Below are 56,142 nucleotides of genomic sequence, written 5' to 3' on the forward strand. Positions count from 1 at the left end.
TGAACACCTTCGGCGCTATTGCGACCGCTACCGGATGCAGCCGGTGATTCCCTTGCGCACCATGAAGCGCAAGCCAAAGCCCGGCCTGCCCAGGCTGTTCGATAGGCCCAAGTACCGGCAGCGCAACATCATTGAGCGCATGTTCGGTTGGCTGAAAGAGAATCGACGGATCGGTACGCGCTACGACAAGCTGGCGAAAAGTTTTGCGGCGATGGTCTCACTGGCTTGCACCATGCGGTGTTTGCGACATTACTTTTCGTACACTGCCTAGTCTTCTCAAGGCGTTTTGGTAAGTGTTGATCCGCCCGCTACTGGATGACCGCGAGGTCGGAAGCGGTCTTTCATGAGCGTCCGCTTCTGGCCGAGGCTGTGTAAAAACGTTTTTGAGCGCGACAGATACTCAAAACCGGACTGGAAATCGCGCTTCTACGCGAAATCCACATCTGCTGACGTGCCGATAAATTTCAGATTTCATGTAGACTCGCACACTTCAATTTTGATGAAGCGTTTTTACACACTCTGGGCCGATTGCTGCCTGTCACGAAAGGCAGTAAACGCAAAGCTGCTGGTCAGCATCGGCTGAAATCGGCCGGCTGCTGCCCTTCGAGATAGGCAGAATGTGACCATTACTTGTCATAAGAGGCTAAAAGCCGAAGCAATTAATTACAGTAATACCTCATGAGTTCCAGTTCGTGGATGCGATATTTGCCGGTAGCAAGAAAGGAGAACCCCCGACAGATGCCGGGGGAACTGCGGGAGGTTTATTTCGATACCACGATACCCGCTGGCTTCCAGGTTCCTTCGCCCGCTGGTAGGACTGAAGGGGGCGTCTCTTTGGGCCAATAGAGGCGCATCACCAAATAAATCGGGCCGTCGGGCGCGGGCAACCAGTTACTTTCCAGTGCCTTGCCGGGTGAGGTCCGTTGGATATAGAGAGTCAGCGACCCGTCGGCATTTTTCTTCATATTGGGCAGCATGGGCGAGTTCAGTAGATAGCGGTCGATTGGGTTCTTGATTAAAAGCTGGGTTTTGCCGTCGTACATCGTCACCGACCAGAAGGCGTTCACGGGAGGTAGTTGCCCCGGCGGGAAAGTGAGGGTGTAGTTATGTTTGCTGCCATCCATTGGCTCGCCGGTCGCGGTGGTACGGGTGATGGGATAAGTGGCTTCCACTGCATCGTTGCCGTAAATACCGCCTTTGGCCCCGCCCGCGCGTTTCAACCAGTCCCCATTGTAGAAATGACGGTCGCCAAAGTACGAACCAATGCTCCAGCCATTGACATTCTTGAGTCCGCCGGACAACCACTTGTCCACCTTCTCGTCACCTTCCTTCATGCCCAGCAGGACTGCAGCCTTATGCTCGAGCGAGAGGTCTTTGAACTCAAAACTCTTGCCCGGTCCAATGCCGATTTTCGCGATTCGAGCCCGAACCTCCTTGTCTTCCGGTGTTGGCGGCACGTATTGGAGCGCGGCATCCAGATATTCGAAGAAATTCTCCTTGATCCCCGCAGTGCTGATTGAGGAGAAATTGATGACCGGCGATGCAGGCGGCGCTGGTTTGCCCAAAAACGCCGATAGCGGCTGCACTTTGTACCCTGACTGCACCTTCATCACATTCGGCATGTCCTTGGGATTGAAGAGCTGGGTTCGATAGCCGGCGACTGTGAACGGCGTGGTCGAATAGAAGACCTTGTCGATGCCTGCTGGCACCGCCCCCTTCCAGTCAGGTCCGACGACCATGTAATTGCCAGAGCCGTTACCCGTGGTACGGCTGCCGATGTAGCCGTAGTTGTAGGTATTGCCGTCGATCAGTTGCACTGAGTAGTAACGTTTTTTGTCCACTGCCGGTACCGAGAGCACCATGGGCTCGGCGCGAAGGTCCATCCAGAGGAACGAATAGGGGGTGTCGCTGTTGGGCGTGACGATGGCCGTGTCCTGGTAAGTAAAGACACGGGGCTCATTCTTTATCTGGTTAAAAGGTGCCTTGAACTGCGGACCGTTTTTATCCACGGCGTACTCATACATCACCGCATAATTCATTACGATCGGCAGCCCGTAGATGAAGGCATCCTCGGCGATGGACTTCGTCTCGGCGGGACTGGGCGCAGCTATGCCTTGGGCTTCATCTGCTTTCTCGGCCTGGGCCACGGGATCGTGCTTGCTGGCACAGCCTGATACAAGCGCCACCGCAGCGGAAGCGATGGCGATCCATTTCATGTAGGTTGAATATTTCGGTTTCATTGTTCATCTCTCCTGACCAAAATCATCTCTGCCCTGGATGTCTTGATTTGCGATTGAACACGTCGAGACTCCAGCTTGTTTAATGCCGATCTGATCGTAGGTCATTTAGCGAACTCCCGCTATTGGCCGGGTGCAGCCAATATCGAAGGTAAACTTTTCCTTTGGACAAACACTACTGAAGCGAAGCGGCACTTCTTTGTGCCTCCATTTGATTCTGAAAATCAAATGGAGGGCGAGCTCCCGCGCGTGATCCTCGATAGTTCATCAAACCGGTGATGGCTCCGCGAGTGGCGCCAACAAGATGCCGTGTTTTGGCGCAGTCGGGATCGATTCTAACGTCCGTGCAATGGCCTGGATTTTCTTTAAATACGAGGGGACGCGAAACGGCCTGAAGCGTCCGCTTTTGGCTGTGGATTCAACCGGTCGGCGCAGCCAACTACCGATAGAGCAGGTAGCGAAAGCCGGCTAGGTCCTCCACCGCACCCTAGCTTCGGCGCTTCAATTGCTGATCGATGAGACTCAGCTCTGCCTTGATCGCGTTTGCGGTGAGGCTCTGTATCGCTGTGCTTTTTCCCCAGCGAGAGCCTATGAGCTTGAGGAGGGCACTCAGATGGGGTTTCCTTGCCTTTCAGCGTTTCGGTACGACTATGCACGCCCTCCAAGGGGTTGTTGACGGCTCTGCCAGTTACACGAGCTAGGTCATAGATATCTTTGCAGTAAGCCCTCACGCGACTCATCTGTTCCAGAATTCCCTGGCGCTCAAGCCCTCTCAATAGCTCCATCCACTCCATAGACATGATCGAGGTATAGGGACGTTTACCTAGCGAGGAGAACACGTGGCGTTCGAGTGCGCCGAGTATCCTTTTGGCAGTGCCAGCATCCCAGCCGCTGAGGCGAGACGTATGCCATTCCCTGGCTAGCGCTTCAAAGGTGTCATTGGCTGCGTCAATGTCAGCCGTCTGACGAGCCTTCTTGGAGATGATTGGGTTCTTGCCCTCTGAGGCGTCTGCTCGCAGGTCTGCCGCTTTCTGTCGAGCGAAGGCGCCGCTTACTTCTGGATAGCCGCCGAGACCAAGCCAAGACCATTTGCCGTCCGGTTTCTTGTAGCGTAATTCCCAAGATTTTTGGCCGTTTGGTTTGACCCTGAAATACAGCCCAGGGCTGTCTAGTTCGCGGTATGCCCCGGCCTCAGGCTCCAGGCTGGAAAGTGTCGTATCAGCGAGAGGGCGTCGCTTGATATCGGCGCATTTCATCCGTGTATGCCTCCAGTTCAATTAGTCCTGAAGCATACACGTGGGCATACACGGTGGGGAAGGATAGGGGGGGATAGAGGTCAGCCAGAAACAAGAAAGCCCGCACTATCTGCTGATCCGGCAACAGGTAGGCGTTCCCATGCCACCCCAGGCGAGTGACCAGGCGGGCGCGTTCAACGCCGTCAAAGCCATTCAGGTAGCTTTGCAGGTCGTTGCGGGCATTGCGGCCTGATCGGGTGCCAGCCAAGCGCAAACCCATGTCCACAAGCGGCCCTAGAACCTCCTTGCCGAAGTCGCCCGCCATGCTCCGTCCGGAGATATTCCAGCGCTTCTTGTCCCCGTCCGGATCGTCCAGCTCGACCAGCAAGCCCCAGTTATGGCCCTTGTCGTCGCGGGTGCGAGCGAGGATTTCCAGACGCGAACACACCGGACGCGCCTCGCCATCATCACCGGCGTAGAACACTCCTTCGGAAGTGATGCGAAAGCCACCGAGCAACGTTTCTGTCTTGGGCTTAGTGGGCGGGGCTCCGGCAATCCCTGCCAGCGCCAGGACAGCGAGCCATTGGCCGAGTGCTGGCACCAGGTGGCTGTCCCGGCATCCCATGTCTTGAGCCGGGATGCGTGCCATTCACGGGCCAAAGCCTTGAAGGTGCTATTGCACGTTTCAAGTTCGGCAGCCTGGCGGGCCTGTTTCGTTGCCATGGGGTTCTTGCCCTCGGCAGCGTCGTTGCGTAGCTCGGCGGCTTTCTGTCGTGCCAGGGCTCCACCTACTTCGGGATAGCCACCAAGCCCCAGCCAGCTCCACTTGCCTGCTGGGGTTTTGTAGCGCAACTGCCAAGACTTCTGGCCATCAGGCTTGACGCGGAAGTACAGGCCGTTTCCATCCTGTTCCCGGTATTCCTTGGTGTCAGGCTCCAGGCCCGCCAGGGTGGTATCTGACAAGGGGCGGCGCTTGATCTCTGAGCGCTTCATAATCTTGTATCCCTTTGGTTCGATTTTTCATCAAGGATACACAGTGGGATACACGGCGGGAAGGTATAGGGGTAGACAGAGAGAGATAGCCAGACACAAGAAAGCCCGCACATGGCGGGCTTCTTGATGGTGTTTGTAGACTGCTGTATACAGTGGTAAACAAGTGTTTGGTGGCTACACAGGGACTTGAACCCCGGACCCCAGCATTATGAATGCTATGCTCTAACCAACTGAGCTATGTAGCCAAGTGGCGCGCATTATTCGCGTAGAACGGTAAGGCGTCAAGCGCTTTTTATAAAAAAATTATCTACGCTATCAACCGTTTATCCAATTCCCTCCTGTAGCAATGGCGATGGGCTGCGCTGGAACCAGCGGCTGGCCTGTTCGTAGGCGTGGGCCAGTTGCAGCACGGCGAAGTCGGCCCGGTGTTTGCCGATGATCTGCAGGCCCATGGGCAGGCCGTCTTTATTGAAGCCGGCTTGGACGTTGGCCACCGGGCATCCGGAGAGGGTGCCGGGGATTACCACTTCCATCCAGCGGTGGTAAGTGTCCATGGCCACGCCGTTGATGCTCTGGGGCCAGGCCAGGGTCTTGTCGAAGGGGAAGACCTGGGCGCTGGGCAGCAGCAGGTAGTCGAAATCCTCGAACAGCCGGGAGATCGCCCGGTACCAGTTGCTGCGTTGTACCGAGGCGGCGAACACTTCGCTGGCCGAGAGTCGCAGGCCGTTTTCCACTTCCCAGCAGGCTTCCGGTTTCAATTGCGCACGCTTGTCCGGGTTGGCATAGGCCGCGCCCAGGGAGCCGGCGACCATCCAGTGGCGCAAGGTGCGCCAGCTGCCCCACAGCTGCGGCATGGCGAAATCGGGCTGCGCCGGCTTGATGCGACAGCCGAGGCTTTCGAAGTCGGCAAAGGTCGCCTCGCACAACGCGAGCAGGCCCGGTTCCATCGGCAGGTAGCCGTTGAAGTCCCCCAGCCAGCCCAGCCGGGTACCCTTGAAGTCGCGCTCCAGCGGGGCCGTGAAGGCAGCGCCGGATTCGGCGATGGACAGCGGCGCCCGGGCATCGGCGCCGGCCTGTACCGACAGCAGCAACGCGGTATCGCGCACGCTGCGGCCCATGGGGCCTTCGTAGCCCAGCTGGTCGAAGAACAGGTCGCTGCTGTCGTCGAAGGGCACGCGGCCCTGGGACGGACGAAAGCCAATGACGTTGTTGAACGCCGCCGGGTTGCGCAGCGAGCCCATCATGTCGCTGCCGTCGGCCACCGGCACCAGATGCGTGGCCAGGGCCGCGGCGGCGCCACCGCTGCTGCCGCCGGCGGTCTTGCCGGCATCGAAGGCGCAGGCGGTGGCGCCGAACAGTGGGTTGTAGCTTTGCGAGCCGAGGCCGAATTCCGGGGTGTTGCTTTTGCCGATGATAATCGCCCCGGCGGCCTTGATCCGCTCGACCATGATGCCGTCGCGCGCGGGCACGAAATCCTTGTACAGCGGCGAGCCGAGGGTGGTGCAGATGCCCTGGGTCAGGGACAGGTCCTTGATCGCGTGGGGCAGGCCGTGCATCCAGCCGCGGTATTGTCCGCGGGCCAGTTCGGCATCGCGGGCGTCGGCCTGGGCCAGCAGTTGCTCGGCCGGTTGCAGGCTGACCAGGGCATTGACCCTGGGGTTGAACCGCTCGATATGGGCAAGATAAGTCTGCATCACTTCCCGGCACGAGACGTGGCGCAGGCGGATGCGTTCGGCGAGTTCGTGGGCCTGCAGCAGGAGCAGTTCGCTGATGTTATTGGAAATCATGGCAGGGCTGCCTTTCAAACGGCTGGAGAAGCGCCCCGCCGGGCTGGCGGGGCGGTACGGGTCAACGCATCAGGTTGGTCCACAGGCGGTCGGCCAGGCGGATCGCGCCTTCGCCGCAGGTCTGGCTGAACACCACCTTGGTGCCCTCGGGAATGTGCAGTTCAGGTGCGTCCTTGAGGCCGGCGTCGAGGAAACTGTCCACGCCCTTGACAGGGCTCTGGTGCTTGAGGAAGTTCTGGGTCATCGCGGCGTTTTCAGGCGCGCTGAGGAAAGCGATGAAGGCCTTGGCGTTCGCCGGGTTCTGGCTGCCTTTGGGTATGACCATGTTGTCGACCCAGGCCAGCACGCCTTCCTTGGGATACAGGTATTTCAGGCTGGGTTTCATCTCCCGGGCGCGCATCGACGAGCCGCCCCAGAACATCGACATGTCGATCTCGCCCGAGGCCAGGTTCTCGCGGATCGAGCCGGCCTTGGAGCTGTAGGTCTTGACGAAGGGTTTCTGCGCCTTGAGCAGGGTCAGCACCTGCTGCATCTGCTTGGGGTCCTCGCTACACAGCGGGATGTCCAGGTACAGGCTGGCCATGTCGATCACTTCGCTGACCGAGTCGAATATATTGATCCGACCCTGCAGCTCGGCCGGTGGCTGGTAGAGCACCTTGTAGCTGTCGGCCGGGCCTTTGTAGCGCTCGCCGTCGAGTACCACGCTGGTGGTGCCCCAGATAAAGGGCACGGAGTAGGCGCCCTCGGGGTCCCAGGTGGGCTTTTTCAGATTGTCGACGAGGCCGGCGTAGTAGGGGTCCCTGGCCGGGTCGAAGCGCTCCAGCAGCTGTTCCTTGACCAGGATCGGAACGAACTGGTGCGAAGGGATCGCCAGGTCATAGCCGGTGCCGCCCTGTTTCAGCTTGGCCAGCAGGGTTTCGTTGGAATCGTAGGAGTCCACCGTGACCTCGATGCCGGTCTGCTTCTGGAACTTGGCGAGGATCTGCGGCGAGAAGTAGCCGCTCCAGCTCACCACGTTGAGTTTCTCGGCGGCGTGTACACCCAGTGGCAGGCTCAGCAGCAGCGAGGTGCCGAGGCTTGCGATCAACTTGCTCATGTCTTTTCCCCAAGGTCAGTGGAAGGTTCAAGCGTGTTTTTTGCCCAGCAGATAAGAGAGACTGACGAACAGCACCGAGACGCCCAGAATCAGGGTCGAGACGGCATTGACGTCGGGTGTCACGCCCATGCGCAGCAGGCCGAAGATGAAGATCGGCAAGGTGGTGGTGCCGGCCTGGGAGACCATCATCGAGATCACGAAGTTATCCAGCGAGACGATGAAGGCCAGCATCAGACCGGAGACGATCCCTGGCATCAGCAGTGGCAGGGTGACCTTGCGCAAGGTGCGCCACGGGTCTGAGTAAAGGTCGGCCGCAGCCTGTTCCAGGGACAGGTCCATGTCGTTGAGCCGCGCGCGGATTGGCAGGTAGGCGAACGGAATGCAGAACACCGTGTGGGCGATGATCAGGTTGCCGTAGCCCAGGGACAGGCCGATGGTGGAGAACAGCGCCAGGGTGGCCACGCCGACTACGATTTCCGGCAGCACCAGCGGCAGCATGATGGCACCCATGGACAGTTGCAGGCCCTTGAACTTCGCGCCGCGGGAAGTGCCCAGCGCCGCCAGGGTGGCGATGGCGGTGGCGATCATGCTGGCACATACGGCGATCAGCAGGCTGTTGCCGGCCGCCGAACGCAGCGCCTGGTTGGCGAAGGCGGCGCGGTACCAGTCGAGGCTGAAACCGGTCCAGACCGTGGCCGACTGGTTGGCGTTGAAGGAGAACACCACCAGCACCAGGATCGGTGCGTAGAGGTACAGGTAGAACAAAAAACTGAAGCCGCCGAAGCCAGGAAAATCCTGTACGCCGAGGCCGTTTCGCTTGAACAGGCGCAGCATCACACACCTCCCTGAGCAATGCGCTGGCGCTGGGCGCGCAGGGCATACAGTGTCAGGACCAGTATCACCGCCGCCATCAGCACCAGCGACAGCGCGGCGCCGAACGGCCAGTTACGCGCATCGCTGAACTGCCGGAAGATCAGGTTGCCGAGCATCATCCGGGTGCCGCCACCCAGCAGTTCCGGAGCGATCATCGCCCCCAGGCAGGGCACGAAAGTGAGGATGGCGCCGGCCAGGATGCCCGGCCTGGCCAGTGGCAGCACCACCTTGCGCAGGGTGCGGATGCGCCCGGCATACAGGTCCTGGGCGGCTTCGAGCAGGCGGGTGTCGATTTTTTCCAGGGTTGCGTAGATCGGCAGCACCACGAAGGGCGCGTAGGTGTAGACCAGCCCCAGCAGCACCGCGCCGTCGGTGTAGAGCATTTGCAGCGGCTCGTGGATGACTCCCAGGCCCATCAGGCTGTTGTTGATCACACCGCTGCTGCGCAGCAACAGAATCCAGGCGTAGGTGCGGATCAGCAGGTTGGCCCAGAACGGCACGGTGATCAGGAAGATCAGCAGGCCGCGGCGCTGTGGCGGTTGCATGGCCAGCCACACCGCCACCGGGAAACCGATCAGCAGGGTAATCACCGTGGTCAGCCCGGCGATGCCGATCGAGCGCAGCGCGATGATCAGGTAGGAGTCGGCGAAGGCCAGGCTGTCGTCCAGTTGCCGCTCGAACAGCAGGGCGGTGTAGGCGTCGCTGCTGAAGACCGGGTCGACCCCGCCATAGGGGTTGGCCTGCATCAGCGAGTAGCCGATGACGATCAGGATCGGCACGATCAGAAACAGGGCGATGGCCAGCAGCGCCGGGCTGACCCCGAGAAAACTGTGCAAGGCCTTGCGCCGTTCCAGGGTGTTGGATAGCGATGATGTGTGCATGACGAACCCTCGTGCTCAATCCAGCAGGACACTGGCGCTGCCGCGGTCGAACAACAGGCCGGCCTGGCTGCCCACCGCGAAGCGCTGGCTCTGGTCGACGCTGTTGGGTGTGCGCACCGTGAGGCGCGAGCCATCGCTGAGGCTGACCTGGTATTGCAGGTCGGTGCCCAGGTAGACCTGTGCCTCGATCCGGCACGGCAGGGCGCCTTCGCTGCCTTGTGGCAGCAGGTGCAGGCGTTCGGGGCGTACCGACAGGGCCACGGTCGCGCCGACCCTGATGTCGCTGCATGGCTGGGCGGGCAGTGGATGGCCGGCCGGCCCGGCGAACCAGGCGAGGCCGGCTTCGACGCGGGTCACGTTGGCGTCGATGAAGTTGGTTTCACCGATGAAGTCGGCGACGAAGCGGTTGCGTGGACGTTCATAGATATCCTCGGGTCGGCCGACCTGCTGCACCTCGCCTTCCGACAGCACGGCGATGCGGTCGGACATGGTCAGGGCTTCTTCCTGGTCATGGGTGACGAAGATAAAGGTGATGCCGGTCCTGGCCTGGATGCTTTTCAGCTCTTCGCGCATGGCCTGGCGCAGCTTGAGGTCGAGGGCCGAAAGCGGTTCGTCGAGCAGCAGCACCTTGGGGTGGGGCGCCAGGGCGCGGGCCAGGGCTACACGCTGTTGCTGACCGCCGGACAACTGGCTCGGCTTGCGCGTGGCAAAGCGTTCCATCTGCACCAGGGCGAGCATTTCCCGTACCCGTTCGGCGATCTGCGCCTTGCCCAGCACCTTGCCCATGGGCTGGGATTCCAGGCCGAAGGCCAGGTTCTCGGCGATGCTCATGTGCGGAAACAGCGCGTAGTGCTGGAACACCGTGTTGACCGGGCGCTGGAAGGGTGGGCGGTCGGCGATGTTCTCGCCGTAGAGCAGGATCTCGCCCTGGGTCGGAAACTCGAACCCGGCGATCATCCGCAGCAAGGTGGTCTTGCCACAGCCGGACGGGCCGAGCAGGGTGAAGAATTCGTTGTCGCGGATGTCCAGGTCGATGCTTTTCAGCGCCACCGGCCCGGTGTGTGGATCGCCATAGACTTTGCGTACGGCGCGGATAGACACAGCCAGCGTTTGCAGCGAATGCAGGGCATTCATGCGTAACCTCCGATTCCCCCATCGCCCTTGGCAAGCGTCTGCACAACGCTGCGTGGTAAGGCCATGGATATTATTGTTCTGGGCAGGATCGAGATGTGTTCGGGTGTGTGGCGAGCCGGTCTTGCAGGCTCTTTATTGTTCTGCTGCAGGCGATTATCAGTGAGGGGTTGCGGGGGCGAAACTTCAATTTTAACATAGCAGCTGTTAAATAATTTAATAGCTAAAGGCGTCCCCAGCCATGCCTGAGCACCGTTTGCCACCGCTCAACGCGGTGCGTGCCTTTGATGCCGCCGCCCGCCTGGGCAGCTATGTCGAAGCCTCGAAAGCCCTGCACGTGACCCAGCCGGCCATTGGCCGCCATGTGAAGCTGCTGGAGGAATGGCTGGGCACGCCTTTGTTCGAGCGCACCTCGCGCGGCGTCACCCTGACGCCGGCGGGGGAGAAGTACCACCGCAAGATCGCCGTGGCCCTGCGACTGATCATCGAGGCCGGCAAGGACGTGCAGCCCAAGGCCGCCGAACGCTGGCTGCGGATCATGGTGGTGCCGGGCTTCGCCAAGCGCTGGCTGACCCCGCGGCTGGAAGCCATGCGGCATTTGCGCCCGGGACTGAAATTCGCCATCGAGCCCAACTCGACCTTCACCGAAGTGGACGCCAAGACCACCGACCTGGGCATCGCCTATGGCCTGGACGGGCAATACGCCGGCTCGCGGGCGACGCTGATCTGCCCACGGGTGTTTCCGATCTGCAGCCCGGCGTACCTGGCGAGCATCGACGCTGTCCACAGCCCGGCCGACCTGGTGAAGCACGAGCTGATCCACTTCGACGATGGCGAGTGGTGGAACATGTGGTTCGCCGCCAATGGCCTGGATATCCACCTCACCAGCGACCTGATCTACGTGAACAACGACCATGCACTGTCGGTGGCCGAAAGCGGCCAGGGCATCGCCCTGGCCAACGAAGTGCTGGTGCGCGAGGAGCTCAAGGCGGGCAGGCTGGTGCGGGTACTGGACGATCAGGTGAAGCTGGAAAGCTATCGGGTGTTGACCCCGTCGCAAGAGCTTTCGGCGGATGTGCAGTGGTTTATCCAATGGTTGAAAACCGAACTGGAGGCGGACTTCCCGGAGGCGTTGATCGGCCAGTGAGCGTGGGCAATCCAGGAAAATATTCAAGTCGTTAGCAAGCTAAGGGGATAGCCGCAGCGCATCGAAAAATGGCACATTGGCCACCCCTGCAACTGCGCATCCATCTGCTGTACGGAAACTCTCATGGCTATCAGCAATGTTCAGTCCGCCTCTGTGGCGACTCCCACGTCTTCCCACAGCAGCCCCCTGGTGCTGCGCATCATTGGCGCGGTGGCGCTGGCGCATTTGATCAACGACCTGATCCAGGCGGTGCTGCCGGCGATCTACCCGATGCTCAAGGCCAGCTACGGCCTGACCTTCACCCAGGTCGGCCTGATCACCCTGACCTTCCAGCTCACGGCCTCGCTGCTGCAGCCGTGGGTCGGTTATTACACCGACCGCCATCCCAAGCCGTACCTGTTGCCGGTGGGCATGGTCTGCACCCTGATCGGCATTCTGATGATGTCCCAGGTCGGCAGCTTTGCCTTGATCCTGCTGGCGGCGGGGCTGATCGGTGTCGGCTCCTCGACCTTCCACCCGGAAGCCTCGCGGGTGGCGCGGCTGGCTTCCGGCGGGCGTTATGGCCTGGCGCAATCGACCTTCCAGGTCGGCGGCAATGCCGGCACGGCCTTCGGCCCGCTGCTGGCGGCGGCCATCATCATTCCCTTCGGCCAGGGCAATGTGGCCTGGTTCGGCCTGTTGGCGGTCTTCGCCGTGGCGCTGCTCTACGCCATCAGCCGCTGGTACGCCAACCACCTCAAGCTGTTCAAGCTCAAGCAGGGGCAGGCGGCGACCCACGGCCTGTCCAGGGGGCGGGTGCTCAGCGCCCTGGTGGTGCTGGGGCTGCTGGTGTTCTCCAAGTATTTCTACATGGCCAGCCTGACCAGCTACTTCACCTTCTACCTGATCGAGAAGTTTGACCTGTCGGTGGCCAGCTCGCAGCTGCACCTGTTCCTGTTCCTCGGCGCGGTGGCGGCCGGGACCTTCTTCGGCGGGCCGATCGGCGACAAGATCGGGCGCAAGGCGGTGATCTGGTTCTCGATCCTCGGCGTGGCGCCGTTCACCTTGCTGCTGCCCCATGTCGACCTGTTCTGGACCAGCGTGCTCAGCGTGGTGATCGGCTTCATCCTGGCGTCGGCGTTCTCGGCCATCGTGGTCTACGCCCAGGAGCTGGTGCCGGGCAACGTCGGCATGATCGCCGGGGTGTTCTTCGGCCTGATGTTCGGGTTCGGCGGGATCGGCGCGGCGCTGCTGGGCCACTTGGCGGACATCCACGGCATCGAGTACGTGTACTTCCTGTGCTCGTTCCTGCCGCTGTTCGGCCTGCTGGCGATCTTCCTGCCGCGGACCCGAAAAGCCTGAGTGCAGGCCGTGAAAGAAAGGGCCCGAGACGTGCCGAGCTTGGGCCTGGCCGAAGAACCGCTGGCAGCTGCCGACAGTGAGTTGATCTGCCGGGAACATCCGTTCGCCGCTGAAACCATGGAGTAAGGTCATGACCCCTGAGCGTATAACCCTCGATGCCCTGTTGACTGGCCGCGCCGTGGCCTACAGCCGGCCGGGGTCCATGAGCGCGATTGCCAAGACCCCGCGCACCGGCAGCCTGCAGGTCGGTCCGCAGGGCCTGCTGGACGACGAGCAGGGCGACCTGCGGGTGCATGGCGGCACCGAGAAAGCCATTCATCACTATCCCCGCGAGCATTACGCCGCCTGGGCCGCCGAGTTGGGACCGCATGCGTTGCTGGAGCAGCCGGGCGCCTTTGGCGAGAACTTCAGCAGCCACGGCTGGACCGAGCAGAACGTCTGCCTGGGCGACCGGGTCCGGGTCGGCAGCGTGTTGCTGGAGGTGTCCCAGGGACGCATGCCGTGCTGGAAACTCAATGACCGCTTTGCCGTGAAAGACATGTCGCTGCGGGTCCAGCAGAGCGGGCGCACCGGCTGGTATTACCGGGTGCTGGAGGCGGGCAGCCTGAGCGCCGGGGACATGTTGCAGCAGGTCGAGCGCCCGTTCGAGCAGTGGCCGCTGTCGCGCTTGAGCGCGGTGCTGTTTTCCCGCGAGGTGGCACTGGAGGAGATTCGCCTGTGCCTGGAGTTGCCGCTGGTGCCCTCCTGGCGCCGCACCCTGGAGCGCCGGGTCGAGCAGGCGGCGGTCGAGGATTGGGGCCCGCGCCTGCAGGGCACTGAGCGGGTCGATGAGGAGTCGGCCCGCTGAGCGGCGGGCGCGATCAGTTCGCCTCCAGGGTCAGGCGCGCCTGGACCAGGGCCTGAGGGTCGACCTCCAACTGCAGCGACACCAGGTTGACGCCCTGGTTTTCCATCTCGTCCAGCCAGGTCAGCAGGTCTTGCAGCGCGCCGCCCAGGTTGAGATTGAGGCTTCCGGATTCTTCGCTGTCCATGCGTTCGATGCTCAGGTTGGCCGCGGCTGTGCTGGCGGTGATCAGGCCGGCCAGGGTCCGGCCGTTGGCCTGCGGGCCGCGGGCCTGGGTGGACGAAGAGAGCTTGAGCAGATCGGTTTGCAACTGTAGGGCCTCCTGGAACTGCTGTTCAGCCTGGCGCAAGGCCTGGCGCTGAGGACTCCAGAGCAGGGTCCAGAACAGCGTCACGGCCAGAAACAGGCTGAGCAACTTCAGGGCCAGGCGATCGCGGGCCGGTAGCTGTTGCCAGCGGTTCGAGTAACGATTGAAAAGGGTGGTCATGGGTTAGTCCGTGATTTTCAGGCGGGCGCTGACCCCGTCGGGAGCGAGTACGGCCGAGTCGGCCTGCACATTCGCGCCCTGCTGCGCGAGTGCTTCGCGCAGGCGTTCGAGGGTGGAGAAATCCGGCGCGTTGACTTGCAGGGTCCAGCCTTGCGCCTGTTGGTAGTCCAGCCGGCGGATCCGCGTATCGCCGCCATCGCTGCCGGTCCATTGGCTGGCCAGGCTGTCGAGCCGGCGCGCCAGGCTTAGCCGGGGCTGGCCGGCCTGCTGGGCACGGGCACGGGCACGGGCCTGGACCTGGCGGGCGAGGTCGATCACCCGGGGCTCGTCGGGGAAGCGCTGGCGCCAGAGTTCCAGGCTGGCCTCGGTCACCTCGGCGGCCTTGTGTTGCAGCAACCAGCGATGGCCCACGTCCTGGGCCACTTGAGCGCCGCAGGCGATGACCAGGATTGCCAGCAGCGCCCGCCATGGTGTGCGTGACGGGCTGCGCAGGGCGAATGCCCCCTGGCGCAGATCGATGGCCTGCGCGCTGCCCCGGGCCAACAGCGGCCAGGGCGTTTCCTCGCTGCGTTGCAGGTTGTCGGGCAGCAGCGGGGCCAGCTCTTCGAGGGCCTGGTCGTCGAGCGCCAGGCGTTGCTGGCAGGCCCCGCCGATCAGCCAGCGGTCGTGGCAGCGCAGGGCCAGGGCCTGGCTGTCCGGCAGGCAGTCGGCATCGACATGAATGTACTCGGCCGTCAGGCCATGGCGAGCCAGGCGCTCCAGCAGTTGCTCCAGCCACTGGCGTTGCAGGGCGAACAGCCGGCAGTGCCGGCGCGCCTGCAACGGCCCGCGGGCCAGGTGCAACTGCTCAGGGTCGTCCAGCAGCCGTTCTTCCAGTACCGAATGGATGGCTTGCTGCAACCAGCGGCCGCTGCGCGGTGGTACGTCGAAGCGGTGATGGCTGACGATTTCGGCCGGCAGCAACAGGGTCAGGCGCTGGCCGGCCAGCACCGCCGCCTGTTGCAGCGTGCCGTGCAGCGGCTCGCCGTCGGTTTGCCACCAGGTGACGGGCGAGTCGTCGTCCACGGTCACGGTGGTGAGGTAAAGCCAGGCTTGCATGGGGTTACTCCGGAAAACGGGAAGGGGCGGCGAGGGTGCGCTGCAGTACGCTGACCTGACCGTCCTGCTCGATGCGCAGGCGGCTGATCAGGCGCAATTGGCGGTCGCCCAGTTCGACATCCAGCACCGCCTGGAAATAGCGGCTGCTGACACCGAGCCCCTGGCTGTTGATCTCGTGCTGTTTCAGCGCGGGGGCGTCGAGAAACTCCTGCACCGTCTTGTAGCCATCGGCGGGACGTGCCTGCACCAGGGCGACGGCCTGGGCCAGGTCGAGCTGGCCCAGGCTGGCCAGTTGTTCGGCCGGGGCGGTGTTGAGGTTCAGGGCCCCCGGCGTGGTCCTGACCCAGGGGCGCAGGCGTTCCATGATTGCTGTGTCGACGCCTTCCAGGCGCATCAGCTCGCTGCTGTCGTTCCAGGCCAGCGGCTTGCCGTCGAAACCACGCACCGGCGGCAGGCGCCTGGGGTCATGGGACGGCAGGCCGAGCACTTGCAACAGGCGTTGATAACGCAGGCGACTGATGCGGTCGTTGGGCGTGCGCAGGGTGCCGAGGTTGAAACGCGCGCCGAGGTCTTGCAGCTGGATGCGGATACGCCCGCCGTCGATGTCGAAGGTCGGCGTGCTTTGGGCCCAGCGTTGGCCCAGGTGTACGCGCTTGGGCTCCGGTTCGCCCTGCCAGTCATCGCGCAGTTGGTCGCGGGCCCAGGCTTCGCCACTGAGCGCCAGTTGCCACAGTTGTTGCTGCAGCATCTGGTTGGAACTGCCGCTCAGGCTCAGGCGCTGGCGGGCCAGCATGTCACTGACGATCAGGGTCGCCAGGGAGGTGATCAACAGCACGCTGATCAGCGCGATGCCTCGTTGTCTACAGGCCTTAACCATGGTCCAGCCCCTTGACGCCCGGCAGCAGGATCACCCGCCGCAGGCCGGGATAACCCGGAGCGTCGAGTTCCAGCTCGATGGCCTGGGGCAGGCTCAGCGGTGCCTGGCCCACGGGCCAGCTGGGGTGGGCCCGACCCTGGTCGTCGATGTAGCGCAGGCGTTCGAGGCGGATGCCATCGAGCAGCAGTTGTTGCGCGGCAGTGCCGGACAGGTCGGGACCGTCCACCGGGCTGCGGTATTCGCGCAGCCATTGGCTGTCGCTCCAGCGATAGGTGACCAGCAGCAGGTCGTTGCGCGCCTGTTGCAACGGATTGCTCCAGCCGCCGCGTACCAGCTGGATGCGCCTGGGTTCGCCGATCAGGGCCTGGCGCGCCGAACTGCCATTGACCGGGTAGGCGATGGCCTGGGTCAGGTCGCGCTCGAAGATACCCACCGCGCGTTGCAGGCGCCGCAGTTGCAGTTCGTGCTGATGAATCCGCTGGTCGGTGTGCATCATGCGTTCGAGCAGTTGATAGCAGGCCAGGCCGAGCAGGCTGAACAGGGCCATGGCGATCAGCACTTCGAGCAGGGTGAAACCCTGTTGCCGGCGTTTCATGGGCGGGCCTCCAGGTAACCGGCCAGGCGCGCGCGCTGCCGGGGCATGGGGGCGTCGGTGGAGACTTCGAGCACGATCTTCAGCAGGCGCGGGTCGGGCGCCGCGGCGGTTTCGCTGGTCAGCAGCCAGTCGCGCCCGGCGAAGCGGATTGGTTCCTGGCGCTGGCTCTGGGGCTGGCGCATGCCGGCGCGCAGTTCGTTCAGGCGGTTGTCCGCCAGCCATTGCGCCAGGGTCCGTTCGCTGAGGCCGCCGTTGTTGCCGATCAGGTGTTCGGTGGCGCTGTAGAGCGACAGCGACAGCACGGCGAAAATGGCCAGGGCGACCATTACTTCCAGCAGGGTGAAGCCCGCCTGTTTATTGCACCGGGGCAAGACGCACCTCCTCGACACCGTCGCTGGACAGCGACAGCAGCGGTTGCTGGCGGTATTCCAGTAGCAGATTGAAGGGCGAGATCTGGTCGTTGGCCAGCACCCAGAGTTGCGGCTCCTTGCCCTGGCCCAGGCCTTTATTTGGGCCTCGTGGCTCCTGCAAGTTCAGGCGCAGTTCGCCGGGCAGCCGGTGTTCCTTGAAGCGTTTGTCGGCCTGCCACTGGCCGCCACGGTCGAGGCTCAACACTGTGTAGTGGTCGGGCTCCAGGCGCAGGCCGTGATTGACGTTGTTCAACACCGCGTCTTCGCGCAGCAAGCCAATGAGGTTCTGCAGGCGCTCGGCCTCGCGCCGGGCCTTCTGTCCGCCCGAGTCGCTCTGGACCAGCCCGACCATGCCGGCCAGCAAGCCGATGATCACCATGACCACCAGCAGCTCCAGCAGGGTGAAACCCGCCATTGGCTTGCGCACTTCAAGGCTCCCAGTTGCCGATGTCGGCATTGGTGCCGTCGCCGCCGTTGCGGCCGTCGGCACCGAAGGAGTACAGGTCGTAGGCCGAGCCTTCGCGACCCGGGGCGAGGAACTGGTAAGGGTTGCCCCAGGGGTCCTTGGGCAGGCGCTTGAGGTAGCCGTCGGGGTTCCAGTTGAGGGCCGCCGGCATGCCCGCCGGTTTCTTCACCAGGGCTTCCAGGCCCTGCTGGGTCGACGGGTAGTGGTGGTTGTCGAGCTTGTAGATTTCCAGGGCGGTGGCCACGGCCTTGATGTCGCTGCGGGCGGCGGTGACCTTGGCCTGGTCCGGGCGGCTCATGATCTGCGGGACCACCAGGGCGGCCAGGACACCGAGAATCACCACGACCACCATGATCTCGATCAGGGTGAAGCCGCGTTGGCGGGAAGGGTTGCGCATGTTGTGTGCTCTTCAGGTGATGAGTTGGTTGAGGTTGAGAATCGGCATCAGGATCGCCAGGACGATCACCAGCACGCTGGCGCCCATGAACACCAGCATCGCCGGCTCGAACAGCCCTACCAGCATGGCGATGCCGTTGGACAGCTGGGTCTGCTGCTGGTGGGCGGCGCGTTCGAGCATGCCGTCCAGTTCCCCCGAGCGTTCGCCGCTGGCGATCATGTACAGCATCATCGGCGGGAAATCGCCGCTCTGTTCCAGGGCCCGGGTCAGCCCGCTACCTTCGCGTACGGCACGCGCCACGTCTTTCATACGAGTACGAATCTGCTGGTTGGCGACCACTTCGGCGGAAATCTCCAGAGCATCAACAAGTGGCACGCCACTGCGTCCGAGAATCGCCAGGGTGCTGACAAAACGGGTGCTGTTGCTGGCCTGGATGACCCGCCCGATCACCGGCAAGCGCAGCTGGGCCTGATGCCAGCGCATGGCCAGGGCGGGCTTGCGCAGGGCCACGCGCAGGCCGGCGGCGAGACTGCCGAGCATCAGCAGCAGGAGCAGGCCGTAGTCCCGGGCGAAATCGCTGGTGGCGATCAGGCCGCGGGTCAGCACCGGCAGTTGCTGGCCACTGTCGATGAACACCTTGACCACATCCGGCACCACGAAACTGAGCAGGAAACCGACGATGCCGAAGGCCGCCAGCAGCAGGATGCTCGGGTACAGCATCGCCAGCTGCAGCTGCTGGCGGGCGGCATGCCGGGCCTCGGTGTAGTCGGCCAGTTGCATCAGCACCTGGGCCAGGTGGCCGGCGCGTTCGCCGGCGGCCACCGTGGCCCGGTACATCGAGGCGAAGGCGCGCGGGTATTCGCCCATGGCTCGGGCCAGGTCATGGCCTTCCAGCACCCGTGCGCGGATCGCCAGCATCATGCTTTGCTGCGCGCGTTTGCTGCATTGCGCGGCGACCGCGGCCAGCACTTCTTCCAGGGGCAGAGCGGCCTGGACCAGGGTTGCCAGCTGGCGGGTGAGCAAGGCCAGTTGCGCCGGGCTGAGGCGTTGGCTGCTGGTCAGCGTGGCGCCGGAGCGGTCCTTTTGCCCGCGGGCCGGCTTGACCTGCAGGGCGATCAGGTTGCGTTCGCGCAGCAGCTGGCGGACCTGCCGCGCGCTGTCGGCTTCCTGCACGCCGCGGGTCTTGCGCCCGGCGTTGCACATGGCGAGGTATTCGTAGGCGGCCACGGTCAGTGCTCCCGGGTTACGCGTAGCAGTTCTTCGACGCTGGTGACGCCTTGCAGCACCTTGTCCCGGCCGTTGGCGAACAGGCTGTGGGCATGCTGGCGCGCGTACTGGGTCAAGGCGGCCTCGCCAGCCCCTTCGTGGATCAACTGGCGCAGCGGTTCGTCGAACAGCACCAGTTCGTAGATGCCCTGGCGGCCGCGATAGCCGCTGTGCTGGCAGGCCGGGCAGCCGACCGGGTGATAGAGCACCGGGGCCTGTTGCGGGTCGAGGTGCAACTGGTGGCAGGCCGCGGCGTCGGCCGGCGCGGCGCTCTTGCAATCGCCGCAGAGCACCCGCACCAGGCGCTGGGCGACCACGCCGAGCAGCGAGGTGCACAGCAGGAAGGGCTCGATGCCCATGTCCAGCAGGCGGGTGACGGCGCCGATGGCGCTGTTGGTGTGCAGGGTGGACAGCACCAGGTGGCCGGTGAGGGAGGCTTGCACGGCGATGTCGGCGGTTTCCCGGTCACGGATCTCGCCGACCATGACCACATCCGGGTCCTGGCGCAGGATGGCGCGCAGGCCACGGGCGAAGGTCATGTCGACCTTGGTGTTGACCTGGGTCTGGCCGATGCCGGCCAGGTGGTATTCCACCGGGTCTTCGATGGTCAGGATGTTGCGCGTCTGGTTGTTCAGGCTGCTGAGCCCGGCATACAGCGTGGTGGTCTTGCCGGAGCCGGTAGGGCCGGTGACCAGCAGGATGCCGTGTGGGCGCAGCAGGGCGTCTTCCAGCTTGTCGCGGATCGCCTCGGCCATGCCCAGCCGCCCCAGGTTCAGGCGCCCGGCCTGTTTGTCGAGCAGGCGCATGACCACCCGCTCGCCGTAGGCCGAAGGCAGGGTGGAGACCCGCACGTCCACTTCATGGCCGCCGATGCGCAGGGCGATGCGGCCGTCCTGGGGGATGCGCTTCTCGGCGATGTCGAGCTTGGACATGACCTTGATCCGCGACACCAGCAGGCCCGCCAGTTCCCGGCGCGGGCGCAGCACTTCGCGCAGCAGGCCGTCGACCCGCAGGCGCACGGACAGGTGCTGCTCGAAGGTTTCCAGGTGGATATCCGAAGCCTTGACCTTGACCGCCTCGCCGAGGATCGCGTTGATCAGGCGAATGATCGGTGCGTCGTCTTCCTGCTCCAACAGGTCGGTGATTTGCGGCAGTTGCTCGGCCAGGCTGGCCAGGTCGTCCTGGCCGGCGATCTGGTCGCCCAGGCCCTCGGCCATTTGCATGGCGTCGTCGCGGCCGTCGCGATACTGCTCGGCCAGCCGCTCGGCGAAAGCCTCGGTGTCGAGTATCCGGTGGCTCAGCAGCGGGCCGTGGCAGCGGCGGATCTCGGCAAGTATTTCCACCGGCGTGTCGGCCCGGCAATAAAGCCGCAGGCCGCTCTCCATGGGTTCCAGCAGGACCCCATGGCGCTTGGCGAAACCGAAGGGCAGGCGCGCGACCGGGTTCATCGGAGTGGTTCTCTGGCGCGCATGTCGATGGTCCCATCCTGCGGGGCAGCATCGAACAATTGGCGCGAGTCGGCCGGCAGGGCCAGGCCGCTGCGGCTGTCACCGTTGGCGCGCAGCTGGCGCAGGTCGTTGTATTTACGCTGGCTGATGTTGACTGCATCGGCGCTACCCCGCACCAGGGTCGGCCGCAGGAAGACCATCAGGTTGGTCTTTTCGGTGACGTCCTTGGTGCTGCTGAACAGCCAGCCGATCAGGGGAATGCTGCCCAGCACCGGCACCTTGCTGACCTGGGTCTTGACGTTGTCCTTGATCAGGCCGCCGAGCACGATGATCTGCCCATCGTCGGCAAGAATGGTGCTTTTCACCGAGCGCTTGTTGGTGATCACGTCGCTGGTGGTGATGCCGGGAGGGGCGCTGGCCAGTTCCGAGCTTTCCTGCTCGACCTTCAGGCGCAGGGTGTTGCCCTCGTTGATGTGCGGCGTCACCTTGAGGGTCACGCCGACGTCCTGGCGCTCCACGGTGGTGAAGGGGTTGCTGGCGCCGGCGGTGTCGGTGGTGTAGGAGCCGGTCTGGAAGGGCACGTTCTGGCCGACGAGGATTTGCGCCGCTTCGTTGTCCAGGGTCAGCAGGCTCGGGGTGGACAGCAGGTTGTTCTTGGAGTCGCTGGACAGGGCCGTGACCAGGGCGGCGAAGTTGCTGGTACCGATGCCGATGATGGCGCCGTCCGGCAGAGTGATGTTCTTATCGCTGTCCGAACCCTTGCTCAGCAACGTACCGATCGACAGGCCGGTGCCGCTGAAGTTGGTGCCGCCGCCGACGTTGCCGGCGCGCGCGGCCCATTGCACGCCGAGGGCTTCGTTGATGTCGCCGCTGACTTCGACGATGGCCGCTTCCACCAGCACCTGGGCCCGTGGCTGGTCCAGCTGGGTTATGACTTTGTTGAGCATGCTCAGTTGCGCCGGGTCGGCCATCAGCACCAGGGCGTTCTGGCTTTCGTCGGCGCTCACCAGTATCGAGCTGCCGCCCTTGCCTTCGCCGCCCCCGCGGTTGCTGTCTTCCAGGCGCTTGCCGATGCCGTTGAGCAGCTTCGCCAACTGCTTGGCATCGCTGTGGTGCAGGCGTACCACCCGCGCGCTGTCGTTGGCGTTGCTCGGCACGTCGATGGCCTTGACCAGGTCGGCCATGCGTTGCCGGGCCTGGGCGGAGCCCGCGAGAATCACCCGGTTGCTACGGGCGTCGCCCACGGCCTTGGCGTCGCTGGGGCCGTTGCCGGTCTGGCTGATGCTTTCGTTCAGGGTGCGGGCCACATCGTTGGCCCAGGCGTGCTTGAGGGCCACGGTGCTGAACGAGCGATTGCCGGCCTGGTCCAGTTCGCTGACCACCTGGCGGATGCGCTCGACGTTGCTGGCGCTGTCGGACACCACCAGCGCGTTGGAGCTGGCCGAAGGCGCGACATAGGCATCGTCGCTCACCAGCGGGCGGACCACCCCGGAGATTTCCGCGGCGTTGGCGTTACGCAGGTCCAGGACGCGGGTCACGAACTCATCGCCCGATTGTTCGCTGGATTTGGTCTTGGCTTCCACCGCCGGCACGATCAGCACCCGGTCGCCCTGGTCCAGGGCGACGAAACCCTGGCTGCGCAGCACGCTGAGGAACAGTGAGTAGATACCGTCCTTGTCCAGTGCCTTGGACGATTGCACGCTGACCTTGCCTTGCAGGCGGGCATCGACCACCAGGGTCTTGCCGGTGATTTCCCCGACTTCGCTGGCCAGGTCGCGCAGTTCGGCGTCCTGCATGTTCAGCGTCCATAGGCGCTGGGTGGTGAGGGCGGCGTTACCGGGCAGGGCGTTCAGCAGGAGGCCGAGGCTGAGCACGGCGCCGGCAATCTGGGACAGTTTCATAATGTGTTCTCTATCGCTTGCAGAAGGGCCGTGGCTTTTGGGTCGGCGACCTGCGCAGGAGTTGTCTGGGGGCTGAGCAGGCGCAGCTGGCGCCCGGGCAGCAGCAGGTGCTGTTCACGGCCATTGCGCAGCACCACCACCCGATCGGCGCTGACGCTTTTAAGCAGCGTGCCGTCGGGCAGGCGATCGCCCGGGGAGTAGACGGCGCGACTGTCGGCGTACTGGATCAGGGCCCTGGATTGCCCGGGCTGGCTGCCCAGCAGGCTGGCGACCAGGACCAGCGGCAGGCTGGCCTGCGCGCTGTCGAATTCGACCGGCACGGCGCCGAAGACCCGGGCGATGTTGCGATCGTCCAGGGGCGCGGGCAGCAGTTTTTCGGCGCTGATATTGGGGGCCGCAGTCGGCAACGGCTGGCCTGCGACCACTTGCCGGTAGGTCCAGCTGTCGAGGCCCAGCCAGGCCAGCCAGAGGCCCAGGGCGAACAGGCTGGCGGGAAGGCCGCGTTGCCCGAGCCCGCGCGGGCGCCATGAGGAGAGGCTCTTCATGAGCGTTTCGGCAACATGCGTCTGAGCACGCCATGCCCGCGCCATTGGTGGAGGAGCACCGCGGCGATATGGCCGGCCACCAGCAGGGCCAGGGCCAGGCAGCTGTAGTGGTGAAGCTCTTCGAAAACGCTGATGGCGGCCGGGTCCTGCAAGGGTTGCGGGAGCCGCAGGCCGAACAGGTCGATCGGGCGCGACATCATCAGCACGCCGCTGAACAGCACGGTACCCAGGGTGATCAGCAAGGCGGCGTGGCCGGCTTGCGCCAGCGTTCGCTCGAGCGCGCTCTGGTGGGCAGGCGCCGGCGGGGCGGGATGACGCACGAGGTAGAACAGCCGCACGACGAACAGCGGCACCAGCACGCTGGTCAGCGAGACATTGATAAAGGCGATGGCCTGCTGGACCGAAGGCGGTGGCTGCAACAGGGCGCTGGCATAGCCGCTGATCGTGGCCCACAGCACAACGGCGGCGAACAGCCAGTGCAGCAGCCTGCGCGGTCTTGAGTAATGAGGGTGATTCATGGCGATTCCCAAGGTCCGCAACGCGGTGCCAAGGCACCACGCCGCGGTTGGTCAGGTTATGGATTACTTGCGAATCCAGGCGTCCTTCCAGTTGCTGCCAACGCCTGGCTCGTACTGAGTGGCGCTGGTGTTCCACTGGATGCAGTAGCCGCTGTAGGGGAACGGCTTGCACTCATAGACGTTGCCGTCCTTGGCCAGTACCTTGGTGCCGGCCTTGTAGCCGGTCAGACCCTGGGGGAAGACGTAGTCGTAGTCACCGCCGCCCACGTCCTCGGCTTTCAGGGTGATGCGCTGGCTTTGTTGCAGCTGCTCGCCTTTTTCCGGCTTGGCCACGACCACCACGTCATAGTCGCCTTCGCTGACGTTGCGCAGCGGGATGGAGAAGTGCGGGGTGTTGTTGCCGGCTGCCGCCTGTTGGTGGGCGATGCTTTCGCCTTTGCCGTTGAACACGGTGGAGGCGATGGTGTACGTGCCGCCCTGGGCAATGGCGTTGAAGTGCAGGTCGGTGGCGTTGTCCTTCAGAGTGTACTCGGCCTTGAGGCCGGAAAGTTTCAGCTCGCCAGGAATGCTCGGCTGCTCTTTCTGGATTTCCACGCGCACCACGTCGCTGTTGTTCTTGGCGTACAGGGTGTTCTTGCCGTAGTTGGGCACGACTTCGTTGTTGGCGTTGAGCTCGCCCATCACGTAGCCGGCATTGGCCTTGTTGACCTTTTCCGCCAACAGGAACGGCCAGGTGTTGGCGTTGGCCTGCTCGGCGGTCTCGATGTTCAGGCGGGTCTGGCGGTTCGGCTGTTCGCCGGCATTGGTGAACACGCGGGTGCTGACCTTGTCGCCGACTTGCAGTTGTTCAGGCTGCACCGCGCCAAGGATCTTCCAGTCGGGAATCGGCGCGCCATCGTTGTCGATGTTGACGTCGATGGCCTGGTAGAAGGTGGCGGCGGTGTCGGCGATTTTCCAGGTCGCCAGGATCACGTGGTAACCGCTGCGGTCAGCAGGAATGTTGACCTTGTGCTTGGTCTTGCCACCGGCCGGCGGACGCGCGCCACCGGCGTTTTCATTGAGCAGCGGGGTCATCTCGAAGGCTTCGCGGGTCAGCGGCTGGTTCGGGTTCCAGTCTTTCTTGGTGATGTAGAACTGGTAGTAGGCGCTGGCGTGACCGGCGGAGTAGTGCCAGGTGAATTCATTCATGCCCGGCTTGATCGTGGTTTTCTGCCAGCGGGTTGCGGTCTGCTCGTTGAGCTGGGAGAAGCTGGTGATGCCGCCGGCCGGGATGGTGCCGTTCGCCGGACCGCATTGGGTGAAGTCGCCCGAGCAGTAATCCTTGGGGTAGTGATGCTGGACCGATGGCGAGTACTCGACACTTTGCGGTTCGTAAGTGACGGGGCCGCAATCGCGGTTGAGGTTGCCGCCGTTCGCGGAGCACATGAAGGCACGGGACTTCGGACTTTCGACATAACCGTGGGCGAAGGCTTGCTGGCTGGCCAGCGAAGCCAGGCCGAGGGTGATGGCCAACGGAAGCTTGCGCATGACGCTGGCGCGGGTGTTATGAGGCATCGAATCACCTTGAATTAGGGATATGAAAGAGTCTTTTTTTGAGTTCTTCGATGCCGGCCGCCCAATGAGTCGACCTGGAATGTTCCTGGACCGTGGCGCCCCGTTTCGAAGGGGACCTAGGATGCCGAGCGGGGCTTTTGCCTTGTATGAGACGAGTACGAAACGGCGAGCCAGGGAATGGAACAAAATGTTTCAGGAGGGCGGCCTGGGGCTGCCCGGGACCGGGATTGTTGCTCAGGGCTGCCCGGGACGGGTCAGCCGTGGCGTTCGATATCGCGCAGCATGCGTTCGATGACCGACAGCACCGCGTGGCGTTGCGCCTCCAGGTCCTGCTCGCCTTCACGAGTCGCGAGTTGCAGGTCGAGGCAGGCCCGCATCAACGCCGGCGAGTCGACCGTGCAGGCCAGGCCGCTGACCCGGTGGACCCATTGTTCGAGGAACTCCGGTGTGTCGGGCAGCGGGGTGCTCAACAGTTCGCGCTCCTGTTCCAGGTTCCGGCGCAGCTCCTGGAGCAAGCGCTCCTTGAGCTGCGGATCGTTCTGGAAACCCTCCAGGTAGGTCAGGTCGAACGTCGCGGCAGCCTGCTCGTCAGGCGCTGGGACGAGGGGCGGCGTGAGGGGGGCGTTGAGGGATGAACTCGATAGCCCGAGCGCTTTCAGCTTGCCGAGTAGTTCCCGCAGACGCTCGAGAGCGATGGGCTTGATCATCAGGTCGTCCATGCCGGCTGCCTGGCAACGCTGCCTTTCATCGGCCAGGGCGCGGGCGGTGTAGCCGATGATCGGGATCCTGGGCAACCCGCGCGCCTGCTCTGCGGCACGGACACTGCGGGCCAGGGCGTAGCCGTCCATGTGCGGCATGTTGCAATCGGTGACCAGCACATCGAAGTGGCCATGTTCCCAGGCTTGCAAGGCCGCCTTGCCATTGCTGACGTAGGTCCCGCGATGGCCGAGCCTGAGCAGTTGCTGTTCGAGCACCAGGCCGTTGGTGGAGACGTCGTCGACGATCAGTACATTCAACTCGGCCACCGCCGTAGCGCCTTGAAGGACATGCTGCGGCTCGTCCTCGTCCGGTTGCCAGGGCAGGGTCAGTTCGAAGCTGACCCGGCAACCCTGGCCCGGGGCACTGGCGAGGCGGATGCTGCCGCCCATGAGCTCGACCAGCTGTTTGCAGATGTTCAGGCCCAGGCCGGAACCGCCGTGCAGGTGGGCGATCTCGGCGTGGGCTTGCTGGTAAGGCGCGAAAATCTGCGGCTGCTGATCCTCGGCGATGCCGATGCCGGTGTCGCTGACCTGGAACATCAGGCGGCTTTGCCGAGGCCCCGAGTCCAGCTCCTGGACCGACAGTTCGACCCAGCCCCGGTTCGTGAACTTCAAGGCGTTGGACAACAGGTTGTGAAGGATCTGCGTCAGGCGCAGGGCGTCGACCTGGTAGCGCCGCTCGGGGGGCAGGCGGTGTCGCAGCTTCAGCTTCAGGTGTTTTTCCCGGGCCTGCGCGACGAACAGCTCGAGGCAGTTGGCCAATAGTTGATCGAGGTCGGTGGGGCTGGGCACCAGTTCCATCTGGCCGGTCTCGATCTTGTCCAGATCGAGAATGTTGCCGATCAGGTCGATCATCGATTGCGCCGACTGCTGGGCGATGCTGAGGTTTTGCGAAGGGGGGGGCGCGCCGCTGGTTTCCAGCTCCAGCAGGCCGACCATGGCGTTCAGCGGGGTGCGCAGCTCATGACTCATGGTCGCGAGGAACTGGCTTTTCGCGGCGCTGGCGTCGACTGCCTGCTGCTGGGCCTCGAGCAGCTTGTGTTCCAGGTGCTTGCGCACGCTGATGTCGATCCAGCCGCCCAGCAGGCCCTGCTGTTTGCCGAGTGCGGTGTAGAAGGGCACCAGCCATTGGTAGATATGATGGTCCTGGCCATCGACCTCGATCACGCTGTCGAGGAATTGCGACTGGCGGTTATTCAGCAGCCGTTGGTGCTGCTCCTCCAGATCCAGGGCCAGGGCGCGTGGGGCGATGCCTTGCTCTTGCGGCGTGGTGCCGCGCTTCTCGTCCAGGGACCGGCCGAAGAACTGCTCATAAGCGTGATTGCAGGTGCTCAGGCGCCCTTGCAAGTCACGCACGTAAAGCGGGATGGGCAAGCCGTTGAGCAAGGCGAACTGGAAGGCCAGTTGGTCCTTGAGCTGATTCTGCGCGACGCGCCGCTGGCGGATCTGAATCCGCAGGCGCCAGTTCCAGTAAAACGACAGCAGCACCAGCACCAGGACCAGCGCGGCACTTTGCCAGACCCAGCTCGGCAGGTAGACCCAGAGCGAACCCTTGGTGGCGGGCCGCGCCAGGATGCTGATGCGGTGCTGATTGCCGTCCGAAGTTTTCAACGAATACAGGAGCTTGTTGAGAATACTCAGGAGTTCGGGGGGCTTGGCCGATACGGCGAACACCAGGGGCTCGGCCTGGGCCTGGAACTGCTTGCCGGCCCGGAGCCGGGGATTGTCCAGCCGTTGGGCATCGGCGGCGCTGTTCAGCGTGGCGTCGACCATGCCCTGTTCGACCAGATGCACGGCCTGGGAGTAATGGTCGGTGAGTACCAGTTCGATGTTCGGGTAGCGGCTCTGGAGCAGAGGCTGCAGGGGATGTCCGGCGACGACCGCCAGGCGCCTGCCCCCCAGGGCCGCCAGCGAGCTGGGGGAACTGGCGCCCTCGCGGGTAATGAAGGCCCAGTACTCGGTGCCGAAGCCATCGCTGAATAACAGGCTCTTTTGCTGGACCGGAGTCGGTGCCAGCGACAGGGCGATCTGTGCCTCACCGCGCTCCAGGCGCTGGCGGTCGATGTCCGGGGACTGGCTGTCGATGATGTTCAGTTGCAGTTGATAGTCGTCGGCCAGGCTGCGCAGCACATTGAACGCCAGCCCGGCCCATTGGCCGTCGGCCTTGCGGTACAGGTAGTTGGGGATCTTGTGGGCGATCAGGTTCAGCGAAGGAAGACGCTTGAGCCAGCTGTCTTCCGCGCTGTTGAGGGCGAAGGAGTCGGTCGGCGCGAACAGCCAGGGCGAGCGTTCCCAGTGCTGCAATATCTCTTGCTTGTGCTCCCGGGAAACCGTCTTCAGCGCGGCGTTGATCAGGGTCACCAGATTGTCCTCATGCCCGCGGGCGGCGAAGCTGAAACCCATGGCCGGCAGATTGGCGATGTACTTGTTCTGCAACTTGAGGTTGGCCAGGCTGCGCATGTAGAAATTGGTGCGCAGCTGATCGCCGATCAGGGCGTCGGCTTCGCCGTCGGACAGGCGTTGCAGGCCTTCGACAATGCTGTTGATCACGATCAGTTCAGCCTTGGGGTAGGCCTTGCCGACTGTTTCAGCCTGCACATAATAGGCCGGAACCAGCACGCGTTTACCCGCCAGGTCAGGGGACAGGTCCTTGTCGGCGATGCGCCCGACGATGATCGGCTCGTTGTCCAGGTAGGGCTTGCTGTAGACGAACCCTGGCTGTTTTCTTTCGTACTCGGTGGCGCGGGGCATCAGGTCGATGTCCCCGTTTGTCAGGGCAGCAATGGCCATGTCCACCGAAGGGTAGGGCACCCGTTGAATCGGCAGTTCGAGAAACTGGCTGATGTGTTCCAGGTAGTCGTTGGTGATCTGGTTGAGCACATCGTTGCCACGAGGCTCGGGTTGCTCGTTGGAGGCACTCACTTCGGCGACCCGGAGCGGGCGAGGGGGCAAAGTCTGACGCATGGCCATCAGCGTGGCCAGGGACAGCGGAGCAGGCTCAGGCTCGGCGGCGGCCAGGGACGCGACACTGGTCAGCAAGAGCGTGATCCAGAGAATCAGGCGCGGCAGGCCGGCTGGAGGGTTAGGCATAGTCTCAGGCCAGCCCGACTTCCTGGATGTACAGGTAGAGGCTGGCGTTGCTGTCCAGGCCCAGCTTGCGCATGGCGCTGCTCTTCTGGCTGCTGATGGTCTGCTTGGAACGATTGAGGTGCAGGGCTATTTCATTGACCGACAGCCCGGCGCCGTAGAGGCGTAGCACCTCGACTTCGCGAGGGGACAGTTGTTCGACCTCGGCCATAGGCTCCATGGGGTCGAACAGATGCCGGATGGACGGGGAGACGAAGGGTTTGGTCTGGCTGGCGCGAATGGCCTTTTGCAGGTCGCCTAGTACCCCGCGCTTGCTGATCAACCCCTGGACTCCCAGCTTGAGGATCGAGGCCAGCAGCGCCGGGTTGTTGAGCATGGTCACCACGATGACTGCGATCTCGGGGTAACGGCGGCGCAACTGTTCGATCAGACGGATGCCGTCGGCCTGTTCGCTGTGGGGCATCATCAGATCGGTGACGACCAGATCGCAGGGCTGTTCGGCCAACAGCTGGAACAGCCCTTCGACATTCTGGGCCTCGCCCACGATCTGCAACGTGCAATCGCCGCTGAGCGAGGCGCGGATGCCGATAAGTGTCAGCAGATGATCATCGACGAGTATTACTTTCCTTTGCATCGGTGGCGGGTTCCTGTCCGTGCGTAGCGTGAGCGAGAGCATAGAGTTAAGCAGAACGCATGCAAGTATCTGACAGTGTCAGTGGTGCGCAGGGTACTCCTGTCGCGTGGCGCGATGAAGTGTCCGTGACTTTCATACTTGGAGTTACCCAAGCCTCCGGTTTTGTATCGAGAAGAGGATGGGGCTGGCTGGCGATTTGATACTCGGGGGAATAGAGGGATCCGGAGTTGCCGTTGTGTGAATGACGGCAGCCAACCCCTATCCACATAGAGAGTCCTCGGCCGCATGAAGTCACTTTAGGAATTTTCCTTTCTGAAAGTAGGAATATAAGAATTGCCTCATTGAGAAGGTCGCATTTTCTTATGGAAAATAGCGACCGCATTGTGCCTGCCTTCGGACAGCACGAAGCCTCTCTGAGGAAGAAGTTCGGCTGCAGGGGTTGTTGCCCTAGCGACTGGTGCAAACTCCCTCTTGACGGTACGGATGATTTTCATATGAAACGCGGCATTTTTATTTCGGTGTTTATTCTATTTTTTATCTTCTCTGCATTACTGCCGAGTCATGTGTTTGCCGCTGGATGGTTCACTCCACGAACATCCAGTATTTCACTGCCTGCAAACATTGTTGTTCCAGGAAACGCCGACGTCGGGGCGGTGCTGTGGACCTCTACTCGAGAAGAGTCAAAACTGCTGGACGGGACGTTCGCCGCAGACTCCACCATTTGGGGCTCAGTGAGTAATGGAACACTGGCGCCAGGATTTACCGATGTCTACGAGACCAATATTCCTGGCTTGGGCGTCAGGTGGTGGGCTATATGGCGGGCCCGAAACTTTCCCAGTGGGGTCACCATCCCGATCACCGGTCCAGGCACTCACAACGCCGGTGCAACCGGCTGGCAGCTCAATGATTCTCATATGCAAACCATCTGGATAGAGCTGATAAAGACAGGCCCGGTTCAGAGTGGGAAGTTATCGGTTGGAACCCGGGTGACAAGCAAATTCAACTGTGCGGAGGGCGGCTGCAGGGACTGGCAGGTTACGGTGGCGGGTCAAAGCAGTATCTCGTCCGGACCCACTTGTACCGTTTCCACACCGGCCATTCCGGTAACGATGAGCAACATCGCGACCACGACTTTTACCGGCATGGGCGCTACATCTCCTCCTCGCCCTTTTACCATTACCCTGGCTTGTTCTGGGGGAGAGGTGGGTACTGTGATCAGTTCCTATGTCACGCTGACGGACGTGTCCCGCCCAGACAATACCTCCACCACGTTGTCGCTCACTTCTGCATCGACCGCATCCGGGTTGGGTATTCATATCCTCAAAGAGGATGTCGTGCTCGGTTATGGGCCTGACTCCAGTTCTGCTGGGAATACTAATCAATGGAAGGCGGGCACAATCGCGCAGGGCGTGTCGGTATTTCAGATTCCACTCAGTGCGCGTTATGTGCAGATTGCGCCAAATGTATCGCCTGGTAGTGCAAACGGATTGGCGATTTTCACGATGAGTTATCAGTGAGCTAAAGGCGTGTAGATAATTTCCAGAAGACTGAGCCAGAAGGAACATAATCACATCTGCAAGAGCTTGGAAGGGGGATCGGTGATGAGACCTGACTTGATCTTGAACTCGGATCCCCCAGTTTTTTGTGGCTGAAAACAATAGGGCCCCCTATGGGGCCCTATTGTTTATTTAAAGAGATCTATTGTCAGTGGCGTTCTAATGAGCGCCACTGAACTCCGGCAAAAACGCGTCAGACGTTGAAGCGGAAGTGCATCACGTCGCCGTCCTTGACGATGTAGTCCTTGCCTTCCAGGCGCCATTTACCGGCTTCCTTGGCCCCGGCTTCACCCTTGAACTGGATGAAGTCGTCGTAGGCGATCACTTCGGCGCGGATGAAGCCTTTTTCGAAGTCGGTGTGGATCACGGCGGCGGCCTGCGGGGCGGTGGCGCCGACGCGAACGGTCCAGGCGCGTACTTCCTTTACACCCGCGGTGAAGTAGGTCTGCAGGTTGAGCATTTCGTAACCGGCGCGGATCACGCGGTTCAAGCCCGGCTCTTCCAGGCCCAGGGCCTCGAGGAACATGTCTTTCTCTTCACCGTCGTCCAGCTCGGCGATTTCCGCTTCGATCTTGTTGCAGACCGGAACCACCATGGCGCCTTCTTCTTCGGCGATGGCCTTGACCACGTCCAGCAGCGGGTTGTTCTCGAAACCGTCTTCGGCGACGTTGGCGATGTACATCACCGGCTTGGTGGTCAGCAGGTGGAAGCCGCGGATCACCAGCTTCTCCTCGGCGCTCATGTTTTTCATCAGGCTGCGCGCTGGCTTGCCTTCGGTGAAGTGCGCGATCAATTGCTCGAGCAGGGCTTTCTGCGCCACGGCGTCCTTGTCACCGCCCTTGGCGTTGCGCGCGACTTTCTGCAGTTGCTTTTCGCAGCTGTCGAGGTCGGCGAAGATCAGTTCCAGGTCGATGATCTCGATGTCGCGTTTCGGGTCGACGCTGTTGGACACGTGGATCACGTTGTCGTCTTCGAAGCAGCGGACCACGTGGGCGATGGCATCGGTTTCGCGGATGTTGGCCAGGAACTTGTTACCCAGGCCTTCACCTTTCGAGGCACCCGCCACCAGGCCGGCGATGTCGACGAACTCCATGGTGGTCGGCAGCACGCGCTCGGGCACTACGATGGCGGCCAGGGCGTCCAGACGCGGATCCGGCATCGGCACGATGCCGCTGTTCGGCTCGATGGTGCAGAAGGGGAAGTTCTCGGCCGCAATACCGGATTTGGTCAGGGCGTTGAACAGGGTGGACTTGCCGACGTTAGGCAGGCCGACGATGCCGCAGTTGAATCCCATGGTGTTTCCCCTCGGGTAAGAGTCAGGCCTTCTGGCTGTGCAGGTTTTTCATCGCACGGTTCCATTCACCGGCGAAGATATCCGGCAGCACGCCGAGGGCAAAATCGATGCTGGCATCGAGCTTTTCCTGTTCGGCGCGCGGCGCACGACCCAGGACAAAGTTCGAGACCATGCTGGCGACGCCTGGGTGGCCGATGCCAAGCCGCAAGCGGTGAAAGGTATTCTGGTTGCCCAGTTGCGCGATGATGTCGCGCAACCCGTTGTGCCCGCCATGCCCGCCGCCCTGTTTGAGCTTGGCGACGCCGGGTGGCAGGTCGAGTTCGTCATGCGCCACCAGGATTTCTTCGGGCTTGATGCGGAAGAAACCGGCCAATGCCGCCACGGCCTGGCCGCTGCGGTTCATGTAGGTGGTGGGTATCAGCAGACGAATGTCCTGACCCTGGTGCGAAAAGCGCCCGGTCAGGCCGAAATATTTGCGATCGGCCACAAGGCTGACGCCTTGTTTCTCGGCGATGCGCTCAACAAAAAGGGCCCCTGCGTTATGCCGGGTCTGTTCGTATTCGGCGCCTGGATTACCCAGGCCAACGATCAGTTTGATGGCAGTCACGATAGGGGCCCTTCCTTGGAGTTGTGGATAACATCGCCGCGACTGGAACGTGCGGCGAAAGTGGACGACAAGTGCTCATTTACCATTATGTAAACTCCGCGTTCCCGCCCGCTTTCTCGCTACGTTCCAGTCCGCGATGTTTCCGGTAACTCCGGCAAGCAGAGTGAATTACTCTGCAGCGCCTTCTGCAGCTTCTGGAGCAACACGTGGAGCGTGAACGTTGGCAACAGCCAGGTCGTTACCGTGAACCAGAGCAACGAACTCAACGCCTTTAGGGGCCTTGATGTTCGACAGGTGAACGATGGTGCCGATTTCAGCGTCGCCCAGGTCGACTTCGATGAACTCAGGCAGGTCTTTCGGCAGGCAGGACACTTCGATTTCAGCGATAACGTGCGAAATCTCGCCGCCTTTCTTGACCGGAGCAGCTTCGTTGATGAAGTGCACTGGAACGATAGCGGTCAGTTTCTGACCAGCAACAACGCGTACGAAGTCAGCGTGCATAACGTGGCCTTTGGCCGGGTGACGTTGCAGCGCCTTGATCACGACGTTTTGCTTGGTGCCGCCAACGTTCAGTTCGATAACGTGGCTGAAAGCCGCTTCGTTTTCGAGCAGTTTGGCAACTTCTTTGGCCAGCATGCTGATGGATTCAGGGGCTTTGTCGCCACCGTAAACTACAGCTGGAACCAGGCTTGCGAGACGACGCAGGCGGCGGCTCGCACCTTTCCCCAGGTCGGAACGCAGTTCAGCATTCAGAGTAAAATCGTTCATGTTGTATCTCCAAAATAACCACACTCGCCCCAGCGTTTGCGACCAGCGCTAAAGGCGATATGGGCAAAAAAGCCCCGCCCCAACAGGAATGCTGGGGCGGGGCGCTTTTCGTCATCGAGATGTAAGGCTAGGGCAGGGCCTTAGCGGAACATCGCGCTGATCGATTCTTCGTTGCTGATACGGCGAACCGCTTCGGCAACAACCGGTGCGATATCCAGTTGACGGATACGCGCACAGGCTTGTGCTGCAGCGGACAGCGGGATGGTGTTGGTCACCACCAGCTCGTCCAGCACGGAATTTTCAATGTTCTCGATTGCTCGACCCGAAAGCACAGGGTGTGTGCAGTAGGCAAAGACCTTGGCAGCGCCATGCTCTTTCAGGGCCTTGGCCGCGTGGCACAGGGTGCCGGCGGTATCGACCATGTCGTCAACCAGGATGCAAGTACGGCCTTCAACGTCACCGATGATATGCATCACTTCAGAGTGATTGGCTTTCTCGCGGCGCTTGTCGATGATCCCGAGATCCACGCCCAGGGATTTGGCCACGGCACGTGCACGCACGACGCCGCCAATGTCCGGGGAGACGATCATCAGGTTTTCGAAACGTTGGTCTTCGATGTCATCCACCAGAACCGGGGAGCCGTAGATGTTATCTACCGGAATATCGAAGAAGCCCTGAATCTGGTCAGCATGCAGATCAACCGTGAGAACACGGTCGATGCCGACTACGGTAAGCATGTCAGCCACGACTTTCGCGCTGATAGCCACACGTGCGGAACGCGGACGGCGATCCTGACGGGCATAACCAAAGTAAGGAATTACAGCAGTGATTCGAGTCGCTGAGGAGCGGCGGAAGGCATCAGCCATCACGACGAGTTCCATCAGGTTATCGTTGGTCGGAGCGCAAGTCGGCTGAATAATGAAGACGTCTTTACCGCGGACATTTTCATTGATCTCAGCGGTAATTTCGCCGTCGGAAAATTTACCGACAGAGATGTCACCGAGAGGGATATGCAGCTGACGTACGACACGCCGAGCCAGATCGGGGTTAGCGTTCCCCGTAAAGACCATCATCTTGGACACGCGCAGTACCTGAAGGCTGAGGGTATACCTGGATGAGTATAAGGAAAATGGCAGGGGCGGCTGGATTCGAACCAACGCATGGCAGGATCAAAACCTGCTGCCTTACCGCTTGGCGACGCCCCTGTATCTGTTGCATCAAGTGCCTGGCACTTGGTTCCTTTTAGAGCAGACTTCGCAGCTTGCGATGCAACATCGAAACGTTGCTTCCTTTTGCTACAAACCCTGTAAGGGTCTCTGTAAGAAGGGCCGAGACTTTATCAGCTTCAGCTTTGCTTGGGAAGCCCCCAAACACACAACTTCCAGTTCCGGTCAGTTTTGCTTCGGTAAATTTACCTAGCAAATTCAATGCGTTACGTACATCTGGATAACGCCTTGCAACCACCGGCAAACAGTCATTTCTGCCGTTTCCCTTGGGAACGGGGCGCACTTTAATGGGCGGAGTGTCACGTGTCAACAGCGGATCTGAAAAAATTTCTGCTGTACTTACAGAGACTTGCGGCACCAGCACGAGATACCAAGGTTCCTCGGGGTCCACCGGGGTGAGTTTTTCTCCCACGCCCTCGGCGAAAGCCGCATGCCCACGCACGAAAACCGGCACGTCGGCGCCCAGGGAAAGGCCCAGCGCGGCCAGGCGATCTTCGTTCCAGCCCAGTTGCCAGAGGTGATTCAGGCCCAGCAGAGTGGTCGCTGCATTGGAACTGCCGCCACCTATGCCGCCGCCCATGGGCAGGACTTTCTCGATCCAGATATCAATGCCCAACGGGCATGCGGACTGTTCCTGAAGCTGTTTGGCCGCGCGCACGATCAGGTTGCTGTCGTGGGGGACGCCGGCGAACTCCGTATGCAGGCGAATGACGCCGTCATCGCGCACGGCAAAGGTGATTTCATCGCCGTAATCGAGAAACTGAAAAATCGTCTGCAGTTCGTGATAGCCGTCTTCACGGCGGCCGAGGATGTGCAGCATCAGATTGAGTTTTGCCGGGGAGGGCAGGGTCAGCCGTGGCGCGCTCATGCTTACTGCCCCAGCTTGCGTGGTTGCCATTCCTTGATCACCAGCGTGACGTCAAGGTCGCGGCCATGCAGCTTGATCCGCTCGGGCAGCCAGTAACCGCTCTGTTGTGCATAACTCAGGTATTCGACCTGCCAGTTGTCCTGTTCGAGATTGGACAGGCGGCTGTCGCCGTCCAGGGTCAGGCGACTCTTGCTGTCGGGGGCGGGCAGCCCACGAACCCACCAGGCCAGATGCGAGACCGGAAGGTTCCAGCCCAGCTGTTCCTCGAGCAGGGCTTCCGGGGTCGGAGCTTCGTAACGTCCCTGGTTGGCGACTTCCAGCGCGACCTTGCCGGGGCGTCCGGTCAGGCGGGCGGCGCCGCGACCCAGCGGGCCGGACAGGCGGATATCGTAGTAATCCTGGCGCTGCAGCCAGAACAGCGTGCCGCTGCCCGAATCCTTGGGGGCGCGAATGCCGATCTTGCCGTTGATCTGCCAGCCGTCGAGGCCGCTCAGTTGCTGTTTGTGCTCGCGCCATAGCGCGGGGCTGCCGTGACCCTCGACGGATTCGCGGGTGCCGAAACCCGAGCAGCCGGCGAGCAGGGCGATAAAGCTGAAAACGATAAGGTGGCGCAAAAACATAGTCTTAAAGGGTCTCTGATCCGGTCAGGCGCTTGATGGTGCTGCGCAGGATAGGGCTGTCGGGCTGGTCCTTGAGGAACTTGCTCCAGATCTGCTTGGCTTCGCGTTGCTTGCCATTGGCCCAGAGCACTTCGCCCAGGTGCGCGGCGACTTCCTGGTCGGGAAAGCGTTCCAGCGCCTGGCGCAGCAGGCGTTCGGCTTCCGCGAGGTTGCCCAGGCGATAGTTCACCCAGCCCAGACTGTCGAGTACCGCCGGATCGTCCGGGGTCAGCTGGTGGGCCTGTTCGATCAGGGCCTTGGCTTCGGCGTAACGGGTCGTGCGATCCGACAGGGTGTAGCCGAGGGCGTTCAATGCCATGGCGTTGTCCGGCTCGCGCTTGATGATCAGGCGCAGGTCCTTTTCCATCTGGGCCAGGTCGTTGCGCTTCTCGGCCTGCATCGCACGGGTGTAGAGCAGGTTCACATCGTCCGGGTATTGCTGCAGGGCTTGCTGGAGAATCTTCCAGGCCTTGTCGCCCTGTTTGTTGGCGGACAGGGTTTCGGCTTCGATCAGGTACAGCTGGATGGCGTAGTCCGGCTGGGTGTCGCGGGCGGCGGCCAGGCGTTTTTCGGCTTCGGCGGTACGGCCGTTGTTCATCAGGATGTCGGCCTGGCGCAATTGTGCCGGCAGGTAGTCGGTACCTGGGCCGACCTGGCCGTATTCCGCCAGCGCGCCTTGCGGGTCGTTGAGTTCTTCGGCGATGCGGCCCAGGTTCAGGTGCGCCGAATCGACGTGGCTTTCCCGGGCGATCAGGTCTTCCAGGTAACCCTTGGCCTCTTCCCAGTCCTTGGCTTCCAGGCAGACCAGCGCCAGGGAGTAGCGCAGCTCGTCGTCTTCCGGATACTGCTGGACCAGGCTGGAGAACTGGGCCTTGGCGTCGTCCATGCGATCCTGCTCGACCAGCATGCGCGCGTAAGTCAGGCGCAGGCGCTTGTCGTCCGGGTACTTGCGAATGCTTTTTTCCAGCAGCGGCAGGGCTTCGTCGGCGCGGCTGAGGCTTTGCAGCAGGCGGGCGCGCAGGAGGATCGGCGCGATCTCGCCTTCTTCCGGCGGGTTCTGCTCCAGCAGCTTCAGGGCTTCGCGGGTATCGCCGTCCTGTTGCAGCAGCAGCGCCTTGCCGAACACCAGTTGGCCGTTGTTCGGGTGTTTTTGCAGCAAGCGGTCGAAACTCTTCATCAGACCGTTGCGGGTATCCTGGTCGGTGTCGGCGGCCGACAGCGCGAGGAAATCGAAATGGGTATCGCCCTTGCCCTGCAGGACTTTCTCCATATAGACCATGGATTCGTCGTAACGCCCGGTGCGGGCCAGCTGGATGGCGGCGGCACGCTGGGCTTCCAGGTCGTCCGGGGCGTTTTTCGCCCAGATCAGCGCAGTGTCCAGCGCGGCCTGGTCGGCGCCCAGGTATTCGGCGATGCGAAACGCCCGCTCGGAGATGCCCGGGTCCTGGGTATTGATGGCCTGGGTGACATAGTTGTCCAGGGCAATGTCGAAACGATTGCGTTGGCCAGCCAGTTCCGCGCTCAGCAGGCTGAAGACCGTGTCTTCGCTGAACGAGGAGTAAACCTTGGGCTTTTCAGGAGCCGGGGTACTGTCTTCGACCGGCGGCGTACCGTCCGGTGAAACGGGTGCCAAGGCCTGGCAGCCGCTGAGGAAGACAAAAGCGAGGAGCAACGCGGAAGATCTATTCATATAGGAAGAGGACGACTAACCTGCGGTCGGATCATCATGACACAAGCCTTCGGCCAAACATAACCGAGACTCAGCGGATACCTTACAGAGGCAGTCTATTGGGACAATAGTCGGCAGTGGTTGTTCTGAATCTTTCGAAGTAGGACAATTGTCGGCTTCTCGACATCATCAGCGACCTTGAATGGCCTTCCTCGCACTCGGTATTAACCACAAGACTGCTTCAGTAGACGTCCGCGAGCGCGTGGCCTTTACCCCTGAGCAGTTGGTTGAGGCCTTGCAGCAGCTCTGCCGCCTCACCGACAGCCGCGAAGCTGCGATCCTCTCCACCTGCAATCGCAGTGAACTCTATATAGAACAGGATCACCTTTCGGCGGATGTCGTGCTGCGCTGGCTGGCCGAGTATCACCATCTGAGCCTCGAAGACCTGCGCGCCAGTGCCTATGTGCACGAAGACGATGCGGCCGTTCGTCACATGATGCGTGTCGCCTCGGGGTTGGACTCGTTGGTGCTGGGCGAACCGCAGATCCTCGGGCAAATGAAATCCGCCTATGCCGTGGCACGTGAGGCCGGAACCATAGGCCCGCTGCTGGGGCGGCTGTTCCAGGCCACCTTCAGTGCCGCCAAGCAGGTACGCACCGACACCGCCATCGGCGAAAACCCGGTTTCCGTGGCCTTTGCCGCGGTGAGCCTGGCGAAACAGATTTTCAGCGATCTGCAGCGCAGCCAGGCGCTGCTGATCGGCGCCGGCGAGACCATTACCCTGGTCGCCCGCCACCTGCATGACCTGGGGGTCAAGCGCATCGTGGTCGCCAACCGCACGCTGGAGCGCGCCAGCACCCTGGCCGAACAGTTTGGAGCCCATGCCGTGCTGCTGTCGGATATTCCTCAGGAGCTGGTGCACAGCGATATCGTCATCAGTTCCACCGCCAGCCAGTTGCCGATCCTTGGCAAGGGCGCGGTGGAAAGCGCGCTGAAGCTGCGCAAGCACAAGCCGATCTTCATGGTGGATATTGCCGTTCCGCGGGATATCGAACCGGAAGTCGGCGAGTTGGACGACGTTTACCTCTATACCGTCGACGATCTCCACGAAGTGGTCGCCGAAAACCTCAAGAGCCGCCAAGGCGCGGCGCAGGCGGCGGAAGAGCTGGTGAACATCGGCGCCGAGGACTTCATGGTGCGCCTGCGCGAGCTGGCTGCGGTGGATGTGCTCAAGGCGTATCGTCAGCAGAGCGAGCGCCTGCGCGATGAAGAACTGCAAAAGGCCCAGCGCATGCTGGCCAACGGCAGCAGCGCCGAAGACGTCCTGATGCAACTGGCTCGCGGCCTGACCAACAAACTGCTGCATGCGCCCAGCGTCCAGTTGAAAAAACTGACCGCTGAAGGCCGCCTGGATGCGCTGGCCATGGCCCAGGAACTCTTTGCCCTCGGTGAGGGCGCTTCGGACTCTTCGGATAAAAAACCGCAATGAAAGCGTCACTGCTCAATAAGCTGGATGTCCTCCAGGACCGTTTCGAAGAACTGACCGCGTTGCTTGGCGACGGCGAAGTCATTTCCGATCAGGCCAAGTTCCGCGCCTATTCCAAGGAGTACGCCGAAGTCGAGCCGATCGTCGAGACCTATAAACAGGTGCTCAAGGTCCAGGCCGACCTCGAGGGCGCCCAGGCGCTGCTCAAGGACAGCGATCCGGACATGCGGGAAATGGCGGTGGAAGAAGTCCGCGAGGCCAAGGAGCAACTGGTCGAGCTGGAAAGCACCCTGCAACGCATGCTGCTGCCCAAGGACCCGAACGACGGGCGCAACGTGTTCCTGGAAATCCGCGCCGGCACCGGCGGCGACGAGGCGGCGATCTTCTCCGGCGACCTGTTCCGCATGTATTCGCGTTATGCCGAGCGGCGTGGCTGGCGGCTGGAGATCCTCTCGGAAAACGAGGGCGAGCACGGCGGCTATAAAGAAGTCATCGCCCGGGTCGAAGGCGAGAACGTCTACGGCAAGCTGAAATTCGAATCCGGCGCCCACCGCGTGCAGCGGGTGCCGGCCACCGAGTCCCAGGGCCGCATCCATACCTCGGCCTGCACCGTGGCGGTATTGCCCGAGCCGGACGAACAGGAAGCCATCGAGATCAACCCCGCGGACCTGCGGATCGATACCTACCGCTCCTCCGGCGCCGGTGGCCAGCACGTTAACAAGACCGACTCGGCGATCCGCATCACCCACATCCCGTCGGGAATCGTGGTCGAGTGCCAGGAAGAACGTTCCCAGCACAAGAACCGGGCGCGGGCCATGTCCTGGCTATCGGCCAAGCTCAACGACCAGCAGACCAGCGCCGCGGCCAACGCGATTGCCAGCGAACGCAAGCTGCTGGTGGGTTCGGGCGACCGCTCCGAGCGCATTCGCACCTACAACTTTCCCCAGGGCCGGGTGACCGATCACCGCGTCAACCTGACCCTCTATTCCCTCGATGAAATCCTCGCCGGTGGCGTCGAGGCCGTGATCGAACCGCTTCTGGCCGAATACCAGGCCGATCAACTTGCGGCACTGGGCGAGTAAACATAAATGACCATCATCGCCAGCCTGTTGCGCGCCGCCCAATTGCCCGATTCGCCCACGGCCCGCCTGGATGCCGAGTTGCTGCTGGCCGCTGCCCTGGGCAAGCCGCGCAGCTTCCTGCACACCTGGCCCGAGCGGATCGTGCCCAGCGAAGCGGCGCTGACCTTCTCCAGTTACCTGCAGCGGCGCCGTTCCGGCGAACCGGTGGCTTATATCCTTGGCCAGCAGGGCTTCTGGAAGCTCGACCTGGAAGTGGCGCCACACACCCTGATTCCGCGTCCCGACACCGAATTGCTGGTGGAGGCGGCGCTGGAACTGCTGCCCGCCACCCCGGCCAGAGTGCTCGACCTGGGCACCGGCAGCGGCGCCATCGCCCTGGCCCTGGCCAGCGAGCGCCCGGCGTGGCGGGTCACCGCGGTCGACCGGGTGCTGGAAGCCGTGGCCCTGGCCGAACGCAACCGCCAGCGCCTGCAACTGGACAATGTCACGGTACTGAGCAGCCATTGGTTCAGCGCCCTGCAAGGCGAGCGTTATCAACTGATCATCAGCAACCCGCCCTATATCGCCGACACCGACCCGCACCTGGCGGCCGGCGATGTGCGTTTCGAGCCAGAGAGCGCCCTGGTCGCGGGCAAGGACGGGCTGGACGACCTGCGCCTGATCATCGCCCAGGCGCCAGAGCACCTCGAGGCTGGCGGCTGGTTGATGCTCGAGCATGGGTACGACCAGGCGCCGGCCGTACGCGACCTGTTACTCAGTCAAGGGTTTGCCGAGGTGCACAGCCGTGTCGACCTGGGCGGTCATGAACGCATCAGCTTAGGAAGCCTGCCGTGCTGAACGATCAGGAGTTGTTGCGCTACAGCCGGCAGATTCTGTTGCAGCACGTCGACATCGATGGCCAGTTGCGACTCAAGGCCAGCCGCGTATTGATCGTCGGCCTGGGTGGCCTGGGCGCTCCGGTGGCCTTGTACCTGGCCGCCGCGGGCGTCGGCGAGCTGCACCTGGCCGACTTCGATACGGTTGATCTGACCAACCTGCAACGCCAGATCATTCACGACACCGACAGTGTCGGCCTGAGCAAGGTCGATTCGGCGATGGGGCGTTTGTCCGCTATCAATCCCGAGATCCAGCTGGTGCCTCATCGCGTCGCGCTGGATGCCGACTCCCTGGCGGCCGCGGTCACGGCGGTGGACCTGGTGCTCGATTGCACCGACAACTTCTCGACCCGCGAGGCAGTGAATGCCGCCTGCGTCGCCGCCGGCAAGCCGCTGGTCAGCGGCGCGGCGATTCGCCTGGAGGGGCAACTGTCGGTGTTCGACCCACGGCGTCCCGAGAGCCCGTGCTACCACTGTTTATATGGGCATGGCAGCGAAGCCGAACTGACCTGCAGCGAGGCCGGTGTGCTCGGGCCGCTGGTGGGGCTGGTGGGCAGCCTGCAGGCCCTCGAGGCCTTGAAGCTGCTGGTGGGGTTCGGCGAGCCGCTGGTGGGCCGCCTGTTGTTGATCGATGCCCTGGGCACGCGCTTTCGCGAACTGCGGGTCAAGCGTGACCCGGGCTGCAGCGTCTGTGGAGGCCAGCATGCTTGAAGCGCCGATCGGCGTCTTCGACTCCGGCGTCGGCGGCCTGTCGGTGCTGGCGGAGATCCAGCAGCGCCTGCCCCATGAATCGCTGCTGTATGTGGCCGATTGCGGCAACATTCCCTACGGCGAGAAAACCCCCGAATTCATCCGTCAGCGTTGCAGCCTGGTCGCCGGGTTTTTCCGCGAGCAGGGCGCCAAGGCGCTGGTGCTGGCCTGCAACACCGCGACCGTGGCCGCTGTCGCTGACCTGCGTCGGGACTACCCGGACTGGCCTATCATCGGCATGGAGCCCGCGGTCAAGCCGGCTGCCGCCGCCACTCGCAGTGGCGTGGTCGGCGTGCTGGCCACCACCGGGACCTTGCAGAGTGCCAAGTTCGCTGCCTTGCTCGATCGTTTCGCCACCGATATCAAGGTCATCACCCGGCCATGCCCGGGCCTGGTGGAACGGATCGAAGCCGGGGACCTGCACAGCCCCGCGTTGCGCCAACTGCTGCAGGGTTATGTCGAACCGCTGCTGGCGGCCGGCTGTGACACCCTCATCCTCGGTTGCACCCACTATCCGTTTCTCAAGCCGTTGCTCAAGTCGATGATCCCCGAGGACATCAGCCTGATCGATACCGGGGCCGCGGTTGCCCGCCACCTGGAGCGCCTGCTCGGCGAGCGCGAGCTGTTGGCTGCGGGGCCTGCACGCCAGGCCCGGTTCTGGACCAGTGGCGATCCGTGTCACTTCAGACATATTCTGCCGTTGCTCTGGAAAGAGGCGGGAGCGGTGCAAAGCTTCGCTTTATAAAAAATCCTGCAGAAGCGCTGATTTGCGCTGAACTTCTGTTCAAGCACAGATTTCTATTAACGTGTCTGCGGAATCTGTACAACACCATACAAATCGTTTGAAAAGGATGTTCCTGATGAGACGAATGTTTTGTTTGGCTGCACTTGCAGCTGCATTACTGGGGCAAAGTTTTTCGGCACAAGCGGCCGGCGTCGAGTTTTCGGTGGGGCAGACCGGCGATTCGACCCAGACCTATCGCCTGGGCATGCAATTCGATTGGGACAAGAGCTGGCTGCAAAGCGATGTCGGTCGCCTGACCGGCTACTGGAGCGGCGCCTATACCTTCTGGGATGGCGACGAGAAGTCCAGCAACCACAGCCTGTCGTTCTCGCCGGTGCTGGTGTACGAATTTGCCGGGCAGAACATCAAGCCTTACATCGAGGCGGGGATCGGCGTGGCGGTATTCGCCAACACCGAGGTGGAGGACAACAAGCTCGGTTCGGCGTTCCAGTTCGAGGACCGCTTCGGTTTCGGCCTGCGGTTCAACGGCGGGCATGAAGTCGGTCTCCGTGCCACGCACTATTCCAACGCTGGCATCGCGACGCCCAACGACGGTGTAGAGAGCTACTCGCTGCATTACACCATGCCGTTGTAAGACCCTTTCAGCGATACGCCGTGGCGATGCCGCGGCGTTCGTTGAGGCAGTCCACTTCCCCCATCTCGAACTCCCGGCAGATCAGTGGCCGTTGTTCGTAGATGCTGCACAGCATGCTGTTGCGATCCAGCGCGGCACACCAACCATCATCCAGTCGCAACATGACTTCGCCGCCCCACTCGTCGGTGTCGATAAAACGTTCGGGCACCCCGGTTTCGGTGATCAGCATCACTTCCAGTTGGCAGCAGCAGGCCGCGCAGCTCGAGCAGGTGACCGCCGTTTCGGCGATCTGGGTGACAGGAATAGTGGTCATAGGCGCGCAGTGTAAGGCAGTGGCCGCAGGCTGTGTGAAACCACTGACGGACGCCTGCCGCCCCTTACTCCCGATACTCCTCGGCAGCCACCCGTGACGGCAGGTTCTTGAAGGCCGCCAAAGCGCGCTCGCGGGACATCGACAGATCGACCATCGGCGGCGGGTAATCGGCCACGCCGAACAGGCCGCCCATGGCGGCCGGATTGTGGATATCTTTTGCATTCAACCCCGCCAGCTCTGGCAGCCAGTGCTTGATGAAAGCCCCTTGGCTGTCGAACCTCTGCGACTGGCTCAAGGGGTTGAAGATGCGGAAGTAGGGCGCCGAATCGGTGCCGGTGGATGAACTCCATTGCCAGCCACCGTTATTTGCCGCCAGATCGCCGTCGATCAGGTGGCGCATGAAAAAGCGCTCACCGTGGCGCCAGTCGATCAGCAAGTTCTTGGTCAAGAACATCGCCACGATCATCCGCAAACGGTTGTGCATCCAGCCGGTTTCCAGCAACTGGCGCATGGCCGCGTCGATGATCGGCAGGCCGGTGCGGGCCTGCTGCCAGGCCGCCAGCTCATCGGGGGCATCGCGCCAGGCCACGGCTTCGGTTTCCGGGCGGAAGGCTCGGTGCCGGGACACCCGCGGATAACCCACCAGGATGTGTTTGTAGAACTCGCGCCAGAGCAGTTCGTTGATCCAGGTGACGGCGCCGGGGCTGCCGCTGGCGAACTCGCCCCGGTTGTTCTGCAGCGCCGCGTGCAGGCATTGGCGTGGCGACAGCACGCCGGCGGCGAGGTAGGGCGAAAGCTGACTGGTGCCGGGCCTGGCCGGCAAGTCGCGCTCGGCCTGGTAGTGGTCGAGCTGGGCCTCGGCAAAATGTGCCAGGCGTTGTTGCGCCGCGGTTTCACCGGCCGGCCAGAGCGCTTGCAGGTGCGGTCCGGGTGTCGGAAACCCTTCGACCTGCCGGGGCAGCGCATCGGCCTTTATCCTCAGCGCGGCTTGCGCCCTGGGAGCCGCCAGCTGTGGTGGCAGGGCGTTGTGCAGCCGGTTGTAGCAGACCTTGCGAAACTGGCTGAAGACCTGGAAGTAGCCGCCGCTCCTGGTCAGCACGCTGCCGGGCCGGAACAGCAGTTGGTCGAGGTAACTGTGGAAGCCCACGCCCTGGCTCTTCAGCAGGCTGGCCACCGCCGTATCGCGGCGACTTTCGTGGATGCCGTATTCCTCGTTGACGTGCAGCGCCTCGATGGCCAGTTCCCGGCACAGCTGCAACAGCACCTGGGGTGCCTGCTCCCAGCTCGGCGCTTGGCGGATCAGCAGCGGGATATTCAGCCGCGCCAGGTCGCCGCTCAGTTGTTCAAGGTTACGCAGCCAGAAGTCGACCTTGCACGGCGCATCGTCATGCGCCTGCCACTGCCGCGGGCTCAGCAGGTACAGGGCCACCGTCGGCCCGCGCTGGGTTGCGGCGCTCAGCGCGGTGTTGTCATGCAGGCGCAGGTCGCTGCGTAGCCAGATCAGTTGCATGGGAATTCCTGCATTAGAGAAGCCTTAGCCCGGTCAGGGTCTGGTGCGCCGAGAGCGGGTCTGCGGCGAGGTGCAGATTGGCGATCTCGGTAGTGCAGATGTCCAGTTCGGCGTGGTGGATGCTCACTGCTGGGCCGACGATGAGTACCGGGCAGTCGAGGCCGCCGAGCAGGCGTGGCAGTTGCCGCAGGTTGATTGACTGGCTCGAGTACAGCAGCACGCCTCGCGCTTTCAGGTGTTCGGCGGCCAGGGCCAGTTCACCGGGGGGCAGCGGCCAGTCGAAGACTTCCACGGGGCAGTCGGCATTGCTGATCAGCCAGGCGCAGAGCCACAGGTGTGGCTCCAGCGGCAGGTCCGAGTGATTGATCAGCAGCAGCGGGGCGCCTTGTAGCTGGCGATTGTTGTGATAGACCCGCACCGCGAATTTGCTGCGCAGCCAGGAATGGAAAAACACCCGCTCCATCCGCATGCCGAAGCGGCCCTGCCAGCGCTGTTCGAGTTCGCCCAGCAGCGGTAGCAGCAGGTGCTCGCACAAGGTTCGTGGCGGATAGAGCGCCATGGCCTGGTTGAAGCTTTCGTCGACCTGGCGCTCGGCCAGTTGGCTGATGGACTGGATCAGGCGCTGGCGTTGCAGGTGCCAGTCGTTTTGGGCCGGTTCGCTGGGCGCCGGCTCGGCGTCCAGCAAGTGCTTGACCTGGCTGACCGCCACCCCGCGATCGAGCCAGGTCAGGATCTTCAGGATGCGCTGCACGTGTTCGTTGGAAAACAGCCGGTGACCCTTGGCGGTGCGTTGCGGCACGATCAGCCCGTAACGGCGTTCCCAGGCGCGCAGGGTGACGGCGTTGACCCCGGTCTGGCGGGTCACCTCGCGAATCGGCAACCAGCCTTGCTCATGGGCGCTATCGGATTCGCTGGCGGATGCATCCGGGTCGAGCCTCGAGTCGTTCATGGTTCAGAGCGCGTTGCGCAGGCTGAGGCTTTCCGGGTGGGGCTGCAGGTACACCTGTTGCGCGATGTAGGGATCGGGGTGCCGGCGCAGGTGATGCTTGAGCAGGGTCAGCGGCACCACCAGCGGCACGATGCCGTGGCGGTACTGGGTGATGAGGTGCTGCATTTCCTGTTTGTCGTCGCGGCTGATGGCTTGCTTGAGATAGCCGCTGATGTGTTGCAGTACGTTGCTGTGGGTACGGCGGGTGGCGCACTTTTTCAGGGCCGCCATCAGCTGGCTGAAATAACGTGGGCCGATTTGCGCCGGATCGCTTTGGCCCATGCTGCCCAGCAGGGTGCCAAGGGCCTTGTATTGCTCCGGGTTGTGGGCCATCAGCAGGTATTTGTAGCGCGCGTGAAAGTCGGTCAGGCGGCGACGGCTCAGGCCCTGCCTGAGCACGTCCTGCCAGGCGCTGTAGGCGAATACCCGAGTCAGGAAGTTTTCCCGCAGCACCGGATCATTGAGCCGACCGTCTTCTTCCACCGGCAGGTCCGGATGGCGGCTGCAGAAAGCCTGGGCATGGATACCGCGTCCGCTGAGCTCGGCGGGGCGGCCCTGGTCCTGGTAGACCTTGACCCGCTCCAGGCCGCAGGACGGAGATTTCTGCATGAAGATGTAGCCGCAGAGGCTGTCCAGTTCAGCGGCCATGCGCTGGCCGTAATCGGTGAGTGCCCGGGTGACATCCATGGTTTGGTCGACGCTGCCAACGGCCCGCGGTTGCCGCGGATCGCCCACCAGGCGGATCGGTTCGCGGGGTGTACCCAGGCCAATGGCGACTTCCGGGCACAGCGGGACAAACTCGAAAAACTCAGCGAGGGCCTGGCTGCACAGGCGCGATTCCTTATGCCCGCCGTTGTAGCGCACAGGCGCCCCCAACAGGCAGGCGCTGATGGCGATTCTCGGCTTGTCGGGCATGTGAGAGGCTCCGGGTTTCATGTACAAAAATAAGATCTTGTACAACTTTGCCTCATCATAGGATCAAAGGTGTGCAAGTCAAATATTTTGTACAGCTTTGCCGCCCAGCCCTTCGGGTTGCGTCCTGCTCATCTGTCGTTCGATTGCTGGCTGGCTAACGCATGAGATTTTTGGTGCACGCTTTTCTTCGTCTCGGAACGGTCCGATCGGCAGAAGTGTGTTCGAGTCTTGAGCGGAGGAGACAGGCTGCTGTCCATTGCGACAGCAGCAAAACGTTACGCGGGGTGATGCGCTTACAGGTTTTCATGCAACCGGCGGGCGGCCTCCTGCCCGCTGAGCCAGGCTCCTTCGACGCGACCGGACAGGCACCAGTCGCCGCACACATAGAGTCCCAGGTCGACATCCGCCAGGGCTCCCCATTCATGGCTGCTCGCTGGGCGGGCGTAGAGCCAGCGGTGGGCGAGGCTGAAGCTGGGGGCGGGCATGGCGCTGTGCAGCAGCTCGGCGAATGCGCCGTGCAATTGTTCGATCACTGCTTCTTTCGGTAGGTCGATGTGCTGGCGGCTCCAGGTGCTGCTGGCGTGCAGGACCCAGGTGTCGAGGCCGTTGTCGCGCCCTGGCTTGCTGCGGTTGCGGGCCAGCCAGTCCAGCGGGCTGTCCTGTACGAAGCAGCCTTCCACCGGGGTTTCCAGCGCGGTCTCGAATGCCAGGGCGACAGCCCAGGTCGGGTCCATTTTCACCCCGGCGGCGGCACTCGCCAGTTTCGGTGCGGCGGCCAGCAGGGCGGTGGCCTGGGGGGCCGGCGTGGCGATGATCACGTGGCTGAACGGGCCGTGGGTGAAACCTTCGGCATCCTGCAGGTGCCAATGCTGTTCGCCGCGGTAGACCTCGGTGATGCGGCAGGCGAAGTGCACCTCCGTTTCGCCCAGCAGGCCACGGGTAATGGCACTCATGCGCGGGGTGCCGACCCAGCGGGTCTGTTCGTCCGGCGACGGGGTGAGCTGGCCGCCATGGAAGTTGTACAGCTGCGGCGTCCATTCGGCGGCCCAGCCATTGGCTTGCCAGCGCTGGACTTCGGTGACGAAGCGCCGGTCGCGGGCGGTGAAATATTGCGCGCCCATGTCCAGCGCGCCGGCGTCGCTGCGCTTGCTGGACATACGTCCGCCGCTGCCGCGGCTCTTGTCGAAGAGTTGCACGACATGCCCGGCGTCTCTCAGCGCCTGGGTGGCGGAGAGTCCGGCGATGCCGGTACCAATGATTGCGATGGGTACGGTCATAGGGGCCTCGTTTACCTTTCTGTGCAGACTACGCCGTCGTTAAGATCTGTACAATTTTGTTTTTTTGTATAACTTTCGGCGTTATCGGTTTTACAGGGTGTCCTATTGTTAAACACAGAGCCTGCCCGATTGAAAAGATCCCTGCTTATAAAAATAGACTAGTGATCCGGGTAAAACGCCACGCGAGGAAGATGTCATGCACATATTGCTGACCGGCGGTACTGGTTTGATAGGACGTCAGCTCTGCCGTCACTGGCTGACCCAGGGCCATCAGTTGACCGTATGGAGTCGTCGGCCCACCGAGGTGCCCAAACTCTGTGGCGCTCAGGTTCGCGGCATCGCCCGCCTGGACGAACTTGCAGAGGAACCGGTCGACGCCATCATCAACCTGGCGGGAGCACCGATCGCCGATCGGCCCTGGACTCACAAGCGCAAGGCACTGCTCTGGAGCAGCCGCATTACCCTGACGGAAAAGTTGTTGGCCTGGCTGGAAAGCCGGAGGCAGAAACCCGGGTTGCTGATCTCCGGGTCGGCCGTGGGCTGGTATGGCGATGGCGGGGAGCGCGAGCTGAATGAGGATTCGCCCCCGGTCAGTGAGGATTTCGCCAGCCAGTTGTGTATCGCCTGGGAGGAGACCGCGCAGCGTGCCGAGGCCATGGGCCTGCGTGTGGTGCTGATTCGCACGGGCCTGGTGCTGGCGGCCGAGGGCGGCTTTTTGTCGCGCTTGCTGCTGCCCTTCAAACTGGCACTGGGCGGGCCGATCGGCAACGGTCGGCAGTGGATGCCGTGGATTCATATCAAGGATCAAATCACCCTGATTGATTTTCTTCTGCACCGCAGTGATGCCAGCGGTCCTTATAATGCCTGCGCGCCGAAGCCGGTGCGCAATCGCGAGTTCGCCAAGACCCTGGGCAGCGTCTTGCACCGGCCGGCGGTAGTGCCGGTGCCGGCCTTTGTCTTGCGTGTCGGCCTGGGGGAATTGTCGTTGCTGCTGCTGGGTGGTCAGCGCGCGGTCCCCGCGCGGTTGCTGGCCGCCGGATTCACTTTCCAGTTCACTGATTTGCGCGCGGCCCTGGACGACTTGTCCAGCCGCCTCTGAAATAGGACGTTGCATGACCGATCACGCGTTGCTCCTGGTCAACCTGGGTTCGCCGGCCTCCACCTCGGTGGCGGATGTGCGCAGCTACCTCAATCAATTCCTGATGGACCCTTACGTGATCGATCTGCCGTGGCCCGTTCGGCGGCTGCTGGTATCGCTGATCCTGATCAAGCGTCCGGAGCAATCGGCCCATGCCTACGCTTCGATCTGGTGGGAGCAGGGTTCGCCGCTGGTGGTGCTCAGCCGCCGCTTGCAGGAAGCCATGACGAGTGAGTGGAAGCACGGCCCGGTGGAACTGGCGATGCGTTATGGCGAGCCGTCCATCGAGTCGGCGCTGCTGCGCCTGGTGGCCCAGGGGCAGAAGAAGATCACCCTGGCGCCGCTCTATCCACAATTCGCCGACAGCACCGTGACCACGGTGGTGGAGGAAGCCCGGCGGGTGATTCGGGACAAGAAGCTGGATGTGCAGCTTTCGGTGCTGCAGCCGTTTTACGATCAGCCGGAGTACCTCGACGCGCTGGTGGCCAGTGCCAGGCCGCACCTGCAACAGGACTTCGATCATCTGCTGCTGAGCTTCCATGGCTTGCCCGAGCGGCACCTGAAAAAGCTCAATCCCGGCCATAGCCTGGAAGGCGATTGCTGCCGCGACGCGACACCCGAGGTGGCTGCCACCTGTTACCGCGGCCAGTGCCTGAGCACGGCCCGGGCATTCGCCGAGCGCATGGGGCTGGCGGACGGCAAGTGGTCGGTGTCGTTCCAGTCCCGTCTGGGGCGTGCCAAATGGATCGAGCCCTACACCGAGGCGCGCCTGGATGAATTGGCCCGACAGGGCGTGAAGAAGATCCTGGTGATGTGTCCGGCGTTTGTCGCCGACTGCATCGAGACCCTGGAAGAGATCGGTGATCGCGGTCGCGAACAGTTCCGCGAAGCGGGAGGGGAGGAGTTGGTGCTGGTGCCGTGCCTGAACGACGACCCGCAATGGGCCAAGGCATTGAACACCTTGTGCGAGCGCGCGCCTTTGGCGTTGTAAACGCATCGCGGGCAAGCCTCGCTCCTACGGCAATGCCGTCTGTAGGAGCGAGGCTTGCCCGCGATGGATTTCCGGCTGACGCGGATCCTCAGATCAGCGGTTCCTCAGCCTTCTTGTTCTTCCAGCCATCGTTGCCCGGCAGGGTCAGGTTCAGCGCAATCGCGACGACGGCGCACAGGGCGATCCCTTTCAGGCCGAAGTCGTCCGGACCGGTACCGGTACCGATCAACACCCCACCAATCCCGAACACCAGGGTTACCGAGACGATCACCAGATTGCGGGCTTCGCCCAGGTCGATCTTGTGACGGATCAGGGTGTTCATGCCCACCGCCGCGATCGAACCGAACAACAGGCAGAGAATCCCGCCCATCACCGGTACCGGAATGCTTTGCAGCAGCGCACCGAACTTGCCGATAAACGCCAGGCTGATGGCGAAGATCGCCGCCCAGGTCATGATTTTCGGGTTGTAGTTCTTGGTCAGCATGACCGCGCCAGTCACTTCGGCGTAGGTGGTATTGGGCGGACCGCCGAACAGGCCGGCGGCGGTGGTGGCGATGCCGTCACCGAACAGGGTGCGATGCAGGCCCGGCTTTTTCAGGTAGTCGCGACCGGTCACGCTGCCGACCGCGATCACCCCGCCGATGTGCTCGATAGCGGGTGCCAGGGCCACGGGGACGATGAACAGGATCGCCTGCCAGTTGAACTCCGGCGCGGTGAAGTGCGGCAGGGCCAGCCAGGGGGCCGCGGCGATCTTCGCGGTGTCGACCACGCCGAAGTAGAACGACAGGGCAAAGCCCACCAGCACCCCGGAGATGATCGGCACCAGGCGGAAGATGCCTTTGCCGAATACTGCGACGATCAGGGTGGTCAGCAGCGCCGGCATCGAGATCATCATCGCCGTCTGGTAATGAATCAGCTCGCTGCCGTCGCCGGCCTTGCCCATCGCCATGTTGGCGGCGATCGGCGCCATGGCCAGGCCGATGGAAATGATCACCGGGCCGATCACCACCGGCGGCAGCAGCCGGTCGATGAAACCGGTGCCCTTGATCTTCACCGCCAGGCCCAGGAAGGTATAAACGAAACCGGCCGCCATCACCCCACCCATGGTCGCGGCCAGGCCGAACTGGCCCTTGGCGAGAATGATCGGGGTGATGAAGGCAAAGCTGGAGGCCAGGAATACCGGTACCTGGCGCCCGGTCACGAGCTGGAACAACAGAGTCCCGAGACCCGCCGTGAACAGCGCCACGTTGGGGTCGAGACCGGTAATCAGCGGCATCAACACCAACGCGCCAAAGGCCACGAAGAGCATCTGCGCGCCAGACAGCACCTGGCGCCAGAGCGGATCGTTGAACTCATCCTGCATGCTCAAGCGTCCTTCTGCTTGGTGCCGAAGATCTTGTCGCCGGCATCGCCCAGGCCCGGGATGATGTAGCCGTGCTCGTTGAGTTTCTGATCGATGGAAGCGGTGTAGATGGTCACGTCCGGGTGCGCTTTCTCGACGGCTTCGATGCCCTCGGGAGCGGCGACCAGCACCATGGCGCGGATGTCCTTGCAGCCAGCCTTTTTCAGCAGGTCGATGGTCGCGACCATGGAGCTGCCGGTGGCGAGCATCGGGTCGATGATCATGGCCAGGCGTTCGTCGATTTCCGGAACCAGTTTTTCCAGGTAGGTGTGCGCCTGCAGGGTTTCCTCGTTGCGGGCCACGCCCACGGCGCTGACCTTGGCGCCGGGGATCAGGCTGAGCACGCCTTCGAGCATGCCGATACCGGCGCGCAGGATCGGCACCACGGTAATCTTCTTGCCGGCGATCTTCTCGACCTGGACGGGGCCGCACCAGCCCGGAATCTCATAGGATTCGAGCGGCAAGTCTTTGGTGGCTTCGTACGTCAGCAGGGCACCGACTTCCTGAGCGAGCTCGCGGAAGTTCTTCGTGCTAATGTCGGCGCGGCGCATAAGGCCAAGTTTGTGTCGGATCAGCGGATGGCGGATCTCACGGATGGGCATAGGGAAAGGCTCCGGCGGCGGGCAAAAAAACCGGCCTAGATTAATCTATCCGAGGGTGTTGTCCTATAGACATCTAAGTACGTTAGTCCAGAAACGCTTGATCTGACCGGGCCGGATGCGTACCTTTGCTCGCTTTTCCGAAACTGCCACCCCCCTTGGAGAGCGCCATGTCCGCTGATCTCGAGCATATCCGTCAAATCATGCGCGAGGCTGACTGCCTGTACACCGAAGCTGAGGTCGAGGCGGCCATCGCCCGAGTCGGTGCACAAATCAATGAACAACTGGCGGAGCGCAATCCGGTGGTTTTCTGCGTGATGAACGGTGGCCTGATCTTCTCCGGCAAGCTGCTGACCCACCTGAAATTCCCGCTGGAAGCTTCCTACCTGCATGCCACCCGCTATCGCAACGAAACCAGCGGCGGCGAGCTGTTCTGGAAGTCCAAGCCGGAAGTGTCCTTCATCGACCGTGACGTGCTGATCATCGACGACATCCTCGACGAGGGTCATACCCTGGGCGCGATCATCGACTTCTGCAAACACGCCGGTGCCCGCGCGGTGCACACCGCTGTGCTGATCGACAAGGACCACGACCGCAAGGCCCGTCCCGACCTGAAAGCCGACTACGTCGGCCTGCCCTGCGTGGATCGCTACATCTTCGGTTACGGCATGGACTACAAGGGTTACTGGCGCAACGCTGCCGGCATCTTTGCCGTCAAGGGGATGTAAGCCATGAGCGAGCCGAGCTATCTGGATCAGTCGCTGTTTGCCGAGCTAGCCGAAAAAGCCTCGGCCAGCCCCCGTGGTCGCCATCACCACAATTTCCATCAGATGCAAGAGCCTTGTCACCGCATGGCGGTGGGGCTGCAGCCATCCACCTATATCCCGCCCCATCGTCATCTAGGTGACGACAAGGCCGAGACCCTGCTGGTACTCAAGGGGAGCCTGGGCCTGCTGATTTTCGACGACGCCGGTCAGGTGCTGGAAAAACGTGTGCTGCAGGCGGGTGGCGATTGCATGGGCGTCGACCTGCCGGTCGGCGTCTACCACGGCCTGGTGGTGCTTGAACCCGATAGCCTGATGTTTGAATGCAAGGCCGGGCCTTATCGTCCGGTCGGCGAAGGTGAACTGGCCGTTTGGGCGCCCCGCGAAGGCGAGCCGGGTGTGGCCGAATACCAGGCCTGGATGCGCGCCCAGTTCGACTGAGCGCCATCCTTGCGCTGGAGCTGTAGCCGCGCCTGCAAAAATCTGCGCTGACCCATGCTAGAGTGCCAGGCCTTGTGTCCGGAGCCTGTCATGAGCCTTTTGATTCGCAGTTGCGCTGCCTTTGTTCTGATCCTAAGCCTGCCCCTGGCCGCTGCCCCGGCGCCCATGCACGCGCAGTTCCTGCCCCCCGATGATCTGACCCTGCGTGACGTCGCTCCCGAGCAGCAACAGTTGTTGCAGGTCACCGAATACTCGGTGGTCATCGGCAGCCAGCGCCAATCCAACCAGCAACCGATCCCGGTCACTTCGCCGCTGCTGGTCCGGCTCAAGGGCAAGCCGCTGAACAAGGGCGCGACCATCAGCCAGGTGCTGGTGAATTTCGACGGCGAGAGCAAAAGCCTGAAAAAGCCCCAGTTCGACGCCAAGAGCAAGACCCTCACCCTGTTCTATCCATTGGCCCAGTATCGGGTGGTGATGGACCTGTTGCGCAACGACACGGTGTATTGCCAGTTCCTCAGCTACGCCAACGGCCACATCTGGGCCGATCTGCACACCGGCTCCGTACGCTCGCGTTGAGGCCCGACGCGGCCTGGGGGTAAACTGCCTGCCCCGTGAAATGTCTGCGAGCTGGAGTCGGCAATGCGTAAAGATAAGAAACAAGTGATTGGTGACGAGATCGGCGATGCGCAGATCAAACTGTTCCTCGATTTCGAGCCGGCCGACGCCACTTCGCCGTCCCTGCACAAGCTGATCAAGGCCTATCGTGGCCTGCGTATCGACGATTTCGAGCGTTTCCTGGTGTTTTTCGTCGAGGCCGGCTACGACCTGGACGGCAAGGACGAACACGGCAAGGACTTTGTGGCCCTGATCCAGGACCAGCGCAATGCCGCCGACTACATCGAACTGATCGAAAAAGCCCGCGGCTGAAATGTTCATGTGAAAAGTGGTAGATGCCGGGCCTTTCTTGGTGCTCAGACGATAAAGAGCAGTCTATGAGCAGGCATCCCTCTCCCCCCCTCCCGTCTTAATGCGCTCCTTGCAATCCTGTAGGTGAGGAGCAGCATGGGTGAATTGTGGTTGAAGTCTTCAACCCCAGCTTGCCCAATTGTTGAGCGAAGTAATGAGTCTTGGCCAACCGACCGATACCCGCTTGGCAGGGCCTCGGCGTCTTTTCTTGTAGATACTCTGCAGAAAGCTTATTGAAAATAAGATTAGTCTGATTCTTAATCATTGCTGTGCTCTTTATTATCTTGCATTCGCTTATCTATGAAGGTATGCATAATTATGTTGGGCATTTCGAAAGATCGAATGCGGGTGTTTTTTCTCTTGGTCGCTTTGATAGCGATGGTTAGTCAGGCGAACGCAGAATTGGTAATCGAAGGGACCAGGGTTATTTATCATGGGGCAAACAGAGAGGCAGTAGTAACAGTCTCTAATTTTGGTGAAAAAGTTGCGTTGGTACAAAGCCGTATAACCAACGATCAAAATAAAGATGATCTTGATGTTCCATTTGTAATAATCGAGCCGCTAATAAAAATCGAACCGCAAAGACGCCATCAGATTCGTATGATTTATTCTGGTGCCGGTTTGCCGCTGGATCGGGAATCAATGTTCTTTTTGAATGTTATGGAAATTCCAATAAAGTCTGGTAAACAAAACAGTGTGCAATTTGCTGTTCAACAAAGACTGAAACTGTTTTTCCGCCCCAAGGGCATGGAGGGAAGTGTTTCCGATGCTGTGGCTTCGCTACACTGGAAAAGGCTCCAGGATAGGGTGGAGGTTATAAATCCCAGTCGTCTTCATGTATCGCTAATGGATATTGCTTTCCAAACATCAGCGGGAACTGTTCCCGGTCTCGATTATTTGTTTCTTAAGCCAGGAGAGCAAAAGTATATTGATTTTAAGGTTTTATCCGGAATCGATAATGTAAAAGTTGAGTTTACTGAGATTAATGATGTGGGGTTGCAAGTTCCTCATGT

Annotated in this window: 53 protein-coding genes, 2 tRNA genes and 4 pseudogenes (1 of these 59 only partly in view); 18 read left to right on the top strand and 41 right to left on the bottom strand. The window is 62.2% G+C overall.

Annotated features, from left to right (window positions below):
• Positions 1 to 271 (top strand): transposase (locus tag CRO75_RS27130; protein ID WP_143504082.1); only part of this gene is annotated, 271 nt, incomplete at its 5' end.
• Between the two features lie 490 nt (positions 272 to 761).
• Here the strand turns inward: CRO75_RS27130 and CRO75_RS27135 are convergent.
• The 11 genes and pseudogenes from CRO75_RS27135 to CRO75_RS27180 all read right to left on the bottom strand — a co-directional run bounded on the left by CRO75_RS27135 (position 762) and on the right by CRO75_RS27180 (position 10,236).
• Positions 762 to 2,240: a DUF1254 domain-containing protein gene (locus tag CRO75_RS27135; protein WP_097139378.1), complete on the bottom strand. Its 1,479-nt coding sequence runs from the start codon at positions 2,238 to 2,240 to the stop codon at positions 762 to 764.
• Between the two features lie 237 nt (positions 2,241 to 2,477).
• A pseudogene (locus CRO75_RS33360) lies at positions 2,478 to 2,597 on the bottom strand (metal/formaldehyde-sensitive transcriptional repressor); the annotation flags it as partial.
• A 290-nt stretch (positions 2,598 to 2,887) separates the two neighbouring features.
• Positions 2,888 to 3,493 (bottom strand): annotated as a pseudogene (locus tag CRO75_RS27140) (integrase arm-type DNA-binding domain-containing protein); the annotation flags it as partial.
• A gap of 106 nt (positions 3,494 to 3,599) precedes the next feature.
• Positions 3,600 to 4,007 (bottom strand): annotated as a pseudogene (locus CRO75_RS27145) (DUF927 domain-containing protein); the annotation flags it as partial.
• Between the two features lie 71 nt (positions 4,008 to 4,078).
• Positions 4,079 to 4,465, bottom strand: a pseudogene (locus tag CRO75_RS27150) (Arm DNA-binding domain-containing protein); the annotation flags it as partial.
• 168 nt (positions 4,466 to 4,633) lie between these two features.
• Positions 4,634 to 4,710: transfer RNA gene (locus CRO75_RS27155), tRNA-Met, on the bottom strand.
• Positions 4,711 to 4,788: 78 nt separating this feature from the next.
• Positions 4,789 to 6,252, bottom strand: a complete 1,464-nt coding sequence (locus tag CRO75_RS27160) for an amidase (protein ID WP_097139380.1) — start codon at positions 6,250 to 6,252, stop codon at positions 4,789 to 4,791.
• 61 nt (positions 6,253 to 6,313) lie between these two features.
• Positions 6,314 to 7,348, bottom strand: a complete 1,035-nt coding sequence (locus CRO75_RS27165) for an extracellular solute-binding protein (protein WP_097139382.1) — start codon at positions 7,346 to 7,348, stop codon at positions 6,314 to 6,316.
• A 27-nt stretch (positions 7,349 to 7,375) separates the two neighbouring features.
• Positions 7,376 to 8,185 carry an ABC transporter permease gene (locus CRO75_RS27170; RefSeq protein ID WP_177409792.1) on the bottom strand — a complete coding sequence of 270 codons (810 nt, stop codon included), beginning with the start codon at positions 8,183 to 8,185 and terminating at the stop codon, positions 7,376 to 7,378.
• On the bottom strand, positions 8,182 to 9,102 hold the full coding sequence (locus tag CRO75_RS27175; RefSeq protein WP_097139386.1) for an ABC transporter permease: 921 nt from the start codon (positions 9,100 to 9,102) through the stop codon (positions 8,182 to 8,184). Before CRO75_RS27175 ends, CRO75_RS27170 begins: the two co-directional genes overlap by 4 nt.
• 15 nt (positions 9,103 to 9,117) lie before the next feature.
• Entirely contained in the window at positions 9,118 to 10,236 is a 1,119-nt protein-coding gene (locus CRO75_RS27180; protein WP_097139389.1) for an ABC transporter ATP-binding protein, read from the bottom strand.
• A 238-nt stretch (positions 10,237 to 10,474) separates the two neighbouring features.
• Between CRO75_RS27180 and CRO75_RS27185 the strand changes: the two genes are divergently transcribed.
• The 3 genes from CRO75_RS27185 to CRO75_RS27195 all read left to right on the top strand — a co-directional run bounded on the left by CRO75_RS27185 (position 10,475) and on the right by CRO75_RS27195 (position 13,568).
• Positions 10,475 to 11,380, top strand: a complete 906-nt coding sequence (locus CRO75_RS27185) for a LysR substrate-binding domain-containing protein (RefSeq protein ID WP_097139391.1) — start codon at positions 10,475 to 10,477, stop codon at positions 11,378 to 11,380.
• Between the two features lie 123 nt (positions 11,381 to 11,503).
• Positions 11,504 to 12,721: an MFS transporter gene (locus tag CRO75_RS27190; protein ID WP_097139393.1), complete on the top strand. Its 1,218-nt coding sequence runs from the start codon at positions 11,504 to 11,506 to the stop codon at positions 12,719 to 12,721.
• Positions 12,722 to 12,851: 130 nt separating this feature from the next.
• Complete coding sequence (locus CRO75_RS27195; protein ID WP_097139396.1) at positions 12,852 to 13,568, top strand: MOSC domain-containing protein; 717 nt, start codon at positions 12,852 to 12,854, stop codon at positions 13,566 to 13,568.
• A 13-nt stretch (positions 13,569 to 13,581) separates the two neighbouring features.
• On the opposite strand, the gene gspM is transcribed toward CRO75_RS27195, so the two are convergent.
• From gspM to CRO75_RS27270, 15 genes are all read right to left on the bottom strand, one after another.
• On the bottom strand, positions 13,582 to 14,052 hold the full coding sequence (gene gspM, locus CRO75_RS27200) for a type II secretion system protein GspM (protein ID WP_097139398.1): 471 nt from the start codon (positions 14,050 to 14,052) through the stop codon (positions 13,582 to 13,584).
• A 3-nt stretch (positions 14,053 to 14,055) separates the two neighbouring features.
• The gene (gspL, locus tag CRO75_RS27205; protein WP_097139400.1) at positions 14,056 to 15,150 is read right to left on the bottom strand and encodes a type II secretion system protein GspL; all 1,095 of its coding nucleotides are present in this window, start codon (positions 15,148 to 15,150) and stop codon (positions 14,056 to 14,058) included.
• 4 nt (positions 15,151 to 15,154) lie between these two features.
• The gene (locus CRO75_RS27210; protein ID WP_097139402.1) at positions 15,155 to 16,027 is read right to left on the bottom strand and encodes a type II secretion system protein GspK; all 873 of its coding nucleotides are present in this window, start codon (positions 16,025 to 16,027) and stop codon (positions 15,155 to 15,157) included.
• On the bottom strand, positions 16,020 to 16,622 hold the full coding sequence (gspJ, locus tag CRO75_RS27215; protein WP_097139404.1) for a type II secretion system minor pseudopilin GspJ: 603 nt from the start codon (positions 16,620 to 16,622) through the stop codon (positions 16,020 to 16,022). Before gspJ ends, CRO75_RS27210 begins: the two co-directional genes overlap by 8 nt.
• A complete protein-coding gene (gene gspI, locus CRO75_RS27220) occupies positions 16,619 to 16,993 on the bottom strand; it encodes a type II secretion system minor pseudopilin GspI (RefSeq protein WP_062824634.1) in 375 nt (124 codons plus the stop codon). The genes gspJ and gspI overlap by 4 nt, the downstream gene beginning before the upstream one ends.
• Positions 16,977 to 17,459 (bottom strand): type II secretion system minor pseudopilin GspH, encoded by a 483-nt coding sequence (gene gspH, locus CRO75_RS27225; RefSeq protein WP_097139406.1) that lies wholly within the window; start codon positions 17,457 to 17,459, stop codon positions 16,977 to 16,979. Before gspH ends, gspI begins: the two co-directional genes overlap by 17 nt.
• Position 17,460: 1 nt before the next feature.
• Positions 17,461 to 17,895 (bottom strand): type II secretion system major pseudopilin GspG, encoded by a 435-nt coding sequence (gene gspG, locus CRO75_RS27230; protein ID WP_009045575.1) that lies wholly within the window; start codon positions 17,893 to 17,895, stop codon positions 17,461 to 17,463.
• 12 nt (positions 17,896 to 17,907) lie between these two features.
• The gene (gene gspF, locus CRO75_RS27235) at positions 17,908 to 19,122 is read right to left on the bottom strand and encodes a type II secretion system inner membrane protein GspF (RefSeq protein ID WP_097139408.1); all 1,215 of its coding nucleotides are present in this window, start codon (positions 19,120 to 19,122) and stop codon (positions 17,908 to 17,910) included.
• Positions 19,123 to 19,124: 2 nt separating this feature from the next.
• The gene (gene gspE, locus CRO75_RS27240) at positions 19,125 to 20,609 is read right to left on the bottom strand and encodes a type II secretion system ATPase GspE (RefSeq protein WP_097139409.1); all 1,485 of its coding nucleotides are present in this window, start codon (positions 20,607 to 20,609) and stop codon (positions 19,125 to 19,127) included.
• Positions 20,606 to 22,510 carry a type II secretion system secretin GspD gene (gspD, locus tag CRO75_RS27245; RefSeq protein ID WP_097139411.1) on the bottom strand — a complete coding sequence of 635 codons (1,905 nt, stop codon included), beginning with the start codon at positions 22,508 to 22,510 and terminating at the stop codon, positions 20,606 to 20,608. Before gspD ends, gspE begins: the two co-directional genes overlap by 4 nt.
• The gene (locus tag CRO75_RS27250; protein ID WP_097139413.1) at positions 22,507 to 23,055 is read right to left on the bottom strand and encodes a type II secretion system protein N; all 549 of its coding nucleotides are present in this window, start codon (positions 23,053 to 23,055) and stop codon (positions 22,507 to 22,509) included. The genes gspD and CRO75_RS27250 overlap by 4 nt, the downstream gene beginning before the upstream one ends.
• Positions 23,052 to 23,573, bottom strand: coding sequence for a cytochrome b/b6 domain-containing protein (locus CRO75_RS27255; protein WP_097139415.1), 522 nt, complete (start codon positions 23,571 to 23,573; stop codon positions 23,052 to 23,054). Before CRO75_RS27255 ends, CRO75_RS27250 begins: the two co-directional genes overlap by 4 nt.
• A 63-nt stretch (positions 23,574 to 23,636) precedes the next feature.
• A complete protein-coding gene (gbpA, locus tag CRO75_RS27260; protein ID WP_097139417.1) occupies positions 23,637 to 25,127 on the bottom strand; it encodes an N-acetylglucosamine-binding protein GbpA in 1,491 nt (496 codons plus the stop codon).
• A gap of 254 nt (positions 25,128 to 25,381) precedes the next feature.
• Positions 25,382 to 28,975, bottom strand: a complete 3,594-nt coding sequence (locus CRO75_RS27265) for a transporter substrate-binding domain-containing protein (RefSeq protein WP_097139420.1) — start codon at positions 28,973 to 28,975, stop codon at positions 25,382 to 25,384.
• Between the two features lie 4 nt (positions 28,976 to 28,979).
• A complete protein-coding gene (locus tag CRO75_RS27270; RefSeq protein WP_097139422.1) occupies positions 28,980 to 29,606 on the bottom strand; it encodes a response regulator in 627 nt (208 codons plus the stop codon).
• Positions 29,607 to 30,100: 494 nt separating this feature from the next.
• On the opposite strand from CRO75_RS27270, the gene CRO75_RS27275 reads away from it, so the two are divergent.
• A complete protein-coding gene (locus tag CRO75_RS27275; protein WP_158539509.1) occupies positions 30,101 to 31,123 on the top strand; it encodes a fimbrial protein in 1,023 nt (340 codons plus the stop codon).
• A gap of 232 nt (positions 31,124 to 31,355) precedes the next feature.
• Here CRO75_RS27275 and ychF read toward each other — a convergent pair whose 3' ends face one another.
• The 8 genes from ychF to CRO75_RS27315 form a co-directional block, all read right to left on the bottom strand.
• On the bottom strand, positions 31,356 to 32,456 hold the full coding sequence (ychF, locus tag CRO75_RS27280; protein ID WP_062824652.1) for a redox-regulated ATPase YchF: 1,101 nt from the start codon (positions 32,454 to 32,456) through the stop codon (positions 31,356 to 31,358).
• Positions 32,457 to 32,478: 22 nt separating this feature from the next.
• Positions 32,479 to 33,063 carry an aminoacyl-tRNA hydrolase gene (gene pth / locus CRO75_RS27285; protein ID WP_007928340.1) on the bottom strand — a complete coding sequence of 195 codons (585 nt, stop codon included), beginning with the start codon at positions 33,061 to 33,063 and terminating at the stop codon, positions 32,479 to 32,481.
• A gap of 168 nt (positions 33,064 to 33,231) precedes the next feature.
• A complete protein-coding gene (locus CRO75_RS27290) occupies positions 33,232 to 33,831 on the bottom strand; it encodes a 50S ribosomal protein L25/general stress protein Ctc (RefSeq protein WP_097139426.1) in 600 nt (199 codons plus the stop codon).
• A 140-nt stretch (positions 33,832 to 33,971) separates the two neighbouring features.
• Entirely contained in the window at positions 33,972 to 34,913 is a 942-nt protein-coding gene (locus CRO75_RS27295) for a ribose-phosphate pyrophosphokinase (RefSeq protein WP_003171603.1), read from the bottom strand.
• Between the two features lie 48 nt (positions 34,914 to 34,961).
• Positions 34,962 to 35,036, bottom strand: a tRNA-Gln gene (locus CRO75_RS27300).
• 37 nt (positions 35,037 to 35,073) lie between these two features.
• Positions 35,074 to 35,925 (bottom strand): 4-(cytidine 5'-diphospho)-2-C-methyl-D-erythritol kinase, encoded by an 852-nt coding sequence (gene ispE / locus CRO75_RS27305; RefSeq protein ID WP_097139428.1) that lies wholly within the window; start codon positions 35,923 to 35,925, stop codon positions 35,074 to 35,076.
• Between the two features lie 2 nt (positions 35,926 to 35,927).
• On the bottom strand, positions 35,928 to 36,545 hold the full coding sequence (gene lolB, locus CRO75_RS27310; RefSeq protein WP_007928346.1) for a lipoprotein insertase outer membrane protein LolB: 618 nt from the start codon (positions 36,543 to 36,545) through the stop codon (positions 35,928 to 35,930).
• A gap of 4 nt (positions 36,546 to 36,549) precedes the next feature.
• A complete protein-coding gene (locus tag CRO75_RS27315; RefSeq protein ID WP_062824654.1) occupies positions 36,550 to 38,274 on the bottom strand; it encodes a tetratricopeptide repeat protein in 1,725 nt (574 codons plus the stop codon).
• Positions 38,275 to 38,455: 181 nt separating this feature from the next.
• Here CRO75_RS27315 and hemA point away from each other — a divergent pair, with 181 nt between their 5' ends.
• The 6 genes from hemA (at position 38,456) to CRO75_RS27345 (ending at position 43,825) form a co-directional block, all read left to right on the top strand.
• Complete coding sequence (gene hemA, locus CRO75_RS27320) at positions 38,456 to 39,742, top strand: glutamyl-tRNA reductase (RefSeq protein WP_009050788.1); 1,287 nt, start codon at positions 38,456 to 38,458, stop codon at positions 39,740 to 39,742.
• The gene (prfA, locus tag CRO75_RS27325; RefSeq protein WP_007928353.1) at positions 39,739 to 40,821 is read left to right on the top strand and encodes a peptide chain release factor 1; all 1,083 of its coding nucleotides are present in this window, start codon (positions 39,739 to 39,741) and stop codon (positions 40,819 to 40,821) included. The genes hemA and prfA overlap by 4 nt, the downstream gene beginning before the upstream one ends.
• Before the next feature lie 6 nt (positions 40,822 to 40,827).
• Positions 40,828 to 41,658 carry a peptide chain release factor N(5)-glutamine methyltransferase gene (gene prmC / locus CRO75_RS27330; RefSeq protein WP_097139430.1) on the top strand — a complete coding sequence of 277 codons (831 nt, stop codon included), beginning with the start codon at positions 40,828 to 40,830 and terminating at the stop codon, positions 41,656 to 41,658.
• Positions 41,652 to 42,407 carry a molybdopterin-synthase adenylyltransferase MoeB gene (locus CRO75_RS27335; RefSeq protein WP_085532388.1) on the top strand — a complete coding sequence of 252 codons (756 nt, stop codon included), beginning with the start codon at positions 41,652 to 41,654 and terminating at the stop codon, positions 42,405 to 42,407. The genes prmC and CRO75_RS27335 overlap by 7 nt, the downstream gene beginning before the upstream one ends.
• A complete protein-coding gene (murI, locus tag CRO75_RS27340; protein ID WP_097139432.1) occupies positions 42,400 to 43,191 on the top strand; it encodes a glutamate racemase in 792 nt (263 codons plus the stop codon). Before CRO75_RS27335 ends, murI begins: the two co-directional genes overlap by 8 nt.
• A gap of 115 nt (positions 43,192 to 43,306) precedes the next feature.
• Positions 43,307 to 43,825, top strand: coding sequence for an acyloxyacyl hydrolase (locus tag CRO75_RS27345; RefSeq protein WP_007928361.1), 519 nt, complete (start codon positions 43,307 to 43,309; stop codon positions 43,823 to 43,825).
• A gap of 7 nt (positions 43,826 to 43,832) precedes the next feature.
• Here the strand turns inward: CRO75_RS27345 and CRO75_RS27350 are convergent, their stop codons facing one another.
• From CRO75_RS27350 to CRO75_RS27370, 5 genes are all read right to left on the bottom strand, one after another.
• Positions 43,833 to 44,138: a YkgJ family cysteine cluster protein gene (locus CRO75_RS27350; protein ID WP_009045559.1), complete on the bottom strand. Its 306-nt coding sequence runs from the start codon at positions 44,136 to 44,138 to the stop codon at positions 43,833 to 43,835.
• A gap of 64 nt (positions 44,139 to 44,202) precedes the next feature.
• The gene (gene phrB, locus CRO75_RS27355) at positions 44,203 to 45,648 is read right to left on the bottom strand and encodes a deoxyribodipyrimidine photo-lyase (RefSeq protein WP_097139434.1); all 1,446 of its coding nucleotides are present in this window, start codon (positions 45,646 to 45,648) and stop codon (positions 44,203 to 44,205) included.
• 13 nt (positions 45,649 to 45,661) lie between these two features.
• Positions 45,662 to 46,597 carry a MerR family transcriptional regulator gene (locus CRO75_RS27360; RefSeq protein ID WP_097139437.1) on the bottom strand — a complete coding sequence of 312 codons (936 nt, stop codon included), beginning with the start codon at positions 46,595 to 46,597 and terminating at the stop codon, positions 45,662 to 45,664.
• A gap of 3 nt (positions 46,598 to 46,600) precedes the next feature.
• The gene (locus CRO75_RS27365; protein ID WP_097139439.1) at positions 46,601 to 47,551 is read right to left on the bottom strand and encodes a DUF523 and DUF1722 domain-containing protein; all 951 of its coding nucleotides are present in this window, start codon (positions 47,549 to 47,551) and stop codon (positions 46,601 to 46,603) included.
• Positions 47,552 to 47,844: 293 nt separating this feature from the next.
• A complete protein-coding gene (locus tag CRO75_RS27370) occupies positions 47,845 to 48,828 on the bottom strand; it encodes an FAD-dependent oxidoreductase (protein WP_097139441.1) in 984 nt (327 codons plus the stop codon).
• 196 nt (positions 48,829 to 49,024) lie between these two features.
• On the opposite strand from CRO75_RS27370, the gene CRO75_RS27375 reads away from it, so the two are divergent.
• Both CRO75_RS27375 and hemH read left to right on the top strand, forming a co-directional pair.
• Complete coding sequence (locus CRO75_RS27375) at positions 49,025 to 49,927, top strand: TIGR01777 family oxidoreductase (RefSeq protein ID WP_097139443.1); 903 nt, start codon at positions 49,025 to 49,027, stop codon at positions 49,925 to 49,927.
• 13 nt (positions 49,928 to 49,940) lie between these two features.
• Positions 49,941 to 50,957, top strand: coding sequence for a ferrochelatase (hemH, locus tag CRO75_RS27380; protein WP_009045553.1), 1,017 nt, complete (start codon positions 49,941 to 49,943; stop codon positions 50,955 to 50,957).
• Positions 50,958 to 51,045: 88 nt separating this feature from the next.
• On the opposite strand, the gene CRO75_RS27385 is transcribed toward hemH, so the two are convergent.
• Positions 51,046 to 52,320 (bottom strand): uracil-xanthine permease family protein, encoded by a 1,275-nt coding sequence (locus CRO75_RS27385; protein ID WP_097139444.1) that lies wholly within the window; start codon positions 52,318 to 52,320, stop codon positions 51,046 to 51,048.
• 2 nt (positions 52,321 to 52,322) lie between these two features.
• Complete coding sequence (gene upp, locus CRO75_RS27390) at positions 52,323 to 52,961, bottom strand: uracil phosphoribosyltransferase (RefSeq protein ID WP_007928379.1); 639 nt, start codon at positions 52,959 to 52,961, stop codon at positions 52,323 to 52,325.
• Positions 52,962 to 53,128: 167 nt separating this feature from the next.
• Here upp and CRO75_RS27395 point away from each other — a divergent pair, with 167 nt between their 5' ends.
• The 5 genes from CRO75_RS27395 to CRO75_RS27415 all read left to right on the top strand — a co-directional run.
• Positions 53,129 to 53,686, top strand: coding sequence for a hypoxanthine-guanine phosphoribosyltransferase (locus CRO75_RS27395; RefSeq protein ID WP_007928381.1), 558 nt, complete (start codon positions 53,129 to 53,131; stop codon positions 53,684 to 53,686).
• 3 nt (positions 53,687 to 53,689) lie between these two features.
• On the top strand, positions 53,690 to 54,163 hold the full coding sequence (locus CRO75_RS27400; RefSeq protein WP_097139445.1) for a WbuC family cupin fold metalloprotein: 474 nt from the start codon (positions 53,690 to 53,692) through the stop codon (positions 54,161 to 54,163).
• Positions 54,164 to 54,253: 90 nt separating this feature from the next.
• Entirely contained in the window at positions 54,254 to 54,739 is a 486-nt protein-coding gene (locus tag CRO75_RS27405; RefSeq protein ID WP_097139447.1) for a hypothetical protein, read from the top strand.
• A gap of 63 nt (positions 54,740 to 54,802) precedes the next feature.
• Entirely contained in the window at positions 54,803 to 55,090 is a 288-nt protein-coding gene (locus CRO75_RS27410) for a PA4642 family protein (protein WP_007928384.1), read from the top strand.
• Between the two features lie 357 nt (positions 55,091 to 55,447).
• Positions 55,448 to 56,142, top strand: partial view of a molecular chaperone gene (locus CRO75_RS27415; protein ID WP_158539508.1) — the 5' portion only. It continues 22 nt past the right edge of the window; 695 of the gene's 717 nt are visible here — the first part of the coding sequence; it begins with the start codon at positions 55,448 to 55,450; its stop codon lies beyond the right edge, outside the window.

This window comes from Pseudomonas sp. LAMO17WK12:I10 (assembly GCF_900215185.1).
GTDB lineage: Bacteria > Pseudomonadota > Gammaproteobacteria > Pseudomonadales > Pseudomonadaceae > Aquipseudomonas > Aquipseudomonas chlororaphis.

Coding starts and splice junctions, on each gene's coding strand:
- CRO75_RS27210 (WP_097139402.1), bottom strand. CDS start 16,027: ATGGTTAAGGCCTGTAGACAACGAGGCATCGCGCTGATCAGCGTGCTG.
- lolB (WP_007928346.1), bottom strand. CDS start 36,545: ATGTTTTTGCGCCACCTTATCGTTTTCAGCTTTATCGCCCTGCTCGCC.
- hemH (WP_009045553.1), top strand. CDS start 49,941: ATGACCGATCACGCGTTGCTCCTGGTCAACCTGGGTTCGCCGGCCTCC.
- CRO75_RS27290 (WP_097139426.1), bottom strand. CDS start 33,831: ATGAACGATTTTACTCTGAATGCTGAACTGCGTTCCGACCTGGGGAAA.
- CRO75_RS27180 (WP_097139389.1), bottom strand. CDS start 10,236: ATGAATGCCCTGCATTCGCTGCAAACGCTGGCTGTGTCTATCCGCGCC.
- CRO75_RS27395 (WP_007928381.1), top strand. CDS start 53,129: ATGTCCGCTGATCTCGAGCATATCCGTCAAATCATGCGCGAGGCTGAC.
- CRO75_RS27400 (WP_097139445.1), top strand. CDS start 53,690: ATGAGCGAGCCGAGCTATCTGGATCAGTCGCTGTTTGCCGAGCTAGCC.
- CRO75_RS27250 (WP_097139413.1), bottom strand. CDS start 23,055: ATGAAGAGCCTCTCCTCATGGCGCCCGCGCGGGCTCGGGCAACGCGGC.
- CRO75_RS27365 (WP_097139439.1), bottom strand. CDS start 47,551: ATGCCCGACAAGCCGAGAATCGCCATCAGCGCCTGCCTGTTGGGGGCG.
- CRO75_RS27270 (WP_097139422.1), bottom strand. CDS start 29,606: ATGCAAAGGAAAGTAATACTCGTCGATGATCATCTGCTGACACTTATC.
- ychF (WP_062824652.1), bottom strand. CDS start 32,456: ATGGGATTCAACTGCGGCATCGTCGGCCTGCCTAACGTCGGCAAGTCC.
- CRO75_RS27190 (WP_097139393.1), top strand. CDS start 11,504: ATGGCTATCAGCAATGTTCAGTCCGCCTCTGTGGCGACTCCCACGTCT.
- gspL (WP_097139400.1), bottom strand. CDS start 15,150: ATGCAAGCCTGGCTTTACCTCACCACCGTGACCGTGGACGACGACTCG.
- upp (WP_007928379.1), bottom strand. CDS start 52,961: ATGCCCATCCGTGAGATCCGCCATCCGCTGATCCGACACAAACTTGGC.
- CRO75_RS27385 (WP_097139444.1), bottom strand. CDS start 52,320: ATGCAGGATGAGTTCAACGATCCGCTCTGGCGCCAGGTGCTGTCTGGC.
- gspE (WP_097139409.1), bottom strand. CDS start 20,609: ATGAACCCGGTCGCGCGCCTGCCCTTCGGTTTCGCCAAGCGCCATGGG.
- gspM (WP_097139398.1), bottom strand. CDS start 14,052: ATGACCACCCTTTTCAATCGTTACTCGAACCGCTGGCAACAGCTACCG.
- CRO75_RS27350 (WP_009045559.1), bottom strand. CDS start 44,138: ATGACCACTATTCCTGTCACCCAGATCGCCGAAACGGCGGTCACCTGC.
- CRO75_RS27165 (WP_097139382.1), bottom strand. CDS start 7,348: ATGAGCAAGTTGATCGCAAGCCTCGGCACCTCGCTGCTGCTGAGCCTG.
- prmC (WP_097139430.1), top strand. CDS start 40,828: ATGACCATCATCGCCAGCCTGTTGCGCGCCGCCCAATTGCCCGATTCG.
- prfA (WP_007928353.1), top strand. CDS start 39,739: ATGAAAGCGTCACTGCTCAATAAGCTGGATGTCCTCCAGGACCGTTTC.
- CRO75_RS27315 (WP_062824654.1), bottom strand. CDS start 38,274: ATGAATAGATCTTCCGCGTTGCTCCTCGCTTTTGTCTTCCTCAGCGGC.
- gspG (WP_009045575.1), bottom strand. CDS start 17,895: ATGCGCAACCCTTCCCGCCAACGCGGCTTCACCCTGATCGAGATCATG.
- gspD (WP_097139411.1), bottom strand. CDS start 22,510: ATGAAACTGTCCCAGATTGCCGGCGCCGTGCTCAGCCTCGGCCTCCTG.
- murI (WP_097139432.1), top strand. CDS start 42,400: ATGCTTGAAGCGCCGATCGGCGTCTTCGACTCCGGCGTCGGCGGCCTG.
- CRO75_RS27135 (WP_097139378.1), bottom strand. CDS start 2,240: ATGAAACCGAAATATTCAACCTACATGAAATGGATCGCCATCGCTTCC.
- gspJ (WP_097139404.1), bottom strand. CDS start 16,622: ATGAAACGCCGGCAACAGGGTTTCACCCTGCTCGAAGTGCTGATCGCC.
- CRO75_RS27185 (WP_097139391.1), top strand. CDS start 10,475: ATGCCTGAGCACCGTTTGCCACCGCTCAACGCGGTGCGTGCCTTTGAT.
- gbpA (WP_097139417.1), bottom strand. CDS start 25,127: ATGCCTCATAACACCCGCGCCAGCGTCATGCGCAAGCTTCCGTTGGCC.
- CRO75_RS27275 (WP_158539509.1), top strand. CDS start 30,101: ATGAAACGCGGCATTTTTATTTCGGTGTTTATTCTATTTTTTATCTTC.
- CRO75_RS27410 (WP_007928384.1), top strand. CDS start 54,803: ATGCGTAAAGATAAGAAACAAGTGATTGGTGACGAGATCGGCGATGCG.
- CRO75_RS27265 (WP_097139420.1), bottom strand. CDS start 28,975: ATGCCTAACCCTCCAGCCGGCCTGCCGCGCCTGATTCTCTGGATCACG.
- ispE (WP_097139428.1), bottom strand. CDS start 35,925: ATGAGCGCGCCACGGCTGACCCTGCCCTCCCCGGCAAAACTCAATCTG.
- CRO75_RS27375 (WP_097139443.1), top strand. CDS start 49,025: ATGCACATATTGCTGACCGGCGGTACTGGTTTGATAGGACGTCAGCTC.
- CRO75_RS27160 (WP_097139380.1), bottom strand. CDS start 6,252: ATGATTTCCAATAACATCAGCGAACTGCTCCTGCTGCAGGCCCACGAA.
- CRO75_RS27360 (WP_097139437.1), bottom strand. CDS start 46,597: ATGAACGACTCGAGGCTCGACCCGGATGCATCCGCCAGCGAATCCGAT.
- CRO75_RS27370 (WP_097139441.1), bottom strand. CDS start 48,828: ATGACCGTACCCATCGCAATCATTGGTACCGGCATCGCCGGACTCTCC.
- CRO75_RS27255 (WP_097139415.1), bottom strand. CDS start 23,573: ATGAATCACCCTCATTACTCAAGACCGCGCAGGCTGCTGCACTGGCTG.
- CRO75_RS27195 (WP_097139396.1), top strand. CDS start 12,852: ATGACCCCTGAGCGTATAACCCTCGATGCCCTGTTGACTGGCCGCGCC.
- CRO75_RS27405 (WP_097139447.1), top strand. CDS start 54,254: ATGAGCCTTTTGATTCGCAGTTGCGCTGCCTTTGTTCTGATCCTAAGC.
- CRO75_RS27175 (WP_097139386.1), bottom strand. CDS start 9,102: ATGCACACATCATCGCTATCCAACACCCTGGAACGGCGCAAGGCCTTG.
- hemA (WP_009050788.1), top strand. CDS start 38,456: ATGGCCTTCCTCGCACTCGGTATTAACCACAAGACTGCTTCAGTAGAC.
- phrB (WP_097139434.1), bottom strand. CDS start 45,648: ATGCAACTGATCTGGCTACGCAGCGACCTGCGCCTGCATGACAACACC.
- CRO75_RS27345 (WP_007928361.1), top strand. CDS start 43,307: ATGAGACGAATGTTTTGTTTGGCTGCACTTGCAGCTGCATTACTGGGG.